Here is a 57,671-nt window from a genome sequence, read left to right as displayed (position 1 = left end):
GCCGACCAGCGGCACCAGATTGGCCGAGATCGACGAGCCCGAGACCATGAGGTCGATGACGCCGAGCTTCACCTAATTGATGACGTCGATTTCCTGGCCGAGCTGGTTATCCGGAAAGAAGGCGACCTCGACCTGCTCACCGAGTCCGTTGCCCTTCAAATTCTTGACGAGGTTGTCGTAATAAACGCGGCCGTTGGCGAATTTGGGATCGTTCGGCAGCGAGGAGGAGCATTTCAGCTTCAGTGTTGCGGCTTCGGCACGGCCGATGATGGCGGGCGAGAGGACGAGACCGGCGGTCACTGCGGTCGACGACTTCAGGAACGTGCGACGGCTGACGGGCACGAGGGTCATGGTTCTCTCCCAATATTCTTGTTTGCAGCCGCAGTCGTCGCCACGGCCTGTTGCGCGAACTGTATGGCCAAAGCGACGGGGCAGGCAAGGCTTGCAGCCGGAGCCATGCGAGCGCAGGAGCGGCAGGCGCGCCGGCAGAGATTGCAACGCAACGCCTGTGTTTGCCGGTGTTTTCGACCATGCCGCGCGGCAACGACAAAGCCGGCCATGCGAGATCGGTGCAGATCGATCCAATTCAGGTATGGATCAATGCCGAACGCATATTGATGGATGCGCAGCAAAAAGCTGCGGGACCGGAATCCCGCAGCTCTCTCATTTCAAACGATTGATGCAATCAGCGCGACGGCGCGACGCTCAGCTGTCCGCTCGCTGCCTCGACGTCGCGCGAGGGCCGGAGTGCAAAGGCGCCATCGCCAAGCAGCGCCTGCGCGACCAGCGCGATGGCCCAGAACGCGGGAAATTCCCAGCCGCCCTTCGGGTTGGTGAAGAAGAAGCCCGCCGCGCCATGCACCGTGAAGATCGCGCCGAGCAGGACCGGAATGCCGGCCAGTGCCGCATAGCGGGTCCAGATGCCAAGGATCAGGGCGATGCCGCTGAGAACTTCCACTGTCATGACGAGATAGGCGAGCTCCGGCGGGAAGCCGAGGCTGCCGAAGAACTTTGCAGTGCCGGCGGGGGTGAAAACGAACAGTTTCAGGCTCGCATGGGCCAGGAACAGCACGCCCAAGGTCACACGCAGCACCAATGCGGCGTATGGGGCGGTACGGGAATCGATCATCGGTGTCTCCGTTGTTGGCGACATCCATGATCTATTCTCATTAGAATGATAATAAGCTATTTTGGAAATATACCTCACACCATTGGAGTGAAATAAATGCTCGACCGGCTGACCAGCCTGGAAGTCTTTGCCAAGGTGGCAGCGAATGGCAGCCTCTCCGGCGCAGCACGGGCGATGGGGCTGTCGCAGACCATGGTCACCAAGCATGTGGCGTCGCTAGAGGCACGGCTCGGCGTCAAGCTGTTCCACCGCACCACGCGGCGGCTGTCGATCACCGAGGCCGGCCGCCTCTATCTGGAATCCTCCGAGCGGATCCTTGCCGACATGGAGACGGCGGATGCCGCGGTCGCGCGCGAGCGCGTCGAACCGCGCGGATTGTTGCGGGTCAACGTGCCCGTGGTGTTCGGCACGCGGCAGATCGCTCCACTGATTGCCGAATTCTCGGAGCACCACCCTGAAGTCACGCTCGAGCTCGGCCTCAATGACCGCCTCGTCGATCTCGCCGAGGAAGGCTGGGACCTCGCGATCCGCATCGGCAAGCTGCGCGACTCCAGCATGGTGGCGCGCAAGCTCGCGCCGAACCGCCTGGTCGTCTGCGCCGCGCCGTCATATCTGGCGAAGCACGGCACGCCGCGCAGCGTGGCCGACCTCGCCGCGCATAATTGTCTGGGCTACACGCTTTCGCAGCAGGCGAGCGCGGCGGAATGGCTGTTCGGCGCGGATGGAGAAATTCGCGTCCAGGTGTCGGGAAACCTGCGCGCCAACAATGGCGACGCGCTGCGCGCGGCGACGCTGGCCGGCCTTGGCCTCGCCCGGCAGCCGACCTTCATCATCGCCGACGATCTGCGTGCCGGCACCCTGGTCGCGCTGCCGCTCGACCAGCCGGAGATGCAGTCCTCCGCCGTGCACGCGGTCTACCTGCCCGATCGTCGTCCGCCGGCCAAGGTGCGCGCCTTCATCGATTTCCTTGCCGCGCGTTTCGCGCCAGATCCTCCATGGGATCGCGGACTATGATGCGCTGGCCCCGGCAGAGGCTCTGCCCCATTTTGCCGCACGCGCGTCCGTGAGCTAGCGCACAGACGGAGCCGTGGCGGACCACTAGAAAACGTGACATCCTCGCGCCATTGCCGATGGAGGTGACACCATGCGCCGTCCACCCCTTTGCAATTTAATTCTTGCCTCCGGCCTCTTTGCCCTCACCCAGTTGATGACGCCGACGGAGGCTGCGGCCGAAGCGCGGCTTGCGCTGGTGATCGGCCAGTCCGCCTATCGCACGGTGCCGGAGCTGCCCAACGCCGCCAATGACGCCAAAGGCATGGCCGAGCTGCTCGGCAATGCCGGCTTCACCGTCACGGCGGCGCCGAACCTCGCGCAGATCGAGATGCGCCAGGCGATCTCGGATTTCGCCGACAAGGTCAGCGCCAGCGGCGCCGACACCGTCGCGCTGGTGTTCTATGCCGGCCACGGCCTGCAAATCGACGGCGAGAACTATCTGGTGCCTGTCGATCTCGATCCCAAGCGCGAGGCCGACATTCCGCTTCAGGGTGTGCGGCTGAACGATCTGCTCAACACGCTCGGCGCATTGCCGACGCGCGCGCGCATCTTCATGCTCGATGCCTGCCGCAACAATCCTTTCCCGGCGCTGTCAGGCGCCGGCCATGGGCTTGCCATTGTCGACACCAAGGCTGGCGCGCCCGGGTCCTTCATTTCGTATTCGACCTCACCCGGTGCCGAGGCCGAGGACGGCTCCGGCGCCGACAGTCCCTACACGACGGCGGCACTGACCGTCGCCAAGCAACCGAACATCCCGATCGAAGAGGTCTTCAAACGCATCCGCATCGCGGTGGCGCAATCGACCGACGGACGGCAGATTCCGTGGGAAAGCTCGTCGCTGACGACCGACTTCAAGTTCTTCGGCGACGGCGGCCGCCAGCCGCCTGCGCCGACCGCAAATGCGATGGCGCTCGCCAGCGCGACGCGCAGCGTCGCGGACTGGCGCAAGGATTTGCAGGGCAAGGACGCCAGGGCGGCCTATGATCTCGTGATCGCCGACGACACCGTGGAAGCCTATCAGGCCTATATCGAGCTCTACGGACAGGCCTCATACACGCCGCGCCTGCGCACCGTGCTGGAGCGGCGTCGCCAGATGCTGGCGTGGGACCGGGCGGTGGCGATCAACACCCGCGCCTCCTTCGAGACCTATCTCGCGAACTGGGGCAACAGCGATCTCGCCGCAACCGCGCGGCGACTGCTGCTTCGGGTGCAGAACCGCAATTACGCCCTGCCGGTTGCCGCCGCCGCGGTCCCGGTCGCCGTCGCCATGGCGCCGACCTGTCCCTGCTCGACACCGACGCCGCCGGCGACGCCGATCAATCCAACGGTTGCGCCTGTGATCAAGAAGCGCGTCGACGACACGACGCCAAAGCGCTAGGTGGCCGACACGCCGCCGAGGCGCCGGCCGCCGCCGCCTGACGAAATCGTCGTCGAGCACGCGCCGCCACCAGGGCCGCCGCCCGGTGCCGTCATGCAAGGCATCGGCATCGGGATTGGAATTGGCATGGGAATGGGCAGCGGAGGTCGCGGCGGCGATTATCGCAATGAGCGCGGCCGGTACTGAGGCGCCTAACAGGAGCACGCATTTTTGGTCCGTCATTGCGAGCGAAGCGAAGCGTTCCAGAGTCTTGCCTCGGAGGTATCCTGGATTGCTTCGCTCCGCTCGCAATGACGGAGGATGTGGAGAAATCGCGTCTGCCGTCTTCTAGTCCGGAAATGCTGTAGTGTCGTCGTTTGACGCACCTGTCCGAGGACCTCGATGCCGCACGACGCCGACGCCAAGCCTGCATGGCCGCTGTTCCAATCGCTTGCGTCCTTTTCCCTGGCCGGCGATCTGATGGCGGGGCTGACGCTGGCAGCGATCGCGATCCCCGAGCAGATGGCGACGGCGCGGCTCGGCGGCTTTCCGCCGCAGATCGGATTCTTCGCCTTCATGGCGGGCTCGCTCGGCTTTGCGCTGCTCGGCGGCAACCGCTTCCTGTCCTGCGGCGCCGATTCCACCATCACACCGATCTTTGCCGGCGGCCTAGCGGCGCTCGCCGCCACGGGCTCACCTGAATATCAGGGACTCGCGATCGCGCTGGCCTTGATGGTCGGCGCCATGATGCTGGCGGGCGGCGCGTTTCGGCTCGGCGGCATCGCGAACCTCTTGTCGATGCCAGTGATGGTCGGCTTCCTCGCCGGCATCTCCGTCCACATCATCGTGTCGCAATTACCAGGTGTGCTGGGGTTGGACTCGCCTGACGGCCCGACACTCGATCGCATCGGCGTGCTTGCAACCGAGATCGGCCGCACCAATCCCGTCACGTTCTGCATCGGCTTCGGCGTGCTCGCGGTGGTCTTCATCTCCGAGAAGGTCAGCGCCAAGATTCCCGGCGCGCTGATCGGGCTTGTTGCCGCAACGCTGGCAACGATCGCACTTGGCCTCGAGAGCAAGGGCGTCAACGTCGTCGGCAGCGTACCAGGCACGCTGCCGCGGCCGACGTTGCCTGCGCTTGCGCCGGAGTTCTGGGTGCGGCTGGTGCCGCTCGCCTTCGTGGTCACCGTGGTCGTGATGGTGCAAACCGCGGCCACCACGCGGTCGTTTCCGACCGATCCCGACAAGCCCGCCGATGTCGACCGCGACTTCCTCGGCGCCGGCGCCGGCAGTGTTCTATCAGGCCTGTTTGGCGCATTTCCGGTCAACGCCAGCCCACCGCGCACGGGCATCGTCGCCGAGACCGGCGGGCAATCGCAGCTCGCAGGCCTAGCGGCGGCGGTGATCGTGCTGGCGCTGCTCGCCTTCGGAACGGGATTGTTGCGCCATGTGCCGGACGCGGCACTCGGCGGCATTCTGCTGTTCGTGGCGCTCCGGATCATCCGCACCAGGCAGATCGTCACGATCTATCGCCAGTCGTTCAGCGAGTTTCTTCTGATCCTGGCCACCGCCGCGCTGATCATCGTGCTGCCAATCCAGCAGGGTGCGTTCCTCGGTATCGTGCTTTCGCTGCTGCACGGCATCTGGAGCACGACGCGCGCACGACTGGTCGAATTCGAGCGCGTGCCGGGCACCACGATCTGGTGGCCGGCGCATCCGCATATGACCGGAGAGCGCATCAAGGGCGTTGCCGTGATCGGGCTTCAGGCGCCGCTGTCCTTTCTCAATGCGCCGAGCTTCCGGAGCGACGTGGCGAAAGTGCTCGGCACGACAGCGCCGCAACTGTTGGTGCTGGAAGCGAGCGGCATGGTCGAGATCGACTTCACCGCCGCGCAGATCCTGCTCGACATCTTCAAGGTATGCAACGCCCAGGGCGTCACGATCGCGCTGGCGCGGCTGGAATCGGTGCGCGCGCAGGACGCGTTCGAGCGTTTCCGCCTGTTCGATGCCCTGCCGAGGGAGCACGTCTTTCACAGCGTCGATGAGGCCGTGCACAGACTGGCGAAGTAGAGAAGGCGCGGGTGAGGGCTTCCTCCTCTTGGAGATTGTCCCTGAACCCTCTGCCCAGCCCTCTCCCCCAAGCGGGAGAGGGAGCCCACCTTCGATGCGGCGATAGCAGCGCTACTGCGCCAGCGTCGGATAATCCCGCTGCACCGTCTCGCGGATCCAGCCGGCGTGGATCGCGCGGAACAGGATCTGCGCCGTCTTGATGTCGTTTGCGCTCATGCAGAGGTCGACGATGCGATGCACGGCGTCGTCGCGCATCAGACCGTCGGAGATCTTCATCGCGATCTCCATCGCGACCTTTGCCGCGCGCTCATAGCGAGCACTCTCGCCCTTGTCGTTTCGCGCAGCGGCGATGGCGTTCTGGCCCGCAGCGTCACAGATGGCGCGGATACGCGCGGCAGCCTCGATGTCGCCGAGCGGCCATTCGACCGCCTCGTCCCAGATGTCTGCCCGCCTCTGCTTCGCGAACCACTTCATCGCCCCACCGCCGATTGACCACGCTTCAGGCTCACCCAGTGTAGAGAGCCCAAACGAGATCGGCGAGACGATTTTTATGTCACAGTTTTTCGCAAGACGCGTTCAGGACGTTCGACGCGGTCCGATGGCCTCGAATTGCGCCTTCTGCTCGTCACTGAGCGTGCCGTAGAAATCCTCCAGCGCCGCGCGAACCGACTTGACGCCGTCGAGCATGACATCAAGCCGCTTGCGGACCGCGGCCATGCGCGCCGGCGGTGTCATCACGTCAGCTGGCTGACACGCCGCCTTCAAAGATGCGCTGACCTTGGCGCTGGTATCCTGGAGTACCTGGAGCGCCGCGCGCTGGGTGTCGCTCGGATGAAGCCTCGCCTCGATGTCGGTGCCAGGCCAATCGAGCGCAGCGGACGCGCCGCAATTCTGCACCAGCGATCCCCCGGAGGAGTTGGAAGCCGTTGCACGACGCTGATCCTCGGCCAGCGCATTGAAGCGCGCCTTCTGCTCGTCCGTGAGCGAGCCATAGAATTTGTCCAGGGCGGGCTGAACGAGGTCGACGGCTTTCACCATCGCCTCGATACGTTGCTGCATCGCCATCAGCCGGCCGGGCGCGGTCGCCGCGACTTGCGTCGGGCAGGAGGCGCGGATCATCCCGGCCGCATCGACCGAGGCATTGCCGAGTTCGTCGAGGCTAGCGCTTTGCGCTTCGGTCGGCTGCACCGCTTCTGCGATCTGATCGATCGGCAGACCGACGATTTCACGTCGGTCGCTGCCGCAAAGCTGATCGAGCGCAACGCCTCGCGCTTGCCGCCGTTCGTGTCCACGCTGCGGCAGATAGGTTGCGAGGCCGTCATAGCCATAGGGCCCGAAGATGCCGGCGTAGATGTCCGGATAGCCGTAGCCCCAGAAGCCGAGGCCGTCGCCCCAGATCGTGTAGTCGTAGAGATCGTTGTATGCGAACGGCCAGAACAGTGGTCCGACCCAGCCGTAACCGCCTCCCGCATGTTGCCACCATCCGCTGCTCGCACCATGCCAGCCGGCGAGGGCCGCCGCCGCTGCGATCTGGGCGCGCGCCGCGGGATTGCTGATCAGACGGCCGTTGCGGAAGGCGCTGGAATGCAAATTGAGGGCGTTGTGGAAATTCGCCGGGCGAACGGCCGCATTGCGAATCTGACCGAAGTTCGGGCCGCCATGCCGGGCGCCTGCGGCAAAGCGAGGCCCGCCATGGTGGCCGCCACCATGCGCGTGGCCGCCACCATGGCCGCCGCCATGATGGCCACCGCCATGCCCGCCACCGTGACCGCCGCCATGGCCGCCACCGCCCTTGCCCAGAGCCGTCCCCGCCAGCAGGCAGGCAAGCACCATCACGGCGATTCCAATGACCGGTCGCAACATCGCATCCTCCCGCAAAGCCGCGCCATTAAGGCATCGGAAATTGTCGGGAATTGGAACCGGCCTGGCTGCCGAAAGTTCCCGCGACCGCGACGCGGCAGACCGCGCTACACCTCCGGCACGATTTTGCCGGGGTTGAAGATGTTCTGCGGATCGAGTGCTTTTTTCAGCGCACGCATCGCATCGAGCGCCTCTGGCCCGAGCTCGGCCTTGAGGTATTTCTGCTTGCCCTGGCCGATGCCGTGCTCGCCGGTGCAGGTTCCGTCCATCGCCTGGGCGCGTTCGACCAGGCGATGCATGAACTCCTCGCCGCGCGCCATCTCGGCGGCATCGTTGGTGTCACACACCAGCGAGCAGTGGAAATTGCCGTCGCCGACATGGCCGACGATCGGCGACAAAAGATTGAGCCGCTTGAGATCTTCCTCGGTTTCGCTAACGCAATCGGCAAGCCGCGAGATCGGTACGCAGACGTCGGTCGCGACCACGCCGATGCTGTCGCCGGGGCGCAGCGCCTTGACGGACCAATAGGCGTCGTGCCGCGCCTGCCACAGCTTTGTGCGATCCTCCGGCTTGGTGGTCCAGGAGAAATCGCCGCCGCCGCACTCTCTTGCGATCTCGCCGAACGCCTTGGATTGCTCGGCAACCTCGATCTCGCTGCCGTGGAATTCCATCAGCAGCAGCGGCGTCTCCGGCAAGGTCAGCTTCGAATAGGAGTTGCAGGCCTTCACCTGCGCGGCGTTGAGCAGCTCGATGCGTGCCACGGGAATGCCGGTCTGGATCGCCAGGATCACGGCCTGACAGGCCCCGTGCACGGTCTCGAACGACACCGCGCCGGCCGCGATCGTCTCCGGGATGCCGCGCAGGCGGATGGTCAGCTCCGAGATGATGCCGAGCGTGCCTTCGGCGCCAACGAACAGATGGGTCAAATCGTAGCCGGCCGACGACTTCTTGGCGCGCGTGCCCGTGGTGATGATCTCGCCATCGCCGCGCACCACCTTCAGCGCCAGCACGCTCTCGCGCATGGTGCCGTAGCGCACCGCATTGGTGCCGGAGGCGCGGGTCGAGGCCATGCCGCCGAGGGAGGCGTCCGCGCCGGGATCGATCGGGAAGAACAGGCCCTGGTCGCGCAGATGCTCGTTGAGCGCCTTGCGCGTGACGCCGGGCTGGATCACGCAGTCGAGATCCTCGGCATGCACCGCAAGCACCTTGTTCATGTCGCGCAAATCGATCGAGATGCCGCCGGCGGGCGCATTGACCTGGCCCTCGAGCGAGGTGCCGGTGCCGAAGGGAATGACGGGCACGCCGTGTTTGGCGCAGATCCGCACCACGTCCTGGATGTCGGCCGTCTCCTGTGCCATCACCACGCCGTCCGGCGGCTGGTTGACGATCCATGTCGTGGTATGGCCGTGCTGCTCGCGAACGGCCTGCGAGGTGATCAGACGGTTGCCGAACCGTGCGGCAAGCTGCTCCAGCGTGCTTGCGAGGGCTTCCGGCGCCGGCCGCGGCGGATTATTGGTGATGATCGTACCCACGGACATTCCTCCCGACAGAAGAAACCGTGGCAAAGGACATAAAGCCGGTCAAGTCAAGCGACCGGACGCATAGCTTGGGAAGGACACATGCCGGAGAGTGCCGTCGCAGCCCCTACGTCTGAGCCGTTCCGCTCCTCGATCATGCAGATCGAGCCGCAATGGATCGACTACAACGGCCATCTCAACATGGCCTATTACAACGTGATGTTCGACCGCGCGATCGACCAGATGTGGCTGCAGCTCGGGATCGGGCCCACCTACATGAAGGAGCGCAACGGCTCGACCTTCACGGCCGAATGCCACGTCCGGTACTTGCGCGAGATCCATCTCGGCGATCCCGTGCAGGTCTCGGTCTTTCTGCTGGAAGCCGACGACAAGCGGCTTCACACCTTCGAGGAGCTGCGGCACGCCACCGAAGGATGGCTGTCTGCCACCTCCGAGAACATGTCGCTGCACGTCGACATGGGCTCGCGCAAGGTGGCGGCGTTTCCGCCCGACATTCGCGAGCGCATTGCGGCCGTCGTCAGGGCTCACGGCGCCGTGCCGCGGCCCGAGGGCATCGGCCGGAACGTGGCGATGCCCTCGAGCCGCTAGCTATATCCTGCGCCCGCGCGACAGGCCGACCACGGCCGAAACCAGGAACAGGATGACAGCGATGAAGAAGATGATCTTGGCGATCTCGACGGAAGCGCCGGCGATGCCGCCAAAGCCCAGGATGCCGGCGATCAGTGCGATGACCAGAAACGTTACAACCCAGCCTAGCATTGGTGAAACCTCTGTCTTGATGTCTGTCTGCGCTCGACGCGGCTGGCCGCGCCTCATGCCTTGACAATCTCGACCCGGGAACGATGGTTCCGGTGCAGGCTGGCTGGAATTTAATGCCGTTCTGAGGAACAAATCGGCCCGCCGCGTACGTGGAAAACCTCTTCGGGGCGCCCCATATAGGCTCCAATCCCTGTTAAGAAGGCTCCCTTCCGCTACCCCGCGGTGCCATCGTGGGGCCAATGATTCGTATGACCGAGCCCAGCAAGATCACAGGCGTCCCCGACCACCAACCCGCAGCCGGCGGCATTGCCGCGCGTGCGCGCGCCTCGGTGGGGCCGAAATACCTCTCAGGGCTCAATCCGGAGCAGCGCGAGGCCGTGGAGACGCTGGACGGCCCGGTCCTGGTGCTGGCCGGCGCCGGCACCGGCAAGACGCGCGTGCTGACCACGCGCATCGCCCACATCCTGAGCCAGGGCCGCGCCCGGCCGGCCGAGATCCTGTCGGTGACCTTCACCAACAAGGCCGCGCGCGAGATGAAGCACCGGCTCGGCCAGATGCTCGGCCACGCCGTGGAAGGCATGCCGTGGCTCGGCACCTTCCACTCGATCGGCGGCCGTATCCTGCGCTTTCACGCCGAGCTGGCGCAGCTCAAGTCGAACTTCACCGTGCTCGACGTCGACGACCAGGTGCGCCTGCTCAAGCAACTGCTGCAGGCCGAGAACATCGACGACAAGCGCTGGCCGGCGCGCATGCTGGCGGGCCTGATCGACGGCTGGAAGAACCGCGGCTTGATGCCATCGCAGGTGCCCTCCGGCGAAGCGGCGATGTTCGCCAATGGCAAGGGCGGCAAGCTGTATGCGAGCTACCAGGAACGGCTGAAGATCCTCAACGCCGCCGATTTCGGCGATCTCTTGCTGGAGAACATCCGGATTTTCCGCGAGCACCCTGACATCCTCAGGCAGTACCAGCAGCGCTTCAAGTTCATCCTGGTCGACGAATATCAGGACACCAACGTCGCGCAATATCTGTGGCTGCGCCTGCTGTCGCAGGCGCCGTCTAAGCCGACCACACCCACTGTCATTCCGGGGCGCGTCGAAGGCGCGAACCCGGAATCCAGCAGTGGGTCCATCGATCGAGATTCCGGGTTCGATGCTGCGCATCGCCCCGGAATGATGGAGAGCGCGGCGATCGTAGCTGCTCCAGCCGGCCCCACCAAGAACATCTGCTGCGTCGGCGACGACGACCAGTCGATCTATGGCTGGCGCGGCGCCGAGGTCGACAACATCCTGCGCTTCGAGCACGATTTTCCCGGCGCCAAGGTGATCCGCCTCGAGCGCAACTACCGCTCGACCGGCCACATCCTCGCCGCCGCTTCGCACCTGATCGCGCACAATGAAGGCCGGCTCGGCAAGACGCTGCGCACCGAGGACGTCGAGGGCGAGAAGGTCACGGTGACCGGCTCCTGGGATTCGGAAGAGGAAGCCCGCGGCATCGGCGAGGAGATCGAGCAGCTGCAGCGCCAGGGCGAGAAGCTCAACGAGATCGCCATTCTCGTGCGCGCGTCCTACCAGATGCGCGAGTTCGAAGACCGTTTCGTCACGCTCGGCCTGCCCTATCGCGTCATCGGCGGTCCGCGCTTCTACGAGCGCGCCGAAATCCGCGATGCGCTGGCGTATTTGCGCGTCATCAATTCGCCGGCGGACGATCTCGCCTTCGAGCGCATCGTCAATGTGCCCAAACGCGGCCTTGGCGACGCCACCGTGCAGATGCTGCACGACCATGCCCGCAAGCGCCGCATCCCGCTGTTCGAGGCCGCGCGCGCGGTGGTCGAGACCGACGAGCTGAAGCCGAAGGCCCGCGGGTCGCTTCGCGATCTGGTCACCCAGTTCGACCGCTGGCGCGCCCAGCGCGAGGTCACCGCGCATACAGACCTCGCCCAGATCGTGCTCGACGAGAGCGGCTACACCGAGATGTGGCAGAAGGACCGCTCGGCGGATGCCGCGGGCCGGCTGGAGAACCTGAAAGAGCTGGTGCGCTCGATGGAGGAGTTCGAGAACCTGCAAGGCTTCCTCGAGCATATCTCGCTGGTGATGGACCGCGAGGGCGGCGCCGAGGACGATGCGGTGTCGCTGATGACGCTGCACTCGGCCAAGGGGCTCGAATTCGACAACGTGTTCCTGCCCGGCTGGGAGGAAGGCCTGTTCCCGAGCCAGCGCACGCTCGACGAACAAGGTCGCGCCGGCCTCGAGGAGGAGCGCCGGCTCGGCCATGTCGGCCTGACCCGCGCCCGCCGCCGCGCCATGATTTATTTCGCCACCAACCGCCGGATCCATGGCACCTGGTCCACCACGATCCCCTCGCGCTTCCTCGACGAGCTGCCCGCGGCCAATGTCGAGATCACCGAATCCAAGGGCGGCTCGGCCTGGGGCGGCACCGGCGGCTACGGCGCATCGCGCTTCGACGACATGGAGGCGTTCGGCTCCAGCTACACGACGCCGGGCTGGCAGCGCGCCCAGGCGAACCGCAACCGCGGCGGCGGCCGCAATGGCGGTGGTGGTCGCGGCGGCTTCGAGGAAGAAGCCGCCGCGTTCTCGTCCTCATCGTCATCCGGCCCCGATTTCGGCGGCTTCTCCTCGCGCCGGCGCGGACCGCTGACGATCGAGGGCGAGCTGGTCGCCAAATCGACCGGCACGACCTCGGAATTTTCGCTCGAAGACCGCGTCTTCCACCAGAAATTCGGCTACGGCCGCGTCACGAAGATCGACGGCAACAAGCTCACCATCGCCTTCGACAAGGCCGGTGAGAAGAAGGTCGTGGACAGTTTTGTGCAGCGGGCGTGAGGCATGCCCCACTACGTCGCCATCATCGAGGACGCTGGCCCCGATGACGTCAGCCTGTGGTTTCCGGACCTGCCCGGCTGCATCTCCGGCGGCGACGATGTGGACGAAGCCCTGGAGAATGCGCCTGAGGCGATCGCGTTCTACGCGGAGGAGCTGACTGCGGAAGGCCGCCAGCTTCCGCCGCCGCGCACGCTGGACGAACTCAAAGCCGACCCGGAGTTTGCCGACGCGATCCGGAACCACACGGCCGTCCTGATCGAATTTCCGCCGGGCGACGACGCCGCGGAGTGAGGACTGTTCGCCGCACTGGCCGAACTCTCGACAGTTCTCCCCTGATCAGGCCTTGACCATCGCGAACTTCCCCGTATCAGATGCAGCCATGGTCCGGGGCTCCATCACACTGATCTTGCTGGCATTGGGGATGCCGTCGCTTGCGGCGGCGGAGACCATGAGCTTTGGCGATTCGATCGGAAAGCTCGCGGCGAGCTGCGGGGCGGACATCGTCGCCAATTGCCGCGGCGTCAATCCGGATTCGACCCGCCTGAAGGAGTGTCTCTCCCGCAACCGGGACGTGCTCTCCCAGCAGTGCCTGAGCGACTACCTTGCGACGTTCGACGCCATCCAGAAGCGCATCGCCGCCCGTGTCACGGTCGCGAACGCGTGCCAGCGTGAAATCGTCAAGGTCTGCGGCGGCTCGACCAAGGAGACCAGCAAGTCGATTCCCTGCCTGATCTCGACGCCGAAGGGCATCAGCAACAACTGCCTGAAGGCCGTCGACGACGCGGGGTACCGCTGATGCGCGCAACCGGCCACGTCACCACTGCAATCGGTTTTGCATTGGGTCTCGCTCTGCTCGCAGGCGGAGCCGGCGCGCAGACCGCGCCGACCCGCGACGACATCATCGGCAAGCTGAACCATTTCGAGGAAGCCGCCGAGGTCGACATTCCCGCACTGAAGCAGCAGGTGATGGAACGGGCCCGGGCGCGCATCAAGAACGATCCCGGCCCGGTGAACCGGCCCCTGATTGCGCCTGACCTCGCCAAGCTGCCGGCCTTCAACGCCCAGATCCAGTTCGACGCCGACACGCCGATCATCCAGCCGGAGTCCTACCAGACCGTCGGCCGGATCGCCGATGCGCTGGTTCACGCCTCGCTGCTGCCCTACACGTTCCTGATCGTCGGCCATGTCGAGTCCAATTCAAAGACGCGGGAGGCCAATGCGATCCTGAGCCAGCGCCGGGCCGACGCGATCCGCGACGTGCTGGTGAACACGTTCAAGATTTCGACCAAGCGGCTTCAGCCGATCGGCCTCGGCGAAGAGCAATTCCTCGATCGCGCGAAACCGACCGCGGCCGTCAACGGGCAGTTGCAGATTATGACCTTTGCCCGGGTGCCCGAAGACGCGCCGGCGCATCCTGCGGCCGCCCCTGCGCCTGCGGCGAAAAAGCCCGCCAAGAGGCACTGAGCGCGAACAACCCCACCACTACGGGAACCCTTTGGAGTCCCGATTGTTTTGTGAGCAGTCCCAAGACGCGACGGCGTGGCCCTGCGCGACAAAAGCGCCGGTTTGTGCACTGCTCCATCCGGTGCTATAGGCTCTTTTCGTCCTTCCCCGACCCTGTGCTGCATGAGACCGAGATGGGTGGCTTTTTTCAACGCCAACTTGCCGTTTATGTCGAGTACCATCGCGATCCCCGGAACACGGCGATGCACGTCGTCGGCATCCTCCTGCTGTTCACCGGCGCCGTGATGCCGCTGACGCTGGTGAAGCTGCCGCTGTTCGGTATGGAGATCAGCCTGGCGGTGATCCTGGCCTTGCCGGTTCTGATCTATTGGCTGCTGCTCGACGCGGCGCTCGGGCTCGGGATTCTGGCCGTTTCCATCATGTTGTTTTCCATCGCGTCGACCATTGCCGCGCAAGTCAGCCTCGCGACAATGTGGGCGATTTTCACCGCCCTGATCGTGCTCGGCCTCGCAGCGCAGACCATCGGCCACAAGGTATTTGAGGGGCGCGAGGCCTCGTTGTTCACGTTTCCGTCGCACCTTTTGCTCGGACCCATGTTCGTCATGGCAAAATTATTCATTGCACTGGGTTTTCGTCGTGACCTTGCCGCGATTCTCGCGCCTCTTCCGACCAACTCCCTTTCGACCCGATAGGCTTCACGAAGCGGAATAGTAGCAACCTTTTTCATGGCTCTCGTACTGGTTACCGGTGGCAGCGGCTTCATCGGACATCATCTCGTCGAAGCGCTCCGCAGCAGGGAGCAACGGGTGCGCGTGCTCGACGTGCGACCGCCGGCCGCCCCCCATGCCGACGTCGACTACGTGACAGGCTCGGTCCTCGACGGCGCCGCGGTCGATGCTGCGCTCGCCGGCGTCGATCAGGTCTATCATCTCGCCGGCCTGCCCGGGATGTGGGTCGCCAACAAGCAGGACTTTCACGACGTCAATTGTCGCGGCACCGAGATCGTGCTGGCGGCGGCGATGAAGCGCGGCGTGTCGCGCTTCCTGCACTGCTCGACGGAATCGATCCTGTTCCCCTACTCCAACCTCAATGGCGTTGCCGCCGAAGAAGCTCTGCAGCCGGCCGATGCGATGCCCGGCGCCTATACGCGATCGAAGTCGCTCGCCGAGCATCAGGTCGCGAAAGCGGCCGCGGCCGGTTTCCCGCTCGTGATCGGCACGCCCACCATGCCGATCGGCGCCGCCGACCACAATCTGACGCCGCCGACCGCGATGCTCTGGTACTTCCTCCAGAAGAAGGTACAGCCGCATCTCGACTTCCTGGTCAACCTCGTCGACGTGCGTGACGTCGCGACGGGCCTCGTGCTGACCATGGAACGCGGCCGCATCGGCCAACGCTATATTCTTGGCGGCGACTGTGTTCCGCTCGGGCGCATCCTGCGGATGATGTCAGCGATGAGCGGTCGCCGGCAGTTTCCGATCGTCGTGCCCGGCCGACTCGCCGAGCTCTCCGCAATCATGCTCGAGTTCGTTGCCGACCATTTCACGCGCCGGCCGCCCAACGGCACCGCCGAAGGCGTGCGCATCGCGCTTGCCGCCAGTGACCTGTCGATCAACAAGGCGCGGACCGAACTCGGCTATGCTCCGCGACCGATCGAACCGGTCCTGCGGGAAACCATCACCCATCTACTCGCCCGGAACGGCCAGGCTGCGTCGAATGCCATCAAGCATCACGCGCTCTCCTCGCGCGCGAGCTGATCTGCCGCCCAAAGCAAAGAACCTTTCCGCATGTCCTTCGATTTCAGCAAGCTTCTCTCCGTGGCCTGGGGTGGCTGGACCACAACCTGGCCGACCGAACTCCTGGCCCTGATATGGCTTGCCTTTCTCGCCAGCTGGGTGGGCGCCTCGTTCTGGCAGGGGCAGACCAAGAAGCAGGTCATGACGCTGGAGTCGCAGCGTTACCGGCTGCCGATCCTGGTCGGCGGCATCCTGTACACGCCGTGGATTGCGGAGATCCTGGGTTGGAAGCCGCTCTGGGTGCTCGGCAACACCGGCATCTCCATTGCCGCGGTCCTCTCGGTCGCCGGCATCGCCTTCGCCTGGTGGGGCCGGCTGCATCTCGGGAAATTCTGGTCCAACACCATCACCCACAAGGAAGACCACCGCGTCATCGACACCGGCCCCTACGGCCTCGTGCGCCACCCGATCTACACGGGCCTGATCTTCGGCATGCTGGTCACCGGCATCGCGATCGGCCTGGTGACGACGATCCTGGGTGCCATCCTGATCTCGCTCGGCATGTGGCAGAAGGGCCGGATGGAAGAGGTGTTCCTGTCGAAAGAGCTCGGCGAAGACGCCTACGGCGCCTATTGCCGCCGCGTGCCGATGATCATCCCGTTCCTCTCGCCGCGGTGATGGCGGGTCAGGAACCGCTTCGCGCTTCTCCATGCAAATTCGGCCACCTGCCATCCCCAGGGAATAGGCCGCATCGGCGCGCCGCACAGGTTGACGTCTGCCCCGACAGCCAGTTGGATGCGCGCGCAAACAGGGGCTACGCATGACCTTTTCCAGCATCTTCGCGCAATTCGTCGCAGTCCTCGGCGGCATCGCGCTGCAATGGCGGAAGCTGACCGGCATCGAGCCTGCGCCGGCCTGGGGCCAGACACCCGCCATTCCCCAAGCCAAGCCACAGGGCGCGATCCCGACCCTGAAGATGCCGACCGCGCGCGGCTGGAGCGCCGGCCAGAAGCCGACGGCCGCGCCGGGGCTCAAGGTCAACGCGTTCGCCACCGACCTCGACCACCCGCGCTGGATCGAGGTGCTGCCCAATGGCGACGTGCTGATCGCGGAAGCGACGCAGATCGCGGGTCCCCCGCGCAGCGTGTTTCACTACGCGATGCAGGCGACGATGCGGCGCGCCGCGGCACTCGGCGTCTCCGCCAACCGCATCACCCTGCTCCGCGACAAGGACGGCGATGGCGTTGCGGACGTCCGCGGCGCGTTCATGGAGAACCTGAACCAGCCGTTCGGCATGGCGCTGGTCGGCGACACGTTCTATGTCGGCAATACCGATGGCGTGATGGCTTTCCCCTATGTCGCCGATGCCGACCGCATCACTGCACCGGGCAAGCGGCTCACCACGTTCAAACCCAGCGGCCACTGGACGCGCAGCCTGCTCGCCAGCCCCGACGGCAAGAAGCTCTATGCCGGCGTCGGCTCGCTCAGCAACATCGCCGAGATGGGCATGGAGGTCGAGGAAGGCCGCGCCGCGATCTACGAGCTCGACCTCGTTGCCGGCACGGATCGCATCTTCGGCGCCGGCCTGCGCAATCCCGTAGGACTTGCGTGGGAGCCGACGGCGGGCGTGCTCTGGACCGTCGTCAACGAACGCGACGGGCTCGGCGACGAGACGCCGCCGGATTATCTCACCTCGGTGCGCGACGGCGGCTTCTACGGCTGGCCCTATTGCTATTGGGGCAAGACGGTCGACGACCGCGTGCCGCAGGATCCGGCGATGGTCGCGAAAGCATTGCAGCCGGACTACGCGCTCGGCGGCCACACCGCTTCGCTCGGCCTGTGCTGGATGCCTGCAGGGACCCTGCCCGGCTTCGGAGACGGCATGGTGATCGGCCAGCACGGCTCGTGGAATCGCAGCAAGCTGTCCGGCTACAGGCAGGTGTTCGTCCCATTCGAGAACGGCAAGCCGTCCGGCCCCTCGCGCGACATCCTGTCGGGCTTCCTGTCCCCGGACGAGAAGGAATCCTACGGCCGTCCGGTCGGCGTCGTGATCGGCCCCGACAAGAAGTCGCTGCTGATGGCCGACGACGTCGGCAACGTGATCTGGCGCGTCACGGGGGCGTGAGGGTTACGTCCCCACACAAAGCGTGGCGCGCTGCTTGCGGAGCAGCGCGATCACGGACAGTGAGGTGATCAGCCCGGTCTTTGGATTCTCGGACGGGATGTTCTCGATCGCCATCGAGAACCGCGCCGAATCCGCTTCGACCTCGATGCGATGAACATTGCGCGTCACGGTGGGGTCGGCCCAAACCTGGATCTGGGTACGATCGGGTCCGATCCCCGCCAGCGACAGCGCAACGGCGACATTGACATTGGCCGGAAAACCCTTCGCCGCATCGCGCGCGCTGCCCTCGAACAGCTTGAGCGGCTCGCGCAGATTGTCGATGTCGATGTTGTTCTGAACGATGAACGGCGCGCCCTTCAGCCCGTCGATCGGCTTGCGCGTGACCATCTTCACCGAATGGATGGTTCCGATCGCGGCGGCGTTGACGGCATCCAACCCGATCAGCGCGCCTGTGGGCACGAGGATGCGACCGCCATTGGCGCGGGCGAGATCGAACAGATCATCATTGTCGAGCAGCCCGCCGACGCTGACCACGACCGCGGACCTGCCGCGCTTCACCGCGGGCTCGACGATCGCGCGCAACTGGCTGCTCGGAGCGCATTCCACCACGATGTCGGCGGCGTCCCCGAGCCGATCGATCGGCAGGATTTGCGGCTGATGGCGCAGGGCACCGAGGAAAGCTTGATGTTTGGCAGGGTCACGCACGGCCACGGCCGACAGCGCCAGGCCCTCGATGCCCTCATCGAGCGCGGTTGCTATCTTTGTGCCGATCGAACCGAGGCCTGCAATCGCCACCCGCAATTCGCTCGAAGCATTCTGATCCGTCATCATATCCCACCACTTGCCCAGGCCAGTGTCATAGCCGCTCACGCCTCCCGCGCATAGCTGCGCAGACGCGCCTCCAGCACTGCGAGCATGGCATCGCGGGACGGATCGCGCGAGCCGCGCAGCCAGGCCGCCGCCAGCGGCAGCCGTCCGACGGGGCCGCTCTGCCGGGGACGGAGCGGCACGAAGCGCACGCCCGAGACCGCCATCCGTGTGGTCCAGCGCGGCACGATCGCGACGCCGAGCTTCGTGGCGACCAGGTTGATGATGGTCTGCTTCTCATCGGCCACCTGAACGATGCGCGGCGTCAGCCCGGCCTGCTCGAACAGCTTGACCGTAAGGTCGTGGCTGTGCGGCCGCGAGCGCCGGTCCGGCACCAGCATGGGCTCATCAGCGATGTCAGCCAGCGCGATAGACTTGCGCGCGGCGAGCGCGTGACGCCGTGGAAAAGCCACGATCGCGGTCTCCTGGAGCAAAGGGCGAAACTCCAGCCGCTTGTCCGGCCGGTCGGGCGGACGGACGAAGGCAAGATCGAGCGCACCGGTCAGGATCTTCGGCAACAGCCGGACGGTCTTGTCCTCCAGGAGCTGGACCGAAACTTCGGGATGCGCAGCGCGGAAGTCACGCAGCAGCGGCGGCAGCAATCCTGCTGCGGCGCTGTCGATGGCGCCGATCCGCAGCCGCCGCGCCGCGCCCGCGCGCGAGCGGTTGCGCAAGTTGCTCTCGACCGCCTCGACCTTGGCAAGGATGGCGCGGGCATCGCGCAGCAGCGTCGCGCCGTTCTCGGTGAGCGAGACCGCCCGCGTCGTGCGCGCGAACAGCCGCGTACCCAGATCTTCTTCCAGCAGCCTGATCTGACGCCCGAGCGCGGACGGCAGCATCTGGAGATGCTGCGCGGCGCGGCCGAAATGCAGCTGCTCGGCCGCCGCCACGAAGCATCGGAGCTGATGCAATTCCATTCGCCGATCCTCTCGTCTACACGCGATCGTCATGCCCGGGCTTGTCACGGGCATCCACGTTCTTGCGGCGCGGGAAAGGAGTGGATGGCCGGGTCAAGCCCCGCCATGACGTCGGGGCGACCTAAGAAGGATTATATCATTTTTTTGTATAAACCAGCGCCGATTGAGTCCCCCTGCTGCTCCCGTCTAGGCTTGCCGCCTCACAACGAGAAGCCGGAATTGGAGGAAGCCAGGGGTGACGAGCGAGATTCAGACGCGCGTGCTGCGCAAAATCACCTGGCGCATCGTCCCCTTCATCATGCTGCTCTACTTCGTGGCCTTCATCGACCGCGTCAACATCGGCTTCGCCTCGCTGACGATGAACAAGGACATCGGCCTGTCGCCGACCGTCTACGGCTTTGGCGCCGGCATCTTCTTCTGGGGCTATTTCCTGTTCGAGGTACCGTCCAACATCATCCTGCACAAGGTCGGTGCGCGGATCTGGATCGCGCGGGTGATGATCACCTGGGGTCTGATCTCGGCAGCGATGGCCTTCGTGCAAGGGCCGACCAGCTTCCACATCCTGCGTTTTCTGCTCGGCGTCGCCGAGGCCGGCTTCTTTCCCGGCATCATCCTCTATCTCTCCTACTGGTTCCCGGCGCGCCAGCGCGCCGCCGTGACGGCGCTGTTCATGGCCGCCGCACCGCTTTCGACCGTGCTGGGTTCGCCGGTCTCCGGGGCGTTCTTGGAAATGAACGGAATGCTCGGCTTAAGGGGCTGGCAGTGGTTGTTCTTGCTGGAGGCGCTGCCGGCCGTGCTTCTCGGCTTCGTCGTGCTGGCCTTTCTCACTGATCGCCCCGAGAAGGCGAAATGGCTCCGCGAAGACGAGCGCCGCTGGCTGGTCGAGACCATGAACGAAGAGACCACCCGCAAAGCCGCGACTGCGAGCCACAGTATCTGGCGCGGGCTTGCCGATCCGCGCGTGCTGGCGCTGTCGCTGATTTATTTCGGTACTTCGGCTGGCCTCTACACGCTTGGCGTCTGGGCGCCGCAGATCATCAAGCAATTCGGATTGTCCTCGCTCCAGGTGGGCTTCCTCAACGCGCTACCGGCCACCGCCGCCGTCGTCGCCATGGTGCTGTGGGCGCGGCACTCGGACCGCACCGGCGAGCGCACCTGGCATGTCGTGCTTGCCTGCCTGCTCTCGGCCGCGGGCCTTGCCTATGCGGGCCTTGCGGCCGGAGTGGTCGCGGTCCTCGCTGCGCTGACGCTCGTGAACATCGGCATCTCCTCGGCAAAACCGCCACTGTGGAGCATGCCGACGCTGTTCCTGTCCGGCCCAGCTGCCGCGGCAGGCATCGCCACCATCAATTCGATCGGCAATCTCGGCGGATTCGTCGGTCCCGCCATGATCGGCTGGATCAAGGATCGGACCGGCAGCTTTGTCGGCGGGCTTTATTTCGTCAGCGGCCTGCTTGTTCTCTCCGCGGTCCTGACCCTGCTATTGTCGCGCGCGAAAACCGCGCCCGTCGCACCCGTCCCGCAATCCCACTGATCTGTCAAACGGAGCATTCTGATGCGCACTCATTCGATCGCAGCCATTCCCGCCGATGGCATCGGCCCCGAGGTCATCTCGGCCGGCGTGCGCGTGCTGGAGGCGCTGGCCAAGCGCAGCGGCGACCTCGCCTTCAACGTCAAAATGTTCGACTGGGGCTCGGATTATTACAAGAAGCACGGCGTGATGATGCCGGCCGACGGCCTCGCCGAGCTCAAGAAGTTCGACGCGATCTATTTCGGCGCGGTCGGTGCTCCCGACGTGCCCGATCACATCACGCTGTGGGGCCTGCGGCTGCCGATCTGCCAGGGTTTTGACCAATACGCCAACGTGCGGCCGACCAAGATCCTGCCGGGCGTGGCCTCGCCGCTGCGCAATGTGGGGGTCGGCGACCTCGACTGGGTGATCGTGCGCGAGAATTCGGAAGGCGAATATGCCGGCATGGGCGGTCGCGCGCACAAGGGCTTGCCGGAAGAGGTCGGCACGGAAGTCGCGGTGTTCACCCGCGTCGGCGTCAGCAGGATCATGCGCTATGCCTTCCAACTCGCGCAGTCGCGCCCGCGCAAATTCCTGACCGTCGTGACCAAGTCGAACGCGCAACGCCACGGCATGGTGATGTGGGACGAGATCGCCGCCGAGGTCGCGGCCGAATTTCCCGATGTGACCTGGGACAAGATGCTGGTCGACGCCATGACGGTGCGCATGACGCTGCACCCGAAGAGCCTCGACACCATCGTCGCGACCAATTTGCACGCCGACATCCTCTCCGACCTCGCCGGCGCGCTGGCCGGTAGCCTCGGCGTGGCGCCGACCGGCAACATCGATCCACAGCGCCGCTTCCCCTCGATGTTCGAGCCGATCCACGGCTCGGCCTTCGACATCACCGGCAAGGGCATCGCCAACCCGGTCGCGACGTTCTGGACCGGCGCGCAGATGCTCGAGCATCTCGGCGAAAAGGATGCAGCCGCGCGGCTGATGAAGGCGGTCGAGCAGGTCTGCGCGGCCGGCGTGCTGACGCCTGACGTCGGCGGCAAGGCGACAACGAAGGACGTCACCGACGCCGTGATCGACGCGATCCACGGTTCGAACGTGTGAGTAAAAACCTACTTCTTCCGCCCTGAAGGTGCCGCCGGCGGCGGCACCGCCATCGCAGCCGCGGCATCCGGCGGCGTCAAGTGCCGCGGCACGATGATCGACTGCCCCGGGGTGAGCGTTGCGTTCTCGGGCAGCGAGTTGCTTTGCGCGATCGCCCAGACCGGCACGCGATTGGCTGCGGCGATGCTTTCCATCGTGTCTCCCGCGCGTACCGGCAAACGCACGCCGCTGTCCCACAATTCGACCAGAGTATCGGCGGGCACGAGATAGCGCAGCGGCACCGCATCCTCCTGCGTCTGCGGCGGTATGCGTGGCAGCTGTGTCACCATCTCGACGATCTGACGATGGATATCGTCCGACTTCTCGATGTTGATGTGAGAGACGCGGCTGTTCTCTTTCAGGTCGTAGCTCGCATAGTGGCCGCGGAAGCCGGGCACCGCCACCACGTCGCCGCCGCCGAGCACGCTGTCGGAGAGGAAGATGTTGATGAAGCGCTCGACATTGAGCGGCACGTCATCGGTCGCATGCGCGGGGTCGATGGTGATGACGAGGCTGATCGGAATGTTCTCCTTGGCGGCCATCTCCGAGATGATCACCGAGCACAGCCCGCCCATGGAGTGGCCGATCAGCACGATCGGCGCCGGGCTTTCCTTGTAGCTGGCGATGGCGCGGTTGCCGATCAGCCGGCACAGGGTGAATTCGTAGACGTCGGCCGAAAGGCCGGCCTTTGTCAGCTTCTCGCCGAGCCGATCCATGCCGGTCGAGAAGATCGGCCCCATCGCGCCGCGGAACAGGTAGATCTTCGGTGGCGGCAGCGGCTCGAATAGCGGAGCGGGAGGCGGCGACGCGACGGTGGTCAGGGCCGCGCGCTTCGACTTGGCAGGCGAGGCCGCGGCCAATCCGGGGGGCAAGGCGAGCAGTGCGACCGCCGCCAACACCACAAGTCGCCTTGGATCAATCATCAAGTCCGCAGTCCCACCACAGCAGGGCAAACGCCCTCCACCGCGGCGCTTAGTGACCCTCGATTGGGTGGAATTTGGGGCACGGAACCTGATCCGGCGCCGCGCGCCGCCGTCAGTTCCTCGTCGGGGCCACAGCCGCCGCGGAGCGCGCGGTCCGCGGGGCGGCAACGGGTGCGGCGATTGGGGCCGCCGGGCCGCGCGAACGTGTGATCGCAGCGTCAATCTCGGCGATCACGCGGCGCTGGATCGCCTCGTTCTTGTCAATGGTGATGTGGCCGACGCCGCTTCCGCGCACGTCGACATTGTCGAGCTTGCCGCGGAAACCGGCAGCGGCCCGCACCGGCTCGCCGGGACCGTCGCCAATATAGATGTTGATGTAGCGCTCGGCGCCGGTCGACAGCTTGGTCTTGAACACGGAGTCGAGCCCGATCGCGAGCTTCACGGGAACGCCGAGGTGGTTGAGCTTGGCGATCATGTCGGGCAGGGCTGTCGCGCCCGAGGAGTGTCCGACCAGCACGATGGTCTTGATGCGGCCGGCCTTGTAATTCGCTGCGGCCTCATCGGCGAGCGAGGACCAGGACACGAAATTCGCAACCGTCACCGGGATGCCCTGGGCCTCGAGCCGGGCGCCGATCGTATCGAGCCCGAGCGAGAAGATGTTGAGCACGCCGCGCAGCAGATAGACGTGGGTGGTCGCAGCCGCCTGGCTCGGCGCGGCCTTGGCGGTGGTCGGGTTCATGGCAACAGCTGACAGCAGGAGCAGGCAGATCGCCCACAGGCCGAAGGTGGACAACTGGCTGGCGCCGGCGGTGTGACGGCCGTTCGGTCTCATCGATTGTTTTCCCTGGGGACATACGTTCGCGACTGGCCGGAATCGTAGCCACGGCCTGCTCGCAGACGCAACAAAGAGCCGCGTGAACGGCGATCTTCGCCGCAATCCGTGACCATCGCGCAACACTTGTCCGAAGCTTGCCACCGAATGGCCTGTTTTGAGACCATTTTTCTCCGGGCAATTGCGGGCGGGCAACGCCATTCCTATTTCAGGGCTCCGCTGTCTCCGCCCGCCAGAGGGCGGTTTCCGGCGTCCCCCTTCCCCACCTCACCGGCCACCATGTCCTCCATCATTTCCGTCGCCAATCTGTCGAAGACCTATGGGTCCGGCTTCAAGGCGCTCAAGAACGTCAATCTCGACATCAAGCGCGGCGAGATTTTTGCGCTGCTCGGGCCGAACGGCGCGGGCAAGACCACGCTAATCTCGATCATCTGCGGCATCGCCAATCCCAGCGAGGGCCGCGTCCTGGTCGGCGGCGAGGACATCCAGACCTCCTACCGCAAGGCGCGCTCGCTGATCGGCCTCGTACCGCAGGAATTGCACACCGACGCCTTCGAGAGCGTGTGGGCGACCGTGAGCTTCTCCCGCGGCCTGTTCGGCAAGCCGAAGAACCCCGCCCATATCGAGAAGATCCTGAAGGACCTCTCGCTCTGGGACAAGAAGGACAACAAGATCATCACGCTGTCCGGCGGCATGAAGCGCCGCGTGATGATCGCCAAGGCGCTGTCGCACGAGCCGCAGATCCTGTTCCTGGACGAGCCCACCGCCGGTGTCGACGTCGAGCTGCGCAAGGGCATGTGGGAGGTGGTGCGCACCCTTCAGCAGTCCGGCGTCACCATCATCCTGACTACGCATTACATCGAGGAAGCCGAGGAGATGGCCGACCGTATCGGCGTCATCAACAAGGGCGAGATCGTGCTTGTCGAGGACAAGACGACCTTGATGCAGAAGCTCGGCAAGAAGCGGCTGACACTGCATTTGCAGGGTAAGCTCGGCGCGCTGCCCGACGGTCTCGCCCAGTACGAGCTCGACCTCTGCGACGGCGGCGCAACGCTGGTCTACGACTACGACACCAAGGGCGAGCGCACCGGCATCACCAGCCTGCTCAGCGATCTCCGCGCCGCCGGCATCCGCTTCAACGATCTCGACACGACCCAATCGTCGCTCGAGGACATCTTCGTCGACCTCGTGAGGACGTCATGAATCACCGCGCCATCCGCGCCATCTATCTGTTCGAAATGGCGCGCACCTGGCGCACGCTGCTGCAAAGCATCGTCTCGCCCGTCGTCTCGACCTCGCTCTATTTCGTGGTGTTCGGCGCTGCGATCGGCTCGCGCATCAGCCAGGTCGAGGGCGTCAGCTACGGTACCTTCATCGTGCCGGGCCTGATCATGCTCTCGGTGCTGACGCAGAGCATCGCGAACGCCTCGTTCGGCATCTACTTCCCGAAATTCACCGGCACGATCTACGAGATCCTGTCCGCGCCGATTTCTTACTTCGAGATCGTGCTCGGCTATGTCGGCGCCGCCGCGACCAAGTCGATCATCCTCGGCCTGATCATCCTGGCGACAGCCGGCCTGTTCGTGCCGCTGCACATCCATCATCCGGTCTGGATGCTGGCCTTCCTGGTGTTGACGGCGGTGACGTTCAGCCTGTTCGGCTTCATCATCGGCATCTGGGCCGACGGCTTCGAAAAGCTACAGATGATCCCGATGCTGGTCGTGACACCGCTGACCTTCCTCGGCGGCAGCTTCTATTCCATCGACATGCTGCCGCCGACCTGGCGCACGGTCGCGCTGCTCAACCCGGTCGTCTACCTGATCTCCGGCTTCCGCTGGAGCTTCTACGAGATCGCCGATGTCAGCGTGTCCGTCAGCATCGGCATGACGGCGGCGTTCCTTGTGGTGTGCCTGGCCATCATCTGGTGGATCTTCCGAACCGGATACCGGCTGAAGAACTGAGCCCGATTGTCCTTCCGGGGCGCGCGTAGCGCGGGCCCGGAATGACGATCACCGATAGCAGTGGAAGTGACGATAACCATCGTAGTACCCACGGCAGTGGTGATAGCGATGGTGGGGAATGCCGAAAACGCCCTCGACCGCGCCAACGGCGCCACCGACACCGGCACCGACGACGCCTCCGACTGCGCCGCCCACGGGACCGGCTATCCGGTTGCCTTCATAGGAGCCTTCCTGGGCGCCGCGCACGATGCCCTGGGCGTGACTGGCGTGCGGCAGAGATAGCAGCGCGAGAAGGACGGCAGCGGCTGCAAACAGCAGGCCGACGGGCAAGCTGGCCGGCAAGGCTGCGGCGGCGGTACGGGCTCTGTTCATTTTCAATCCCAAGGGAATAACGGCGGGAATAACGGCGGCGAAAGCCACCTGTCGGGCAGGCATGGTCAACGTTCGAAGCGGCGAAATGGTTGCGCCTTTGTGACGAATTGTCGGCGTCGTGAACACACCTCCCGCTCGCGAAAATGTCAGCGTCGCCGAGACATGCACGGCACGAAGCGGCCTTGCTTACGCCCGGCATCACGTTAACGATGGGCAGGCAGGCCGCTGGAACGAAAGCCGGATTGCAGGCATAGTGCGTGCCGGGGACGGAGAGCCGCGGTGTTATGATTTGAGCATGGTCCTTTCGGAAAACCGCTACGCACTTTTCCGGATCATGGTCTAGCGTGAACAGGCCGGAGGCCAGACGTCAGATGCGTACATTTTTTATCGCTTTCACTTCGCTGATGCTTTTGGGCGCGGGCGCCGCGCAGGCCAAAGTCGACATTACCATCGACAAGAACAATCAGCAGATGACCGTCGCGGTCGACGGCGTCACGCGCTACCACTGGCCGGTGTCGACCGGCATCCCCTCGCGTGAGACGCCGAATGGAACGTTCCGCGCCTTCCGCATGGAGGAGGATCACTACTCCAAGGAATTCGACGACGCGCCGATGCCGCATTCGATCTTCTTCACCAAGATCGGGCACGCCATCCACGGCACCGACTCGGTCGGACGATTGGGCACGCCCGCCTCGCATGGCTGCGTGCGGCTGTCGCGCCAGAACGCCTCGACGCTCTATGCGCTGGTGCAGGAGCAGGGCGTGCTCAACACCACGGTGACGCTGACCGGCTCGTCACAGGTGGCGCTGGCCCGCAACCCACGCGGCCGCGCCAACACTGCGGTCGCGCGCGCTCAGCAGCCCGCCGACGAGCAGCAATACGCAACGTCAGGCGATCCCGTGAACCTGACGCCGCCGATGCAGCCCGCACGGCGCTACATGCCGCAGGATGACAACTACATCTATCCCGCGGACGGCAGCGACACCGGCGCGCGCTACCCGGCGCCGCGCCCGATCACCCGCCCCTATGGCGCGCAGGTCTACCAGCAACTGCCGCAGCCGCAGCAAACTTACGACCAGGGCTATGGCCAGCAGGGCTATTACTATCAGCCGCAGCCGCGCCAGTACTATCAACCGCGCGACTACTTCTACCAGAACTGACGCTATCTGAACGCGGCGTCGCCGCGTTCGACGATTTTCCGCACGGCATCGACGAAGGCGCGGGCAACCGGTTCGAGAATCTCGGGGCCGGTCGTGCCGAGATCGTCAGCGGGCGTGTGGAAGGTTTGATGGTGGCCGGCCATGCCGAGGAAATTGGCGTAACCCGCCGCATGCACGTCGCGCAGCTCGCCGACCGCCTGCTTCTCTGTCACCAGACGTTTCGCAGCGACCGCGACGAAGGCCTCGTCGATCAGTGCAACCGCGGATTTGCTCAGGACCAGATAGCGCGCTTCCTCGGGCCTGGTGGTGCGCGCGCCGTCCGCAAACGCATAACACGCGTTCGACGATCCGAAGTGGATCCAGGCCAAGGTGTCCTTCGGCGCAGGCGCCCCGTGTTTCAAGAACAACTCCATTCCGCCATGGCCGATCTCGTGACCGGCTGTCGCGACGAAGACGAAATGCGCCGGCCATTTTTCCGCCGCCGCCGTGCGCGCCAGCGCGAGGAAATTGGCGATGCCGGGGCCGCGCTCGCAAACGCAGGAGTACCAGCCGGTCATCGGCGTGGAGACGACGATGGTCGGTCCGCGGCCGATGCCGGTTTCGGCGACGACATTGCGGCCCGAGACGTTGCGGTCGTAATGCCCTTTAGCATCGAACGTCACCGGCAGGCCTGAGGCGAGCGCACGCTCAAACGTAGCACGCGCCCTGGCGCCGACCACCATCACCGGCACCGGCCAGGGCGCATCCTCCTGCGTGACATTGTAGGCAAAGCGATCGTCGGCGGGATTGCCGATCATCAGCAGGATGGCGGCGGGTTTCCTGGCTGCGGCGTCCGAGATCGCCGCGCGATGGGCCGGCCCAAGATAGGCGCCGCGATCAAACGGCAGATCGACCCAGAGGATTTTCCCGGCCGCATCGCCCTCCCGCACAAGCGGCGCAGAGAGATGGAAGCTGGCCTTGTCCTCCGGCGGCCACCAGAACGGCGTCGCCTCGACCACCGTGCCGGCCGCCTCGGCGGTGGCGCGCTCCACGACATATTGCCGACCGAGCACGACGGGTTGAAACTTGATGGCGAAGCCGGCCTCGGACAGTTCGCCCGCGATCCAGTCGGCCGTCGCGCGATCGCCCGATGAGCCGAAGCGGTGCAGGCCGAAGGCGGCGTAGCGCGCCACGTCGGCATAGAGGCTCGCGCCCGACAACAGATCCTTGGCCGCCGCCTGTCCAACCATCAGAGCCACCATCGTTGCGAGGACAATGAGCCGCATGTGAATCGCTCCCGATCTTTTTTGCCGATGAGTTTCGGCTTTCCTCAGCCGCCGTCAACCGCGGGACTGGACGAAACGAGCGAAGATTTCATATGGTTTTCCTTTCATTTGGGCCGCGAACCGAGATGCCGTCACGCATTGCGACAATTCTGGCCGTGCTCTCGGTTCTCACGACAGGGCAAGCCATGACCGGAACAGCGATGGCTTTCGATCTCGAGGCGCATCGCGGCGGGCGGGCGCTGATGCCGGAAAACACCCTGCCGGCCTTTGCCCATGCGCTCACGATGGGGGTGGACACGCTGGAGCTCGACGTCGGCGTGACCGCCGACGGCGAAGTCGTCGTGTCGCATGAGCGCGGACTCAATCCCGATCTCGCGCGGGCTGCGAACGGCGCCTATGTCGCGGCCCCCGGCACACCTTTCGTCAAGCTGCGGTTCGCCGAGGTCAGGACTTACGATGTCGGCCGGATCCGGCCCGACAGCGCCTACGCCAGGCAATTTCCCGACCAGCACCCAGTGCCGGGCACCCGCATTCCCACGTTGAAGGAGCTGTTCGCGCTGGTGCGCAAATCCGGCAACGAGCGCGTGCGTTTCAATATCGAGACCAAGATCGATCCGGATCATCCCGATGAATCGCTTGAGCCGCAGGCTTTCGTCACCAAGCTGCTCGGAGTGATCGCAGACGAAAGGTTTTCCGACCGGGTCATGATCCAGTCGTTCGACTGGCGGACCTTGCTTCTCGTCCAGCAGCAAGCCCCGACCATTCCGACCGTGTACCTGACGGTCCAGCGCGGCTCGGCACCAACGATCGCCCTCGACAAGGCCACCAGCTGGACGGCGGGCTTCAGCCCCGCCGATCACGGCGGCTCGCTGCCGCGGACGATCAAGGCCGCGGGTGGCGCGGTGTGGTCGCCCTATTTCGGCGACGTGACCGCATTGCTTGTCACGGAGGCCCATGCGCAGGGGTTGCGCGTCGTGGTCTGGACGGTCAACAAGCCCGACGACATGGCGCGGATGATCGAGATCGGCGTCGACGGCATCATCTCCGATCGGCCGGACCTGTTGCGGCAGGTCGCCGGCCAAAAGGGTCTTGCGTTGCCGGCAGGGACGCCGGTCGAACCGTAGAAAGCGTTACTGCTCGCCGTACCGCAAGCGCCGATACAGCGCGCCGAGGATGTTGGAATAGTCGTCGGTCCAGACCCGCACCTTCTCGTCCGCGTCGGTCTCCTCCCACTGCTTGGAGGACGCCAGCTTGCCGACATCTTCGGCCTCGCGTGCGGAGATGACGACGTCGGTTGCGAAGATGTAATCGGCATCGCGGCCGGAATCCTCATCGAAGACCCAGCTTTTGAGATCGTTGGCATCGGCGATGCCGACCACGACGGGCTCGAGATCGAGATGCCGGTTGGAGACGTGCATCACCACGGCGCCGTGCGGGGCGAGCTTGTCCTTGTAGATCTTCATCGCCTCTTCGGTCGCCAGGTGAATCGGGATCGCATCCGACGAATAGGCGTCGACAATGATGAGGTCGTAGATGCCGTCTGGCTCCTTGGCGAAGGTGAGACGTGCATCCCCGATCACCGGCTTCAGGTCCGGCAGGCAGCTCGAGATGTAGCGGAAGTTCTTCGGATCGCGCGCGGCATCGACCATGGACTGGTCGATCTCGAAGAACTTCCAGCTCTCCCCTCGCTCGGCGGCGCAGGCAAGCGTACCCGATCCGACGCCGATTGCCGCGACGTTCAATGGCGCTCCCTTGCGCTCGCGGATCGCAGTGATGGCCTGACCGATGCCGCCGTCCTTGTGGTAATAAGTGATAGGCTCGGGCCGGCCGGTAACGGGCGTGCCGTCATTGTTGCGGAAGCGCTCGGCGCCGTGAATTGTGGTGCCGTGCATCAGCACATGGAAATATCCGCCCGGCGTCACCACGATCTTGTGTACGCCGAAGAAGCTGCGCACGGTGGTGACGCGGCCTTCGTCAGCCGGATAGATCCGGGTCAAGACCAGCGCCAGCGCGACGGTGGCAAATATCTTCCAGCGATCGGCATTGAGCGCCAGCGCCAGAAGCGCCGCCAGCACGCCGACGGCGCCGGCAACCCAGACGCGGTGATCCTCGAACCAGGTGAAGAGATCGCCTGTCATGTAGGTCGGCGCAACGAGCGCCGCTGCCAGCACGGCGAGCGCCAGCCAGTACCATCCCACGATGCGAGCGAGTCGCTCGTTCGCCGGGGGCCGGCACAGTGCGGCGAGCGCGACCAGAATTGGATATTCGGCGATCCAGGAGAACGTGAACGGCGCCACGAGGCCGGCAAAGAGGCCGCCGACCATGCCGCCAAACGACAGCGCGACATAGAACCCGGTCAGATATCTGGCTGCGGGGCGGGTCCGCGCCAGTTCGCCATGGCAGGCCATGGCAATGATGAAGAAGCAGAGTTGATGGCCGCCGAGCGTGAGCAGCAGATTCTGCTCGCCGCCGAAGGCGAGCAGGATGACGACGCCCGCGATCGCGACCGGCTGCAGCATCAGCATCCATTTGTGCGGCAAGAGCGGCCGCGACTGGAACACCACCACCCAGGTGAGCAGATACAGCGACAGCGGCAGCACCCACAGCAGCGGCGCCGCGGCAACGTCGGTGGAGATATGGGCCGTGACTGCGATCAGCAGCCCGGACGGCACGGCGGCGAGGAAGATCCAGCGCAGCCGCGTCAGCACGCTTGGAGCCGCAGTATTTGCGTCATCGGTCCGTGTATCGGCCACCGCAACCTTCGGCGACCGCAGCAGAAGCACGCCGCAGCCCGCGATCAGCACGATCAAAAGACCGTAGCCGCCGGTCCAGAGCCGGTTCTGCGCATGCAGCGTGAACATCGGCTCCAGCAGGAACGGATAGGACAGCAGCGCCAGGAAGCTGCCGATGTTGGAGGAGGCGTAGAGAAAGTACGGGTCGTGACCATCGGGATGACCGGTCCGGACGAACCATGCCTGCAACAGCGGATTGTTGGCAGCGAGCGCGAAGAACGGCAGGCCGATCGAGGTCACGAACAGGCCGAGCAGCCAGAACGCGTAACCGGACGCCGGCGGCTCACCATAGGCACTGGCGATGCCGAGCGGCAGCGTGACGAAGGCCGCGATCAGCAGCACCAGATGGACCACAACCGGGACCACACGGTTCTTGATTTGCATGAGCAGGTGCGCGTAGGCATAGCCCGCCAGCAGCAGCGATTGGAAGAACACCATCGCCACTGACCACACTGCGGGCGAGCCGCCGAGCCGCGGCAGCACCATTTTCGTGAACAGCGGCTGCACCGAGAACAGCAGGAGTGCGCTGACGAAGATCGCGGCCGTGTAGATTGTCAGCAGCAGCCGGTTGCGCGAGGCGAACGGCTGCTCCGCGGCGGCGGGTTGCGCGATCGAATCCATGGGAGCTCCGGCTTGCTTCCGGCGGGCGCCGGCCGCGCGCAATGGAGCACACCGCGCCTGAACGGGCAATAAATGGTCTCGTGATGTTGCGTCGAGAAATGCCTGATATACAGCTGTCATTCCGGGGCGCCTCGAAGAGGCGAATCCGGAACCTCGAGATTCTCCGGTGCGGAGCCCGCACCATAGTTCGATGCTGCGCATCGCCCCGGAATGACGCCAGGGACATCATGATCGATACCGACGTCGTCGTCATCGGCGCTGGCCATAACGGCCTCACTTGCGCGGCTTATCTCGCGGGTGCGGGCTTGCGCGTGCGTGTTGTCGAGCGCCGCAAGGTGGTCGGCGGCGCCGCGGTCACGGAGGAGTTTCATCCAGGCTTCCGCAACTCGGTCGCGGCGTACACCGTGAGCCTGCTCAATCCGCAGGTCATCCGCGACCTCGGGCTTGCAGAGCAGGGCCTCAATGTGGTCGAGCGGCGCGCGCAGAATTTCCTGCCCGCGCCCGACGGCAACTATCTCCTCACCGGCGAAGGCCGGACCAAAGCCTCCGTCGCACGGCTCAGTGCGCGCGATGCCGACGCGCTCGACGGCTTTTCGCGCGAGCTCGAGGACATCGCCGACGTGCTCAGGCAGTTCGTGCTGCGCGCGCCGCCGAATCTGCTCGCCGGTTTTGGCCTTCGCGCGATCCGAGAGGCCGCGAACGCGCTGACCACGGCCAATATCCTGCGCGGCCTGACGCTTGAGCAAAGCCGCAGCCTCCTCGATCTCTTCACCCGCTCGGCAGGCGAGATGCTGGACGAGCGGTTCGAGCACGATCTGGTCAAGGCACTGTTCGGCTTCGATGCCATTGTCGGCAATTATGCGAGCCCCTACGCCGCCGGCTCCGCCTATGTGATGCTGCATCACGCCTTCGGCGAGGTGAACGGCAAGAAGGGCGTCTGGGGTCACGCCGTCGGCGGCATGGGCGCGATCACGCAGGCAATGGCGCGGGCCGCGCGTGCCAAGGGCGTCACGATCGACCTTGATGCCGGCGTGCGCGAGGTGATCGTCGAGCGCGACCGTGCCGTCGGCGTGGTGCTGGAGAACGGCACAGTCATTCGCGCAAGGTATGTGGCGGCCAACGTCAATCCAAAACTGCTCTACACGCGACTGATCGCGGCGGACGCCTTGCCCCAGGACTTCCTCGCTCGCATCCGCCACTGGAAGAACGGCTCCGGTACCTTCCGCATGAACGTTGCGCTCGACCGCCTGCCCTCCTTCACCGCGCTTCCGGGCGACGGCGATCACCTCACCTCCGGCATCATCCTGGCGCCGAGCCTGGGCTATATGGACCGCGCCTATCTCGATGCGCGGGCGCAGGGCTGGAGCCGTCAGCCGATCGTCGAGATGCTGATTCCCTCGACGCTCGACGACACGCTCGCTCCCGCCGGACAACATGTCGCGAGCCTGTTCTGCCAGCATGTCGCGCCCGTACTGCCTGATGGATGGTCCTGGGATGACCATCGCGACGAGGTCGCCGATCTCATGATCGCGACGGTGGACAGCTACGCTCCCGGATTTGCCGCAAGCGTCCTCGGCCGCCAGATCCTCTCGCCGCTCGATCTCGAGCGAGAATTCGGCCTGCTCGGCGGCGATATCTTTCACGGCGCGTTGACGCTGAACCAGCTGTTCTCGGCGCGGCCAATGCTGGGCCATGCCGATTATCGCGGGCCACTGAAGGGCCTCTATCATTGTGGCTCCGGTGCCCATCCCGGCGGCGGCGTCACCGGCGCCCCCGGTCACAACGCGGCGCAGGCAATTCTGAGAGATCACCGCAGCCTGTTCGCAACCCGTGGATAGGGCTGTGGATGGGCTGTGGACAGGCCTGTTTGCGAGGTTGTGATGAAGCGGTGGAAGCCTGTTGCGCTCCCGTGGCTACGAGCGCGAACAAGGGCTGTGTGGGCAGGGCTTGAATAAGTCGGGTGTAAGGCAGTGGACGGGCCCCGGATCACGAGAGGACAACCTGTGAACCGGCAGAGATCACTGCCTCGCTTACCTACAAAACGATTTCGCCCGCCAAGGGTCAATTCCCCCAGCGGGCTGATCGTCGAAATGCCGTCTCTGAAGAAAGCGCCCCCGGTAGAAAATGGAGGCAGAAATTACTTCAAGGAGCTGCTAATCGAAGTGAACTTGTCGTTCAGCGTGGTGCCCAGGCTGTTCACCACGGTGATGATCGCCAGCGCGATACCGGCCGCAATCAGACCGTATTCAATCGCAGTCGCGCCAGACTCATCGAACCAGAATTTCGCAACTATGCGCTTCAAGACTCGCCTCCATTTCCACTCAAGGATGTGCCGAATGGCTCCAACATCCGAAAATGTACGGACGACGGCCTACAATCGAGTTAAGGCGGGAACCGCAACTTATCTGGAAAATCGGGAGCAAAAGTTCCCAAAATTGAACCCAACGGAAATCTATAATGCAGCCTTCCCCCACCCATCGCGCCAGCTTTTCGATCGGCACTGAAGCCGCGGCCAAGCGCGTGGTCGATGTGTTGACCGAGGTCTTTTTCGAGGGCGATGCCGCGGTCGCCGCCTTCGAGCGGCCGGACGGGCGATGGGACGTCACGTTGCATTTTGCCGATGCGCCGGATCAGGCGCTACTGCGCGAACTCGTTGCAAATTCAGCAGGAAATGACGTCGCTGCCAAGCTTGCCTTCGACACGGTCGAGGCCAAGGACTGGGTCAAGGCGAGTCTGGAGGATCTCGTCCCGGTCCCGGCCGGACGCTTCGTCGTTCACGGCAGCCACGACCGCGACCGCGTTGCGCCCAACAAGCTCGCCATCGAGATCGAAGCGGCACTTGCCTTCGGTACCGGACACCATGGCACCACGCGTGGCTGTTTACTCCTGCTTGACCATATCCTGAAACATATGCGGCCGAAGCGTGTGCTCGATCTCGGCACCGGAACCGGCGTGCTGGGGATCGCCGCCGCCAAGGCGCTGCATCGCGCGGTCCTGGCCTCCGACATCGATCCGCCTTCGGTGCGGGTCGCCGCAGAAAACGCGGCCCTGAACGAAACGGGCCAATATGTGCGAGTGATCCGCGCGACCGGCTTTGCTGCGCCAGATTTTGCCAAGCGCGGCCCATTCGACCTGGTGCTTGCCAATATCCTTGCCAATCCGCTGCGGCAACTGGCGGGGCCGATGGTCCGGCATCTCGCGCCCGGCGCCCGCGTCATCCTCTCCGGCCTGTTGACCCACCAGGCTCCCGCCGTGATCGCCGCCTATCGCGCGCGCGGTCTTGTGCCGCTTCGGCATCTGCGGATCGAGGGCTGGAGCAGCCTGTTGTTGCGGAAGCTCTCGTAGAGTGGGCAAAGCGCAAGCGCGCACCATTTCGTCGGCGAATCCGGGAGAGATGTGGGCACGGCACGTTGCGCCTTTGCCCATGCGACGAGACCATCACTCCGCCGGCTTGTCGTCCCGGCGCATCGCGCGCTTGCCCTGCAGGGCGCGCCTGGCACCACGACGCTCGGCGACGCGGTCGATCATCTGGCTGATGAGGCCGCGCGGCTTCTTCGGTGTCGTTGCGGCCGGAGCGCGGCGCACCGGCGGCGAAATCTTCTCAAAGGTGAACGCTGGCATCGTGTGTCCCCTCGCCGTTGAGATGAACCACTTGCTCGAATTTCCCTGTTATCCGGACGGAGCGCAACTGCCGCATCCATTACTCCACTCAAATTCGAATGGAACATTTTCAAGCACAGTCCATGCCAGATGAGACGGCAATTGCGTCTACATTGCGGACTGATCCCCATACTCCTAAACTGAGGCATGTTCGAAGCACACTTCCAGACATTCGAGGAGCCCGAGGCCGGCGTCGCATTGACGGCGCGCCTGGCTGCGCTCCGTGAAGAACTCACACGCCGCAAATTGACCGGCTTCGTCATTCCACGTGCCGATCAGCAACAGAACGAATATGTCGCGCCCTCCGAAGAGCGGCTCGCCTGGCTGACCGGCTTCACCGGCTCGGCGGGCCTCGCCGTGGTGTTGGCCCAGGAAGCCGCATTGTTCGTCGACGGCCGCTACACGATTCAGGCGGCCAAGCAGGTCGATGCCAAGGCGTGGGCGGTGGAATCGCTGATTGATCCGCCACCGGAGAGCTGGGTCTCGGCGCATTTGAAATCCGGCGATCGCCTAGGATTTGATCCGTGGCTGCACACTTTTGCGGCAGCCGAGCGGCTCTCCGCCGCCTGCGCCAAGGCTGATGCCGAACTGGTGGCGGTCGACAGCAATCCGGTCGATGCGGTCTGGCACGACCGGCCGCAGCCGCCGGTCGCCCCCGTCACGATCCACGCCCTGCAATATGCCGGGGTCGCGGAGGCCGAGAAGGTGGCGCAGATCAAGGCGGAGATCGAGAAGTTGGGCGCCGATGCACTGGTGCTGTCCGACAGCCATGCGGTCGCCTGGACCTTCAACATCCGCGGCGCCGACGTCGCCCATACGCCGCTGCCGCTGTCCTACGCGCTGGTGCCGAAGGTTGGCCGGCCCACTGTTTTCATCGACCACCGCAAGCTCTCGAACCTGACGCGCGATCATCTCGAGCAGTCGGCCGACGTGCGCGAGCCGGATGCGCTGACGCCGACGCTGATGGCGCTCGCTAGAAGCGGCGCCGCGATTGCGCTCGACAGCGCCACAGCAGCCGACGCCCTGAGCCGTCTGATCGCCGGCGGCGGCGGCAAGCCCGTGCGCGGCAGCGATCCGATCGCGCTGCTGAAGGCCGTCAAGAACGCGACCGAGATCAAGGGCACACAGACGGCACACCGCCGCGACGCAATCGCGCTGGCCCGCTTCCTCGCCTACATCGATCGCGAGGCGGCAAGCGGCAAGCTGACCGAGATCGACGCCGTGGAAGCGCTGGAAACGTTCCGCCGCGACACCGGCGCGCTGAAGGACGTGTCGTTCCCGACCATATCAGGCACCGGCCCGAACGGCGCCATCGTGCATTACCGCGTCACCCGCAAGAGCAACCGGCGGATCGTGCCCGGCGATCTCCTGTTGATCGATTCCGGCGCACAATATGAAGACGGCACCACCGATGTCACCCGCACCATGGCGGTCGGCGAACCGACGGCGGAGATGCGCGACCGCTTCACCCGCGTGCTGCGCGGCCATATCGCGATCGCGCGCGCCGTCTTCCCCGACGGCACCACCGGCGCGCAGCTCGACACACTGGCGCGGCAATATCTCTGGGCCGTCGGCGTCGATTTCGAGCATGGCACCGGCCATGGTGTCGGCAGCTATTTGTCGGTGCACGAAGGGCCGGCGCGGATCTCGAAGCTCGGCACTACGCCGCTGAAGCGCGGCATGATCCTCTCCAACGAGCCCGGCTATTACAAGTCTGACGGTTTCGGCATCCGCATCGAGAATCTCGAGCTTGTGGTCGAAGCCAGTATCAAGGACGCCGAGAAGCCGATGAATGCCTTCGAGACGCTGACGCTCGCGCCGATCGACCACCGACTCATCGACACCGCGATGCTGAGCAAAGGGGAACTGGCTTGGCTCAACGCCTACCACGCGCGTGTCCGCGCTGAAGTGGGGCCGGCGCTGGATGAGGCGACGAAGGCCTGGCTCGATCAGGCAACTGCGGAACTGAGTTAGCGCATAGCACCAGGCGATTTGCGCAACGCTGCCTCTCCAACGTGACTGTCATGCTCCGCGGAAGCGGAGCATCCGGTATTCCAGAGACAGCAAACGCATGCGGAGAAGCCGCGGTGTACTGGATCCCTCGCTTTCGCGGGGAATGACACCTTTGATGTGGCACAATCCACGCGCCCAATCGGGTGCCGTCGAGTCCTCATCACAACCTTCCCGGAACCCGTATAGCCGCATTCCGAAACGCCGATATCCGTCTTGTGCGGGCACGCTACAGTCCGATTCGAATTTGAAAGACGGACACGCATGCACGGCATGATCAGCAGGCCGCCCGAGGCGGCGACGAAGAGCATCGCGACCGCGCGCGTGGTGCTGCTGTTGCTGGTCGTCATGACCGGGATCGCGCCGATCTCGCTCTACATCCTGGTTCCGGCGCTGCCCGTGCTGGCAACGACGTTCGGCCGCGACATCTCAATCGCGCAGATGACCGTGTCGTTGTACATGGTCGGCATCGCCCTGTCGCAGCTCATCATGGGGCCGCTGTCGGACAAATTCGGCCGGCGCCCGGTGCTGCTTGGCGGCCTCGCGTTAATGGTCGCGGCGAGCGTCGCCTGCATGTTCGCCGAGACCCTGCCGCAGTTGATCGCCGCACGCTTCTTCCAGGCGCTCGGCGGCGCCTCCGGCATGGTGATCAGCCGCGCCATCATCCGCGACATCTATGAGCGCGACCGCGTCGCCTCCATGATCAGCCTCGTGGTCGCCGCCCTGATGATCGGCCAGATGGTCTCGCCGCTCACCGGCGGCCTGATCGAGACCGCGTTCGGCTGGCGCGCGATCTTCTACGCTGTGACGGCCGGCGCGCTCGCGGTCGCCGTCGGCATTGCCATCGCATTGCCGGAGACGCGCCGCGACCGTGCCGTCGGCAGCGGCGGCTTTCGCAGCGACGTCGGCACCCTGATCAAGAGCCGCGCCTTCATCGGCTATGTGATGTGCCAGGTGCTGGCCTCCCAGATCATCTTCACCTTCGCCGGCGGCGGCCCCTATATCGTCGTGACCCAGATGGGCCGCACCAGCGCCGAATACGGCGCGTGGTTCGCCACGACGGGCTTTGCGTATCTGGTCGGCAATCTCCTCTGCGTGCGCTTTGCGCCGCGGCACTCGCTGCAGAAGCTGATCTGGTTCGGGCTCTGCCTGCAGCTCTGCGGCAGTCTGTTGAACCTGATGTGGAGTCTGACCGGCTGGAATGAAGCTCCTGGCTGGCTGTTCGGCACCCAGATGATCGTGATGGTCGGCAATGCCTTCGTGATGGCGAATTCCGCGGCCGGCGCCATCAGCATCCGCCCCGAAGCCGCCGGCACTGCCTCGGGCGCGATGGGCTTTCTCCAACAGGGCATCGGCGCGCTGATGTCGCAATTCGGCGCCTATCTCGGCGGCCACTCGGCCACGACGCTGCCTCTGACTTCTGCGGTGCTTGCGATCTCGCTGCTCTGCGCCTGCATGATGATCTTCGTCGTCCCTCGCCGCGAGACGGCGGTGAGCGAAGCGCTGATCGAGCAGGCGGAAGAGGAAGAGACGGGGATGATATGAGGGGCGCCCCTTCCCCTTTCCCCTTGTGAGGGGAGAAGGGAAAGGATCCTCACTCACTCCCCGATCAGCTTCAGCCACTCGTCCTCGGTCAGCACCTTGACGCCGTGCTTGTTGGCGTCCGCAAGCTTCGAGCCAGCGCCGGGGCCGGCGACGACGAGATCGGTCTTCTTCGATACCGACCCGGAGACCTTGGCGCCCAGCCGCTCCGCGGTCGCTTTGGCCTCGTCGCGCGTCATCTTCTCCAGCGAGCCCGTGAACACGACCGTCTTGCCGGCGACCGCCGAGTTGCTCTTCGGCTTCTCGGCGTCGACGATCTCGACCTCCTTGGTCAGCCGCTCGACGATGCCGCGGTTGTGGCTCTCGCCGAAATAGTCGGCGATGCTCTTGATCACGGTGTCGCCGATCTGATCGAGCGCGTCCATCTCCGCCATCGCCTCCTCGTCGCCCTTGGCGACCTTGAGGCAGGCGTCGTGGAAGGCGTCCCAGGAGCCGTAGCCGCGCGCCAGCGCCAGCGCGGTGGTTTCGCCGACATGGCGCATGCCGAGCGCATAGACGAAGCGCTCCAGCGCGATTCTGCGCCGGCTCTCGATGGCGCCGAACAGATTGCGCACCGAGGTCGCGCCATAGCCCTCGATCTCCTCCAGCTTGAGCTTCGCATTGCGCTTCTCCAGCGTGAAGATATCGGCGGGCTCCCTGACCCATCCTTCGTCGAAGAAATACTGGAGCTGCTTCTCGCCGAGACCGTCGATGTCGAAGGCGCGGCGCGACACGAACAGCTTGAGGTGTTCGATCTTCTGATAGGGGCAGGCGAACTCGCCGGTGCAGCGGGCACGCGAGCCCTCCTCGCCCGTCGCCGTCTCCTCGCGCACGACGTCGGTGTGCAGCGGGCACGGGCACTTCTTCGGGAAGTGGAATTCCCCGGCCGTCTTCGGCCGCTTGTCGATGACGACGTCGACCACCTGCGGAATGACGTCGCCGGCGCGCTGGATCACGACCGTGTCGCCGATCCTGATATCGCGGCCATCGCGCAAGCTCTCGCCCTTGTTGCCGATGCCCTTGATGTAGTCCTCGTTGTGCAGCGTGACGTTCTGCACGATCACGCCGCCGACGCCGACCGGCTCGAGCTTGCCGACCGGCGTGAACGAGCCGGTACGACCGACCTGGATCTCAATGTCGCGGAGCACCGTCATGGCCCGCTCGGCCGGGAATTTGTGTGCGATGCCCCAGCGCGGCGTGCGCGAGATGAAGCCAAGCCGCTCCTGCCAGTCGATGCGGTCGACCTTGTAGACGACGCCGTCGATGTCGTAATCGAGCTTTGCGCGCTGCTCCTCGATGGAATGATGGAAGGCGAGCAGCTCCTCGACGGAGTGACAGAGTTTGGTCAGGGGATTGGTCTTGAAGCCGCAGCGTTCGAACCAGTGGATCATGCTGCTCTGCGTATCCTCCGGCATCGCGCTCATCTCGCCCCAGGCATAGGCAAAGAAGCCGAGCGGACGCGAGGCGGTGATGGTCGGATCTTTCTGCCGCAACGAGCCCGCGGCCGAGTTGCGCGGGTTGGCGAAGATGGTGGCGCCTTCCGCCTTCTGCCGCTCATTGAGCGCGAGGAAGGCTTTCTTGGTCATGTAGACCTCGCCGCGCACCTCGCAGATATCGGGGATGTTGCGCCCCTTCAGCTTCTGCGGCACGTCTTCGAGCGTACGGATATTGGCGGTGACGTCCTCGCCTTCCGTGCCGTCGCCACGCGTCGCCGCGGTGACGAGCTCGCCGCCCTCATACCGCAGCGACATCGACAGGCCGTCGATCTTCGGTTCGGCGGAGAAATTGACCTTGTCGTCGTCGAGCTTCAGGAAACGAACGATGCGGCCGACGAAGTCGCGCACATCCTCCTCGGCAAAAGCGTTGTCGAGCGACAGCATCGGCACGGCGTGCCGCACCTTTCTGAACCGTCCGGATGGCGCCGCACCGACCTTCTGCGACGGCGAATCCCCGCTGACGAATTCAGGAAAGCGTTTTTCGATCGCGTTGAAGCGCTGACGCAGCGCGTCGTACTCGGCGTCGGTGACGGTCGGTGCATCTTCCTGATAGTAGCGCCGGTCGTGCTCTTCGAGCTCGAGCGCGAGCCGCATGTGCTCGACCTTGGCCTGTGCCTTGGTAAGATCGGCGACGTCACGAAGCGTCTTGGATTTTGTTGCTCTGGCCATGGTGCTTGGATACGACGGTGCGGGCGGGACGGTAAAGGCACGTTGGAGCTTGTTCCCCGGATGCAGGGCAGCGCGCTGCGTTCGGGACACACAACTAAGCCGTGGCCGCCTTGAGCAGGCGGTCCGCGGCCGCCCTCGCCTCGGCGGTGATCTCGGCGCCGGCGAGCATGCGGGCGATCTCCTCGCGGCGGTGGTCGTCGGCGAGTGCGTTGACACGGGTGGCCACGCGCTTGCCCTTGTCCAGCGCATCCTTGGAGATCAACAGATGCTGGTCGGCGCGGGCGGCCACCTGCGGGGCATGGGTCACGGCCATCACCTGGACCTTGCCCGCAAGGCGCGCCAGCCGGGCTCCGATGGCGTCCGCGACCGCGCCGCCGACGCCGGTGTCGATTTCGTCGAACACGAGCGTGGGTGCGGAGCCGCGGTCGGACAGCACCACCTTGAGCGCCAAAAGGAAGCGCGAGAGCTCACCGCCGGAGGCGACCTTCATCATCGGACCCGGCTTGGTGCCCGGATTGGTCTGCACCCAGAACTCGACGCGATCGAAGCCCTGCGGACCCGGAGCTGCCTCATCGGTCGCAACCTGGCCGATGAATTTGGCGCGTTCGAGCTTGAGCGGGGCAAGCTCGGCGTTGACCGCCTTGTTGAGCTTCTCGGCGGATGTCTGCCGCGCCGCGGAGAGCTTTTTCGCGGCAGTCGCGTAGCGCCCATTGGCCTCGATCGCAGCCTGCTCCAGCTTCTTCAAGCGCGAGGCACCAGCATCGATCAGCACGACGTCGGCGGCGTATTTGGCGGCCAATGCCGCAAGGCCGTCGACCGGCGTCGAATATTTGCGCGAGGCGGCGCGCAGGGCGAACAGCCGCTCCTCGATGCGCTCGAGCTCGGCGGGATCGAAATCGATCGCGGCAAGCGCGGCCTGGAGATGCTGGTCGGCCTCCTCCAGCGCGTTGATGGCGACGTCGATCGCCTTCACCGCGGGCTCGACCAGCGCCGGCGAATTGACGCCGCGGCGCTCCAGCCGGCGCACCGCAACCGACAGCGCCGCAACCGGCGAATTATGGCCGCCGACGACCTCCTGTGCCTCGCGTAGATCGGAGGCGATCTTCTCGCCCTGCATCATGGTGGTGCGGCGATGCGCCAGTGAAGTCTCCTCGCCGTCCTTGGGCGCGAGCTGTTTCAGCTCGGCCGAGGCGTGGCGCAGATAATCGGCCTCACGCGCGGCGCGCTCCATGCCGGCGCGATGCTCTTCCAGTTCGGTGTTGGCGGAGCGGCGCGCGTCCCAGAGCGCTTCGACGGCCGCGACATCCCTTTCGAGGCCGGCAAAGGCATCGAGCAGGCGGCGATGCGTCGCGGCATCGACCAGCGCGCGCTCGTCATGCTGGCCGTGGATCTCGACCAGCGCGGTGCCGACCGCCTTCAGCGTCTGCACGCTGATCGACTGGTCGTTGATGAAGGCGCGGGTACGACCGTCGGCAAGCTGGACCCGGCGCAGGATCATCTCGCAAGATTCTGCAAAACTCGCATCGTCGAGTCCGTTTTCGGCGAGGATCTTCGTCGCGGGGTGATTCTTCGGGATATCGAAGACGGCGGTGACCTGACCCTGCTCCGCGCCATGGCGCACGAGGCCGGCGTCGCCGCGGCCGCCGAGCGCCAACGCAAAGGCATCGAGCAGGATGGATTTGCCCGCACCGGTCTCGCCGGTCAAAACCGCAAGTCCGGTGGCGAATTCGATATCGAGCCGTTCGATCAGGACGATGTCACGGATCGACAGACGCGCCAGCATGGAACCAAATTTCCTAGCCGAGACCTAGAGGCCTATCTTCTTGAAGGTCCGGCTGATCCAGGACCCCTGATTCTCGCTCGGCTCGAGACCGCCGGATTTTACAAGATTATAGGCGTCCTTGTACCAGCGGCTGTCAGGAAAATTGTGGCCGAGCACGGCGGCGGCGGTCTGGGCCTCGCCGACGATGCCGATCGACATATAGGCCTCGGTGAGGCGATAGAGCGCCTCCTCGACGTGGCGCGTGGTCTGATATTGCGTCACCACGGTCTTGTAGCGGTTGATCGCGGCCGTGTAGTCGCGCTTCTGCATGTAGTAGCGGCCGACCGCCATTTCCTTGCCGGCGAGTTGGTCGCGTGCGCCCTCGATCTTGGCCTTGGCGGAAGTCGCATATTCGGAATTCGGATATTTGCGCACCACCTCTTCCAGAGAGGCGATCGCCTTCTCGGTGCGGCCCTGGTCGCGGCTGATATCCGGGATCTGGTCGTAATGCGACGCGGCGATGAGGTACTGCGCGTAGGCGGCGTCCGGGCTGCCGGGATGCAGAGTGACGTAGCGGGTCGCAGCGCCGATGCAGCCGTCATAGTCGCCGCTCTGGTAGGACGCGTAAGCCGACATCAGCAGCGATTTGCGCGCCCAGTCGGAATAAGGATGCTGGCGATCGACCTCCTCGAACTTCTTGGTCGCCGCCTTCATGTCCTTCTTTTCGTTCATGAGGTACAAGCCCTCATTGTAGATCTTGTCCGCAGGCTCCTCGACGAAGGTGTCGTCCTTCTGGGTGAACTTGTCCCAGAGCGCACCTGTACCGCAGCCGGCGAGCGGTACCGCGAGCAGCAAGAGAGTTGCCGCCTGAAGCAGCCGACGAGTTCCGAACGGAGAAACCAAGAGATATCCGCGCGTCATACGCTGTGCCGACATGAATTTTAGACCTGACGCCCTGTGATGCGGTGCCCGCCAGCCCATGATCCCCATCATGGGTGCGAAATGTATCGTGGTGCCTGCCACGCGACCACGTCGGTGTAACCGAAAATCGATTGTTAACCCATCGGATAGGCAGGCATTCCGCCCGGATTAAGGCGAAAACGCCGCAATCCTAGTCGATCCTGGTTACCAGGAGTTTCCCGGAGAAAGCGCCGCTTTGGCCGCCTGCGGCAGCAGAGCGTCAGGACACGTCCGGGCCGTAGGCCGCGGCGATCCTCCCGCCGACGATCCCGCTGCCAACCTCGACCACGGGACGCGTGGTGCGGCGAGCCGCCTCACCCTCGACCACCCGCCAAGCGGTACGGTCGGCAAGCAGTGTGGTCAGGACGGCGTGGTTGAGCTTGTGGCCGCCGCGCATCGAGCGATAGGCGGCGAGCAACGGCAGGCCGGCCAGCGCGAGATCGCCAACCGCGTCCAGCACCTTGTGGCGGACGCATTCGTCGGCGTAGCGCAGGCCCTCGGCATTGAGCAGTCGCTCGTCGTCGAACACGACGGTGTTTTCGAAGGAAGCGCCGCGGGCATAGCCCGCGCCCCACAGCCGCGCCTGATCGCACATCTGGCCGAAGGTGCGGGCGCGTGCGATTTCTCGGCGGAAGCGCTCGGGCGACAGATCGAGCGCGTAGCTCTGCCGGCCGATCACGGGATTAGCGAAATTGATCTCGATCTCGGCGCGGAAGCCGTTGGCGTAGGGGCGCAATTCGCCAAACGAATCGCCCATTGCCGCCGAGACCGGCTTGAGGACTTGGATGAAGCGGCGCGGCGCCGATTGGGTTACGATGCCGGCCTGGTCGATGGCCGCGACGAAGGGCGCCGCGCTGCCGTCCATGATCGGCACTTCCGGACCGTCGATTTCGATGGTGGCGTTGTCCACGCCCATACCGCGCAAGGCGGCCAGCACGTGCTCGGCGGTTGAAACGAGCGGACCCTCGCTGTCCCCCAGGACGGTCTGGAAGTCGGTCGCGACCACCTGCGCGGCCCTGGCCTGCACTTCGCGGTCGCAGCCATCGAGGCCGGTCCGGACAAAAACAAAACCTGCGTCGATCGGCGCAGGCCCAAGGGTTACGCTAACGGGAAGACCGGAATGAACGCCGACGCCGGCCACGGTGGCTTGCGCACGAAGCGTTGTTTGCCGGCTAAATTTCATCAGGAACCCGCCCCACTACGACCCATTGCGACTTATACTGAACCCGACTAATCGATCGAGATCGACCGTCCGAATCTCCGTATCCCCAAGTCACGCCCGAACCATAGTCACTGCCCCAAACAGCGCCAACTCACGCTTTTTTACCGATTGTTACCCCAAACCCGCCGTATTCGCGCCAAGGCTTAACCAAATTGCGCCGGGGTTTTGGACCGATGACGGCAGCTTTAGTGAAGCACCCAACAGGTAATTAATGATTTAAAATCAGTTGCTTGAATACGCAATCCGGACATGCAGGGGACAAAAGGAAAGGTCCCGGCGAGCGTCTCGCCGGGACCTTTTTGCGTCTGCCTTATTGTAACAATCCTCAGGTCGCCTGCCGCCGTAGGAAGGCTGGGATATCAAGATGGTCGTCTCCCTGTGGCGCCGGCGCAACAGGTGCGGGACGGCCATGGGCATCGAGACCCTGCGGCGCTGGCCGGCGGGCATATTCCGATACCGGCTCGCTGGCGGCAATCTGTTGCTGCACAGTACGCTGCGCCTTGCGCTCGGGCAGCGCCGGCATGGCGGGACCGGCGGTGCGGGCGGCGATCGGGGCTTCCGTTTCCTCATCACGACGACCGAGGCCGACATTGGCGAGGCGCTGGAGCAGCGACAGGCGGGTCTTTTGCGGGGTCTCCTCTTCAGCCTCGCCGCGGGCCTGACGAAGCTCGGCCTGGGCCGGCATCGGCAGTTCGTCGAGGCGCGGCATGCGCGGCGCGCGGGGCGGGGCACGCTCGGCCTGCGGCGGGATGAAGGTTTCCGGCGTCATCGGCTCATGCATGGCGAGCGGTGCCTGCTCGGGCTCCGGAAACAGCGTGGGCTTCTGTGCGATCGGGCGCACGGTGACGTCGCCATAGGTCTGCGGCGCGGGGGTCGACGGGACTTCTGAAACGGCAGCGGCGATGGCGGCAAGCGCCGCGCGCTCGACATTTGGACGCGGCGCGACCGGCGCGGCGGCGGGTGCGGCAGCCGGGATCTGCGCTTCAAGCTTCTGGGCGCGCTCGGCCAGGCGTTGGTTGTCGGCGCGGAGGCGCGCGGTCAGGTCGGCGAGACGGCTCTCGGCAGCGGCGGCCGGAGCCGCAGGAGCCTGCTGGAGCTGCTGCGGCGCGGCGTTCGCGACCGGAGCGGAGGTCGCCTGGCTGTTGCGGGCGATTGCAGCCTGCTCGATGCCGGTGGCGACGACCGAAACGCGGATCAGTCCGTCGAGAGCTTCGTCGAAGGTGGCGCCGACGATGATGTTGGCGTCCTGGTCGACTTCCTCACGGATGCGGGTCGCGGCTTCGTCGACCTCGAACAGGGTCAGGTCCTTGCCGCCGGTGATAGAGATCAAGAGGCCCTTGGCACCCTTCATCGAGGAATCGTCGATCAGCGGGTTGGCAATGGCGGCTTCCGCGGCGGTCAGCGCGCGCTTGTCGCCGGAGGCTTCGCCCGTCCCCATCATCGCCTTGCCCATCTCGCGCATGACGGCGCGGACGTCGGCGAAGTCGAGGTTGATCAGGCCCTCCTTGACCATCAGGTCGGTGATGCAGGCGACGCCCGAGTAGAGCACCTGGTCGGCCATCGCGAATGCGTCGGCGAAGGTGGTTTTCTCGTTGGCGACCCGGAACAGGTTCTGGTTCGGGATGATCAGCAGCGTGTCGACCACCTTGTGCAGCTCGGCGATGCCGGCCTCGGCGGTGCGCATGCGGCGGCCGCCCTCGAAGTGGAACGGCTTGGTGACGACGCCGACGGTGAGGATGCCCATGTCGCGCGCGGTCTTGGCGATCACGGGAGCTGCACCGGTACCGGTGCCGCCGCCCATGCCGGCGGTCACGAACACCATGTTGGCGCCCGAGAGATGGTCGCGCAGTTCGTCGATCACCTCTTCGGCGGCGGCGGCGCCGACGTTCGGCTGCGAACCTGCGCCGAGGCCTTGCGTCACGGCGGTGCCCATCTGCACGATGCGCTGGGCCTTCGACATCGTCAGCGCCTGCGCGTCGGTGTTGGCGACCACGAAGTCGACGCCCTGCAGGCCGGCCGTGATCATGTTGTTGACGGCATTGCCACCGGCGCCGCCGACGCCGAACACGGTGATGCGGGGCTTCAACTCGTGAATATCAGGAACGTTGATGCTGATGGTCATGTTTGCCTCTCGATCACGCGCGCGTGGGTTCGCCCCGGCCTGCGGCCGCGGGAGTTGGTGAAATCAGACATGTGCGGAAAGCGGTCATCAAAAGCCCTCGCGTAGCCATCGTCCGACCCTTCCGAAATAACCGCCGGTCCCTGTCCTGACCTGCTGCCGCGTATGCCGCGGTTCGACATGTTCGTGGTGAACATATTGCGGGTAGACGAGAAGTCCGGCCGGCACCGCGAACGCGGCGTTCTTCGCCTCGTTGGGCAGCCGGCCAAAACCGAGCGGACGTCCGCCCCGAACGGGCCGGCCGAGAATCTGCGTTCCAAGCTCGACGAGACCGGTGAGCTGCGAGGCGCCGCCCGAGAGCACGACGCGGCCCTTGGGCTCTGCCGCGAAGGGCGAATCCTTCAGCTTGTCCCGAACCATTTCGAAGACTTCCTCGGCACGATGCTTGACGATATTGGCGATGGTGGCGCGCGAAACGATCTGCGGCAGGTCCTGGTCGTCACCGGCTGTCGGCACAGACATCAGCTCACGCGAGTCCGATCCGCCGGTGATGACGGTGCCATATAACGTCTTGATTCGCTCGGCGTCGGCAATGGTCGCCGAGAGTCCGCGCGCGAGATCCATCGTGATATGTTGCCCGCCGACCGCAAATCCGGCCGCGTGCACGAAGCGACCGCCGGAATAGACCGCGATCGTGGTGGTGCCCGCGCCCATCTCGACCACGGCAGCGCCGAGATCGGCCTCGTCATCGGTCAGCACCGACAGCCCGGCCACATAGGGGCTCGCCGCCATGGCTTCGACGTTGAGATGGCAGCGCTCTACCGCCAGCATCAGATTCCGCGCCACGGTGGCGTCGCAGGTGACGACGTTCATGTCGACACCGAATTGATGCGCGACCATGCCGCGCGGATCGCGAATGCCCTTGACGCCGTCGAGCGTGTAGCCGACCGGCAGCGCATGCAGCACGGTGCGGCCCTCGCCGGTGGCGTGGCGCATGCCCGTGGAGGTGACGCGGCTGACATCGGCCGGCGTGACAGCGCCGCCGCGAATGTCGGCCGCGGCTTCGACCAAGTGGCCCGCGAGCCGGCCGCCGGAGACCGACAGCAAGACGGATTCGACCCGCACCTTGGCCATTTTCTCGGCAATTCCGACGGCCTGGCGCACTGCCTGCTCGCATTCGCCGAGATCGACCACCGCGCCGGCCTTCATGCCGCGCGACTGGATCTGGCTGTAGCCGATCAGCTCCACTGCATGGGTGCGGCCACGCAGCGCCTCGCTGGGCGCCGACGGCTTCAGCCGCGCGATCATGCAGGCGATCTTGCTGGTGCCGATGTCGAGGCAGGCGACGAGGCCGCCACGCTTGTGCGGCATCGGGCGCGTCTTCGGCGTCTGGGTGCGATCTAGACCGGTCATACGGGATCGGCCTTCTTTTTCTTCTTGTCCTTGAACAGGTCTTCGCGCGCCTTCGCGGCGTCATCGGACAGCTGCACAACCAGACGGTCGGGCAGACGCATGTCGACCGCGACGATGTCCTTCGAGAACAGCCTGTCGTCCTTGTCGAGCTTGGAGAGCGCCGCGAGCGCGTTGCCGACATCCTGCTCGGGCAGGCGGACATCGAGACCGTCCTTCAGCCTCAGGTTCCAGCGCCGCTCGCCGACATAGATCGCGGCTTTCGTCACCGAATTCACCTGCGGATAGCGAGCAAGCAGTGCCAGGAAGTCGCGGGCCTGGGTCTCGGCGCCCTTGCCGACCACGAGCGGCAGCGTGAGAAACCGGCGCGAGACATAGGGTTCGAGCACGGCGCCGTCGTCGGCGATGACCGAGAGCCGGCCGGCCTCCTGCCACAACGCGAACGCCTTGCGCTCGGTAATCTCGATCATCAGTTGGCCTGGATAGAGCTTCAGCACGGTCGCGTCCGCGATCCAGGGATTGGCCTTGAGCTTGTCGCGGACGTCGTCGGCATCGAGGAACAGCAGCGAGGAGCGGCCGCTGACGCCGCCGATCGCGAGGATCTCGTCCTGGCTGAGCTGCTTGCGGCCGTTGATCACGACGGAAGTGATGCGGAAGCCGGCCGAATTGGCCATAGCGTTGCGCGCATCGCTGACGGCGGTGATGAAATCCTGCAGATGGCCGCCCTTGACGATGCCGAGCCCGCAGCTGCCGATCAGCAGCAGCACGGTCAAGCTGATTCCGACCCGGCGCGGCAGATAGCGCTCGACCAGCGCGACGATGCGCGGCGGCGGCTCGCGCTCGACGACGGCCTTGGCCTTGAGCTTCTGCCTGATCGTGGCGGCGGCACGCGTCTCCGCGCGCTTGTCCTGCACCCACTCGCGCAGAAGCACGACCGCTCCGATAGCGGCCGCCTTCAGATCAGCTTGGGGCCTCAGCGATCTCACAAACGACCGGGTGAGGCTTCCTGCACCATCCATTGCACGAGCTCGTCAACAGTTTGCCCACGACACCGCGCGGGTCCTGGCGAACATGACGTCTCGGTCGTGCCGGGCCGGGTGATGGTCTTCGGTGGAAGAAACCGCTCCCCTTCAAAGCGTTCGCCGGCCGGATACATCCGAACGGCTCACGCGCCGGCAGCCAAAACGCCATATGCGCCGCCAGCGTTAACCTTCGGACGTCCTGGTAAACAAAAGGTAAAATTCGTTAACGCGGGATGCTTTTTGCCGAGGCAAGTGAGGCAGTTGCGCCACGATGTCCGGTATTTTACCGGTTTTAGCCGCCAAATCGGCCAATTTGGCCGGCCCGCCCGTTAACCAATCCTAATTATTTCCGCACCCGCCGCACGGCCAGCTCGATCAGATCGCGGAGGAAGTCGACAAAGGCGATGCCCTCGGCTTTCAGCGCCTTGGGGTAGAGTGAGGACCTGGTCAACCCGGGCAGCGTGTTGGTTTCGAGGTAGACCAGCCCCTTCTCCGAGACGATGAAGTCGGAGCGGGAATAGCCGGAGCAGGACATCGCCCGATGGGCCAGCATGGCCTGCGTCTTGAGCGCGGCGGTGACCTCGGGGGTGAAGCGGCCCGGGCAGATCTCCTGGGTCGATTTCAAAAGATATTTTGCGGCGTAGTCGAAATTGCCCTCACCCGGAATGATCTCGATCGGCGGCAGCGCAATGATCGAGCCATCGGTGCGTTCCAGAACGCCGCAGGTCGCCTCGACGCCGGCGATGTAGGGCTCGATCACATACTCTTCGTGCTTGGCCGCATTGCGGACGGCGACGAGATCCTGCTTGGCGTTGACGAAGATGAGCCCATAGCTCGATCCGTCGCGCGCAGGCTTTGCGATCAGCCTGCCATATTCGGCGAACGCGTCATCGACATTATCGAGCGCGATGCCCACAGGCGGCGTCACGCCACCGAGCGCGGCAAAGCGCTTGGCCGCGATCTTGTCGAAGGCGAGATGCGAGGAAGCCGAGCCGGAGCCGGTGAACGGCACGCCGCGCGCTTCGCACATCACCTGCAATTCGCCGTTCTCGGCGCACCCGCCATGCAGGCTCAGCACCAGCACGCGGTCTTCCGTCCTGGCCTGGTCCAGCGCCTGCGCGAGCGGAATGCCTGATGTGCCCGGCTTGAACTCGTCCTCGAAAGGACGGGCATGTTCGAGCAGTTGCCTGGACTGCACCACATGCACCTTATCCTCGATATCCCAGAACCAGAGATCGGCCTCGGGCAGCGCCTGATGCAGCGCCTGGGCGGATGCCACGGAAACCAGACGCTCGCGGTTGGAGCCGCCGAAGAGGATGGTGGTGCGCATGTTCTCTCGTCGCCTGTCCTGGTTAACCGGGAATTCCGATCCGCTTGATTTCCCAATGTAGCTCAATTCCGGAATTCGCCTTCACGCGTTCGCGCACAGTCTCGCCCAGCGTCTCAATGTCGTGCGCGGTGGCATCGCCCGTGTTGATCAGGAAATTGCAATGCATCTCGGAGACCTGCGCGCCGCCGACGCGCAAGCCGCGGCAGCCGGCAGCGTCGACCAGCTTCCAAGCGGAATGACCGGGCGGATTCTTGAAGGTCGAGCCGCCGGTCTTTTCGCGGATCGGCTGCGCCGTCTCGCGATGAGTTTGCACTTCGGCCATCCGCGCGCGGACCGCCTCGGCATCCCTGACCTCGCCGCGAAAACGCGCGGAAGTGAAGATGATGGACGGATCGAGGCCGCTGTTGCGGTAGACGAATCTCATATCGGCGTTGGAGAAGACATGCTTGGTGCCATCGCGCCCGACGCCGCGAGCCTCGATCAGCACGTCCTTGGTCTCGCCGCCATTGGCGCCCGCGTTCATACGCAGTGCGCCGCCGATCGTGCCGGGAATGCCGGAATAGAACTCAAGCCCGCCGATATTGGCCGAAGCCGCCACTTCGGCGACGCGCTTGTCGAGCGCTGCCGCGCCCGCCGTGACGGTATCGCCACTCGCAAGCGTCTCACCAAAAGCGCGCGGTGCCAGCCGGATCACGACGCCGGCGATGCCGCCATCGCGCACGATCAGATTGGAGCCGACGCCGACGACGTAGACCGGGATGTCCGGTGCAAGATGGGCGAGGAAGTAAGCGAGGTCGTCCTCATCGGCCGGCGTGAACAACACCTGCGCCGGGCCGCCGACGCGAAACCAGGTGAGCTCCGCCAGCGACTGGTTGGCAAGCAACCGTCCGCGCAGCTCCGACATTGCGGCTTTGAGTGAGGGCGTGATGTCGGGGAAGCTCACCGCCCTACCCCAGCGCCTTCAACTGATCGGGCAGCGCATAGGCCCATTGCGTGACGTTGCCGGCGCCCAGGCACACGACGAGATCGCCTGACTTGGCCAATCCCTTGACGATGCCCGCAAGCTCGGAAGCTGCCAGCAGCGGTATCACCTCCCGATGGCCGTGCGCGCGCAGGCCTGCAACGAAATGATCGCGGTCGATGCCGTCGATCGGCGTCTCGCCGGCGGCATAAACATCGGCGACGACCACGGTATCGGCGTCGTTGAAGCAGGTGCAGAATTCCTCGAACAACGATTGCAGGCGGGTGAAGCGATGCGGCTGCACCACCGCGACGATCTTGCCGTTGGTGGATTCCCGCGCCGCCTTCAGCACCGCCGCGATCTCCACGGGGTGATGGCCGTAATCGTCGATGACGGTGACGCCGTTCCACTCGCCGGTCTTGGTGAAGCGGCGCTTGACGCCGCCGAAGCCGGCGATCGCCTTGCGGATCGCCTCGTCCGACACGCCGAGCTGGCGGGCGACCGCGATCGCGGCCGTCGCATTGGAGGCGTTGTGACGGCCCGGCATCGGCAGCATGAGATCGGCGATCTCGTGCACGGCGCCGGTCTTGCGATCGCGGAACGCGACCTTGAACTTCGAGCCACCGCCCATGGGGGTGAGATCGAGGAGACGCGCATCAGCCTGAGGATTTTCACCGTAGGTGATGATGCGGCGATCCTCGATCTTGCCGACGAGGCTCTGCACCACGGGATGATCGATGCACATCACGGCAAAGCCGTAGAACGGCAGGTTCTCGACGAAATGCCGGAACGCATCCTGCACGGCGTCAAATGTCTTGAAATGGTCGAGATGCTCGGGGTCGACATTGGTGACAACAGCCACGTCCGTCGGCAGCTTCAGGAACGTGCCGTCGCTCTCGTCGGCCTCCACCACCATCCAGTCGCCTGCGCCAAGGCGCGCGTTGGAGCCATAGGCGTTGATGATGCCGCCGTTGATCACGGTCGGATCGAGCCCCCCGGCATCGAGCAGGGTGGCGACCATCGTGGTCGTGGTCGTCTTGCCATGGGTGCCCGCAATCGCGACGCAGCTCTTCAGCCGCATCAATTCGGCCAGCATCTCGGCGCGGCGCACCACGGGAATGCGCCGCTCGCGCGCCGCCATCAGCTCCGGATTGTCGCGCTTGATCGCGGTCGACACGACCACGACCTCGGCGCCGCCGACATTCTCGGCCTTGTGGCCGACCGAGACCTTTGCGCCCTTCTTGCGCAGTCGATCGAGATTGTAATTGTCGGCGGCGTCCGAGCCCTGCACGGCATAGCCGAGATTGACCAGCACCTCGGCGATGCCGCTCATGCCGATCCCGCCGATCCCGACGAAGTGGATGGGTCCGATCTCGCGCGGCAGTCTCATGCTTTGTTCCCTCGCCGCCTGACACGGCGGCACCTGGCCGACATCACGGCCAAATCAGCCGCGCCGTTCCTACTGGATGCCCCGCTTTGGAAGACGAAGACAAGGGCTTTTTCGCGTCAGATTCCCGCAACTTTGACCACCAGATCGGCGAGCCGCTCGGCGGCGTCGAGCCGCCCTGCCCGTTTTGCCGCAGCCGCCATTGCAGCAAGCCGCGCCGGTTCGGCCGCAAAGGCGGAAATCTCGGATGCCAACCGGTCGGAAGTGAAGTCGGTCTGCGGGATGCGGATGGCGCCGTCGACCTTGGCCAGCACGCCCGCATTGGCGAATTGGTCCTGATCGATCGAGCCGGGCAGCGGCACCAGGATCGAGGGCCGGCCGATCGCGGCGAGCTCGGCCACCGTGCCGGCGCCGGAGCGCGATACCACGAGATGATTGGACGCAAGCCGCGCCGGCAGATCCGTGAAGAATGGCGCCAGCTCAGCCTTGATCTTGAGCTTGTCGTAGATCGCGCGCACGCGGGTCATGTCCTCGTCACGGACCTGCTGGGTGAGGATGAGCCGTCCCCACAGCGCGGGCTCGAGCCGCTCGATCGCGCCGGGCACGATGTCGGCCATGATGCGCGCGCCCTGGCTGCCGCCGACGACCAGCAGGCGGAGCGGGCCATTCGCTTCGGGTGCGGCATAGGGCACGGCGGCCGCGGCGAGGACCGCGGGACGCATCGGCGTGCCGACCGTCGTGGTCTTGCCTGCCAGCGCGGGATCGCGGTCGAGCACACCCGGGAGCGACGTTGCGATGGCCTGGACGCGGCTCGACAGGAAACGGTTGGCGCGACCGAGCACGGCATTAGCATCGTGGATGATGCCAGGCACGCCTGCGAATTTTGCCGCAACCAGCGGCGGCAATGTCGGATAGCCGCCGAATCCGACGACGGCCACGGGCTTCAATCGCTTGATCAGCCGGTAAGCGGACAGCGTGCCGGTGGCGAGCGTCAGGCCGGCATAGGCGAGCTGGAGCGGATTGCGCCCGCGCGCGGTCTCACTGGCGACGACGTCGATCATGTCCTTGCTGAACAGCCCGCTGTAGCGCAACGCGCGGTCATCGGTGACAAGGCGCACGCGAATGCCGCGCCGGATCAGCTCGACACCGAGCGCCTCCGCCGGAAACAGATGGCCGCCAGTGCCGCCCGCGGCGAGAAGAATCAAGGGGGACGTGTCCATGGAGAGGCCTTTTACAAGGTCTTTCCCGTCATTGCGAGCTTACGCGTAGCTCCGCATCGCCTCGGCGTGGCCGCTGGCCTCAACCTCGGTGCGCGGGCGCAGGCGCGTCAGGGCCAGCATCATGCCGACGCCGTAAGCCAGCGACACGATCGAGGAACCGCCGTAGGAGATGAACGGCAGCGTCATGCCCTTGGCGGGGATGAGCTGGAGGTTGACCGACATGTTGATCGCCGCCTGCACGCCAAACAGGATTGCAAGGCCCGAGGCCGCAAACCGCGAGAACATGTCCTCATTGGCATAGGCGCGCGACAGCGTGCGGATGACGACGAAGGCGAACAGCGCCAGCATGGCAAGGCACAGGATGATGCCGAACTCTTCGGCGGCAACCGCGAACACGAAGTCAGTATGGCTGTCCGGCAGGCTGCGCTTGGCGATGCCCTCGCCCGGCCCGAGCCCGAACCAGCCGCCATTGTAGAAGGCCTCCATCGCGGTATCGACCTGGAACGTGTCGCCGGAGGCCGGATTCATGAAGCGCTTGATGCGCCCTGCGACGTGCGGAACGAACAGATAGGCGCTGAACAGGCCGGCCGCGCCGAGGCCCGCGAGGCCGAACACCCAGATCATGCGCATGCCCGCGATGAAGAACAGCGAGCCCCACACCATCAGGATCAGCATGGTCTGGCCGAAGTCCGGCTCCATCACCAGCAGCGAAACCAGCATCAGGAGCAGCACCAGCGCCATCGAGGTCGCCGGCATCTCGGGCCGCTTGGTCGATTCCGCAAACAGCCAGGCTGCGATGACGACGAAGGACGGTTTTGCGATTTCGGAGGCCTGGATGTTGACGCCGATGAGGGTGATCCAGCGCCGCGAGCCCTTCACCTCTGGACCGACGGCGAGCGTCACCACGATGAGGATGATGCTGATCGTGAAGATGATCAGCGCACTTCGCCGGATCGAGCGCGGCGACAGGAAGGACACCCCGATCAGCACCAGAAACGACGGCACCAGAAACATCACGTGACGATTGAAGAAATGGAACGGATCGAGCCCGATGCGGGTCGCGACCGGCGGGCTCGCCGCCAGCGACAGGATGACGCCGGTCAGCATCAGCACCAGGATGGCGCCGAGCAGCGGCTTGTCGACGGTCCACCACCACTCGGTAAAGGGGGTGCGTTCTTCACGGGAGAGCATGTGCGGCCGCTTTCGGACAGAGGTCCGTCCATTGGTCGCCGAGGTTGGTTACCGGGGGGTTAATGGATCGTTCAAGTTTTGAAGAGTCTCGTGCCCCGGACGCAGCGCAGCGCGCCGCCTCTTCGCGGCGTGGTGCGCTGCAGAGCCGGGCCCATGACCGCTTCTGGGTTCCGGCTCGGCGGAGCAGCGCTACGCGCTGCAACGCGTCCGGGACACGAGAGCCCTATTCATAGTTGATCGCGACGTCCCCCGCGCGCTGATCGCGTTTGTCGATCTGGCCTGGCTCGGGAATGAAACCGATCCTCACCGCCCGATCGCTGCTCCAGGCGACGACGACCTCGAGATGCCCGCGAACGCTGACGAAGGTCGGCGTGCTCTCGGGCGAGAACGTCCGGCCGCGAGCGATGATGCTGGCTTGCGTGCTGTCGGGCACCGTCGCTCCGCACGTCTTCCAAACCACGACAACCAATTGATTGCCGCTCGGGGAGGCGAATGCCCGCTGACGAACGACGCGGCATGCGCCGAACCCGCTCATGACATTGTCAATCAGGACAACACAGAGGAAGCCGACCGGAACAGCAAGAGCGACGACGAGTCCGATCCAGCGTCGCCGCGACATCCTCACACTACCGGCTTCACACCCGGCAGCGCCTGCACCAGCTCGCGGAACCTGGTGCCGCGGATCTCAAAGTTGCGGTACTGGTCGAACGAGGCGCAGGCCGGCGACAGCAGCACGACCGCATCCGTGAGGCCGGACGCTTCCGCGTCGCGCGAGGCGTGCTCAACGGCGACATCCAGCGTCTGGCTGATCTCGTGCGCGACCTCGCTGCCGAGCGTTCCGGAAAATTCTTGCGCGGCCTCGCCGATCAGATAGGCCTTGCGGATGCGCGGGAAGAAGCCGGTCAGGCTGGTGATGCCGCCCGCCTTCGGCTTGCCGCCGGCGATCCAGAAGATGTCGGCGAAGGACGACAGCGCATGCGCGGTGGCGTCCGCGTTGGTACCCTTGGAGTCGTTGACGAACAGGACGTGGCCGCGGCGGCCGACCTGCTCCATGCGGTGCGCCAGCCCGGGAAAGCTGCGCAGGCCATTCTGCAACACGTCCTGGCTGATGCCCATCGCCAGCGCCGCTGCGGCTGCACACGCCGCGTTCTGCGCGTTGTGCAGGCCGCGCAGCGAACCGATGCCGCCGAGCGTGGCAATCTCACTGCGCGCGCCGCCCGACGTACGCACGATGGTGCCGTACTCGACATGCATGCCGCTCGCCAGTGGATTCTTCACGGAGATGCGCACCACATTCTTGCCGGCGCGATCGAGCCGATCGGCGATGTCGCGGCAATAGCCGTCATCGACGCCGACGATCGA

General features: G+C 65.1%; 50 protein-coding genes and 2 pseudogenes (2 of these 52 only partly in view). 23 read left to right on the top strand and 29 right to left on the bottom strand.

Annotation, left to right across the window (positions count from 1 at the left end; all coding sequences use genetic code 11):
- Positions 1-351, bottom strand: a pseudogene (gene dctP, locus XH88_RS39065) (TRAP transporter substrate-binding protein DctP); it reaches 673 nt to the left of the window's first position.
- Between the two features lie 50 nt (positions 352-401).
- On the opposite strand from dctP, the gene XH88_RS16550 reads away from it, so the two are divergent.
- Positions 402-680 (top strand): hypothetical protein, encoded by a 279-nt coding sequence (locus XH88_RS16550; protein ID WP_271669361.1) that lies wholly within the window; start codon positions 402-404, stop codon positions 678-680.
- A gap of 5 nt (positions 681-685) precedes the next feature.
- Here the strand turns inward: XH88_RS16550 and XH88_RS16545 are convergent, their stop codons facing one another.
- Entirely contained in the window at positions 686-1,129 is a 444-nt protein-coding gene (locus XH88_RS16545; protein ID WP_271669360.1) for a DoxX family protein, read from the bottom strand.
- A 96-nt stretch (positions 1,130-1,225) separates the two neighbouring features.
- Here XH88_RS16545 and XH88_RS16540 point away from each other — a divergent pair, with 96 nt between their 5' ends.
- The 3 genes and pseudogenes from XH88_RS16540 to XH88_RS16530 all read left to right on the top strand — a co-directional run bounded on the left by XH88_RS16540 (position 1,226) and on the right by XH88_RS16530 (position 5,609).
- Positions 1,226-2,143, top strand: a complete 918-nt coding sequence (locus tag XH88_RS16540; protein WP_271669359.1) for a LysR family transcriptional regulator — start codon at positions 1,226-1,228, stop codon at positions 2,141-2,143.
- 130 nt (positions 2,144-2,273) lie between these two features.
- Positions 2,274-3,746 (top strand): annotated as a pseudogene (locus XH88_RS16535) (caspase family protein).
- Positions 3,747-3,941: 195 nt separating this feature from the next.
- Complete coding sequence (locus tag XH88_RS16530) at positions 3,942-5,609, top strand: SulP family inorganic anion transporter (protein WP_271669358.1); 1,668 nt, start codon at positions 3,942-3,944, stop codon at positions 5,607-5,609.
- A 111-nt stretch (positions 5,610-5,720) separates the two neighbouring features.
- Here XH88_RS16530 and XH88_RS16525 read toward each other — a convergent pair whose 3' ends face one another.
- From XH88_RS16525 to XH88_RS16515, 3 genes are all read right to left on the bottom strand, one after another.
- Entirely contained in the window at positions 5,721-6,083 is a 363-nt protein-coding gene (locus XH88_RS16525) for a hypothetical protein (protein ID WP_271669357.1), read from the bottom strand.
- 102 nt (positions 6,084-6,185) lie between these two features.
- Positions 6,186-7,472, bottom strand: a complete 1,287-nt coding sequence (locus tag XH88_RS16520) for a Spy/CpxP family protein refolding chaperone (protein ID WP_271669356.1) — start codon at positions 7,470-7,472, stop codon at positions 6,186-6,188.
- Positions 7,473-7,576: 104 nt separating this feature from the next.
- Positions 7,577-9,001 (bottom strand): FAD-binding oxidoreductase, encoded by a 1,425-nt coding sequence (locus tag XH88_RS16515; protein WP_271669355.1) that lies wholly within the window; start codon positions 8,999-9,001, stop codon positions 7,577-7,579.
- Between the two features lie 87 nt (positions 9,002-9,088).
- On the opposite strand from XH88_RS16515, the gene XH88_RS16510 reads away from it, so the two are divergent.
- Entirely contained in the window at positions 9,089-9,595 is a 507-nt protein-coding gene (locus XH88_RS16510; protein WP_271669354.1) for a thioesterase family protein, read from the top strand.
- Here the strand turns inward: XH88_RS16510 and XH88_RS16505 are convergent, their stop codons facing one another.
- The gene (locus tag XH88_RS16505) at positions 9,596-9,766 is read right to left on the bottom strand and encodes a DUF1328 domain-containing protein (RefSeq protein WP_271669353.1); all 171 of its coding nucleotides are present in this window, start codon (positions 9,764-9,766) and stop codon (positions 9,596-9,598) included. It abuts the gene before it with no gap.
- Positions 9,767-10,005: 239 nt separating this feature from the next.
- Between XH88_RS16505 and XH88_RS16500 the strand changes: the two genes are divergently transcribed.
- From XH88_RS16500 to XH88_RS16465, 8 genes are all read left to right on the top strand, one after another.
- A complete protein-coding gene (locus XH88_RS16500; RefSeq protein WP_271669352.1) occupies positions 10,006-12,606 on the top strand; it encodes an ATP-dependent helicase in 2,601 nt (866 codons plus the stop codon).
- Between the two features lie 3 nt (positions 12,607-12,609).
- Positions 12,610-12,897: a type II toxin-antitoxin system HicB family antitoxin gene (locus tag XH88_RS16495; protein ID WP_271669351.1), complete on the top strand. Its 288-nt coding sequence runs from the start codon at positions 12,610-12,612 to the stop codon at positions 12,895-12,897.
- Between the two features lie 88 nt (positions 12,898-12,985).
- The gene (locus tag XH88_RS16490) at positions 12,986-13,402 is read left to right on the top strand and encodes a hypothetical protein (RefSeq protein ID WP_271669350.1); all 417 of its coding nucleotides are present in this window, start codon (positions 12,986-12,988) and stop codon (positions 13,400-13,402) included.
- On the top strand, positions 13,402-14,070 hold the full coding sequence (locus XH88_RS16485) for an OmpA family protein (RefSeq protein ID WP_271669349.1): 669 nt from the start codon (positions 13,402-13,404) through the stop codon (positions 14,068-14,070). Before XH88_RS16490 ends, XH88_RS16485 begins: the two co-directional genes overlap by 1 nt.
- Before the next feature lie 173 nt (positions 14,071-14,243).
- A complete protein-coding gene (locus XH88_RS16480; protein WP_271669348.1) occupies positions 14,244-14,762 on the top strand; it encodes an Mpo1 family 2-hydroxy fatty acid dioxygenase in 519 nt (172 codons plus the stop codon).
- 33 nt (positions 14,763-14,795) lie between these two features.
- A complete protein-coding gene (locus XH88_RS16475) occupies positions 14,796-15,827 on the top strand; it encodes an NAD-dependent epimerase/dehydratase family protein (RefSeq protein ID WP_271669347.1) in 1,032 nt (343 codons plus the stop codon).
- 30 nt (positions 15,828-15,857) lie between these two features.
- Positions 15,858-16,484 carry a methyltransferase family protein gene (locus tag XH88_RS16470; RefSeq protein ID WP_271669346.1) on the top strand — a complete coding sequence of 209 codons (627 nt, stop codon included), beginning with the start codon at positions 15,858-15,860 and terminating at the stop codon, positions 16,482-16,484.
- A gap of 142 nt (positions 16,485-16,626) precedes the next feature.
- Entirely contained in the window at positions 16,627-17,931 is a 1,305-nt protein-coding gene (locus tag XH88_RS16465) for a PQQ-dependent sugar dehydrogenase (RefSeq protein WP_271669345.1), read from the top strand.
- Positions 17,932-17,934: 3 nt separating this feature from the next.
- Here the strand turns inward: XH88_RS16465 and XH88_RS16460 are convergent, their stop codons facing one another.
- Entirely contained in the window at positions 17,935-18,759 is an 825-nt protein-coding gene (locus tag XH88_RS16460) for an aspartate dehydrogenase (protein WP_271669344.1), read from the bottom strand.
- Positions 18,760-18,797: 38 nt separating this feature from the next.
- A complete protein-coding gene (locus tag XH88_RS16455) occupies positions 18,798-19,715 on the bottom strand; it encodes a LysR family transcriptional regulator (protein ID WP_271669343.1) in 918 nt (305 codons plus the stop codon).
- A gap of 235 nt (positions 19,716-19,950) precedes the next feature.
- Here XH88_RS16455 and XH88_RS16450 point away from each other — a divergent pair, with 235 nt between their 5' ends.
- Both XH88_RS16450 and XH88_RS16445 read left to right on the top strand, forming a co-directional pair.
- Positions 19,951-21,249, top strand: coding sequence for an MFS transporter (locus XH88_RS16450; RefSeq protein ID WP_271669342.1), 1,299 nt, complete (start codon positions 19,951-19,953; stop codon positions 21,247-21,249).
- 21 nt (positions 21,250-21,270) lie between these two features.
- Complete coding sequence (locus tag XH88_RS16445) at positions 21,271-22,344, top strand: tartrate dehydrogenase (RefSeq protein WP_271669341.1); 1,074 nt, start codon at positions 21,271-21,273, stop codon at positions 22,342-22,344.
- An 8-nt stretch (positions 22,345-22,352) separates the two neighbouring features.
- Here XH88_RS16445 and XH88_RS16440 read toward each other — a convergent pair whose 3' ends face one another.
- Positions 22,353-23,306: a LysM peptidoglycan-binding domain-containing protein gene (locus tag XH88_RS16440; protein WP_271669340.1), complete on the bottom strand. Its 954-nt coding sequence runs from the start codon at positions 23,304-23,306 to the stop codon at positions 22,353-22,355.
- A 112-nt stretch (positions 23,307-23,418) separates the two neighbouring features.
- On the bottom strand, positions 23,419-24,138 hold the full coding sequence (locus tag XH88_RS16435; RefSeq protein WP_271669339.1) for a hypothetical protein: 720 nt from the start codon (positions 24,136-24,138) through the stop codon (positions 23,419-23,421).
- Positions 24,139-24,417: 279 nt separating this feature from the next.
- Here XH88_RS16435 and XH88_RS16430 point away from each other — a divergent pair, with 279 nt between their 5' ends.
- A complete protein-coding gene (locus tag XH88_RS16430) occupies positions 24,418-25,341 on the top strand; it encodes an ABC transporter ATP-binding protein (RefSeq protein WP_271669338.1) in 924 nt (307 codons plus the stop codon).
- On the top strand, positions 25,338-26,099 hold the full coding sequence (locus XH88_RS16425) for an ABC transporter permease (protein ID WP_271669337.1): 762 nt from the start codon (positions 25,338-25,340) through the stop codon (positions 26,097-26,099). The genes XH88_RS16430 and XH88_RS16425 overlap by 4 nt, the downstream gene beginning before the upstream one ends.
- Before the next feature lie 48 nt (positions 26,100-26,147).
- Here the strand turns inward: XH88_RS16425 and XH88_RS16420 are convergent, their stop codons facing one another.
- A complete protein-coding gene (locus XH88_RS16420; protein WP_271669336.1) occupies positions 26,148-26,471 on the bottom strand; it encodes a hypothetical protein in 324 nt (107 codons plus the stop codon).
- A gap of 371 nt (positions 26,472-26,842) precedes the next feature.
- Between XH88_RS16420 and XH88_RS16415 the strand changes: the two genes are divergently transcribed.
- A complete protein-coding gene (locus XH88_RS16415; protein WP_271669335.1) occupies positions 26,843-27,631 on the top strand; it encodes a L,D-transpeptidase in 789 nt (262 codons plus the stop codon).
- Between the two features lie 2 nt (positions 27,632-27,633).
- Here the strand turns inward: XH88_RS16415 and XH88_RS16410 are convergent, their stop codons facing one another.
- On the bottom strand, positions 27,634-28,896 hold the full coding sequence (locus XH88_RS16410; RefSeq protein WP_271669334.1) for a hypothetical protein: 1,263 nt from the start codon (positions 28,894-28,896) through the stop codon (positions 27,634-27,636).
- A 125-nt stretch (positions 28,897-29,021) separates the two neighbouring features.
- Between XH88_RS16410 and XH88_RS16405 the strand changes: the two genes are divergently transcribed.
- A complete protein-coding gene (locus XH88_RS16405; RefSeq protein WP_271669333.1) occupies positions 29,022-30,020 on the top strand; it encodes a glycerophosphodiester phosphodiesterase in 999 nt (332 codons plus the stop codon).
- A 6-nt stretch (positions 30,021-30,026) separates the two neighbouring features.
- On the opposite strand, the gene XH88_RS16400 is transcribed toward XH88_RS16405, so the two are convergent.
- Positions 30,027-32,309, bottom strand: coding sequence for a spermidine synthase (locus tag XH88_RS16400; RefSeq protein ID WP_271669332.1), 2,283 nt, complete (start codon positions 32,307-32,309; stop codon positions 30,027-30,029).
- Positions 32,310-32,536: 227 nt separating this feature from the next.
- Between XH88_RS16400 and XH88_RS16395 the strand changes: the two genes are divergently transcribed.
- The gene (locus XH88_RS16395; protein ID WP_271669331.1) at positions 32,537-34,147 is read left to right on the top strand and encodes a phytoene desaturase family protein; all 1,611 of its coding nucleotides are present in this window, start codon (positions 32,537-32,539) and stop codon (positions 34,145-34,147) included.
- Positions 34,148-34,446: 299 nt separating this feature from the next.
- On the opposite strand, the gene XH88_RS16390 is transcribed toward XH88_RS16395, so the two are convergent.
- Positions 34,447-34,611: a Flp family type IVb pilin gene (locus tag XH88_RS16390; RefSeq protein WP_271669330.1), complete on the bottom strand. Its 165-nt coding sequence runs from the start codon at positions 34,609-34,611 to the stop codon at positions 34,447-34,449.
- A gap of 155 nt (positions 34,612-34,766) precedes the next feature.
- Between XH88_RS16390 and XH88_RS16385 the strand changes: the two genes are divergently transcribed.
- Positions 34,767-35,654 (top strand): 50S ribosomal protein L11 methyltransferase, encoded by an 888-nt coding sequence (locus XH88_RS16385; RefSeq protein WP_271669329.1) that lies wholly within the window; start codon positions 34,767-34,769, stop codon positions 35,652-35,654.
- A gap of 93 nt (positions 35,655-35,747) precedes the next feature.
- Here XH88_RS16385 and XH88_RS16380 read toward each other — a convergent pair whose 3' ends face one another.
- Positions 35,748-35,930, bottom strand: coding sequence for a hypothetical protein (locus XH88_RS16380; RefSeq protein WP_271669328.1), 183 nt, complete (start codon positions 35,928-35,930; stop codon positions 35,748-35,750).
- A 186-nt stretch (positions 35,931-36,116) separates the two neighbouring features.
- Between XH88_RS16380 and XH88_RS16375 the strand changes: the two genes are divergently transcribed.
- Complete coding sequence (locus XH88_RS16375; RefSeq protein ID WP_271669327.1) at positions 36,117-37,943, top strand: aminopeptidase P family protein; 1,827 nt, start codon at positions 36,117-36,119, stop codon at positions 37,941-37,943.
- Between the two features lie 300 nt (positions 37,944-38,243).
- Positions 38,244-39,524, top strand: coding sequence for a multidrug effflux MFS transporter (locus XH88_RS16370; RefSeq protein ID WP_271669326.1), 1,281 nt, complete (start codon positions 38,244-38,246; stop codon positions 39,522-39,524).
- A gap of 53 nt (positions 39,525-39,577) precedes the next feature.
- Here the strand turns inward: XH88_RS16370 and ligA are convergent, their stop codons facing one another.
- From ligA to murD, 14 genes are all read right to left on the bottom strand, one after another.
- On the bottom strand, positions 39,578-41,725 hold the full coding sequence (gene ligA / locus XH88_RS16365) for an NAD-dependent DNA ligase LigA (protein WP_271669325.1): 2,148 nt from the start codon (positions 41,723-41,725) through the stop codon (positions 39,578-39,580).
- 94 nt (positions 41,726-41,819) lie between these two features.
- Positions 41,820-43,508, bottom strand: a complete 1,689-nt coding sequence (gene recN, locus XH88_RS16360; RefSeq protein WP_271669324.1) for a DNA repair protein RecN — start codon at positions 43,506-43,508, stop codon at positions 41,820-41,822.
- A gap of 24 nt (positions 43,509-43,532) precedes the next feature.
- A complete protein-coding gene (locus tag XH88_RS16355) occupies positions 43,533-44,423 on the bottom strand; it encodes an outer membrane protein assembly factor BamD (RefSeq protein ID WP_271669323.1) in 891 nt (296 codons plus the stop codon).
- A gap of 244 nt (positions 44,424-44,667) precedes the next feature.
- Complete coding sequence (lpxC, locus tag XH88_RS16350) at positions 44,668-45,630, bottom strand: UDP-3-O-acyl-N-acetylglucosamine deacetylase (RefSeq protein WP_271669322.1); 963 nt, start codon at positions 45,628-45,630, stop codon at positions 44,668-44,670.
- Positions 45,631-45,994: 364 nt separating this feature from the next.
- Entirely contained in the window at positions 45,995-47,791 is a 1,797-nt protein-coding gene (gene ftsZ / locus XH88_RS16345) for a cell division protein FtsZ (RefSeq protein ID WP_271669321.1), read from the bottom strand.
- Positions 47,792-47,878: 87 nt separating this feature from the next.
- A complete protein-coding gene (gene ftsA / locus XH88_RS16340) occupies positions 47,879-49,201 on the bottom strand; it encodes a cell division protein FtsA (RefSeq protein WP_271669320.1) in 1,323 nt (440 codons plus the stop codon).
- Entirely contained in the window at positions 49,198-50,217 is a 1,020-nt protein-coding gene (locus XH88_RS16335; protein ID WP_271669319.1) for a cell division protein FtsQ/DivIB, read from the bottom strand. The genes ftsA and XH88_RS16335 overlap by 4 nt, the downstream gene beginning before the upstream one ends.
- Before the next feature lie 346 nt (positions 50,218-50,563).
- Complete coding sequence (locus XH88_RS16330; protein ID WP_271669318.1) at positions 50,564-51,550, bottom strand: D-alanine--D-alanine ligase family protein; 987 nt, start codon at positions 51,548-51,550, stop codon at positions 50,564-50,566.
- A gap of 22 nt (positions 51,551-51,572) precedes the next feature.
- A complete protein-coding gene (gene murB, locus XH88_RS16325; protein ID WP_271669317.1) occupies positions 51,573-52,493 on the bottom strand; it encodes a UDP-N-acetylmuramate dehydrogenase in 921 nt (306 codons plus the stop codon).
- Positions 52,494-52,497: 4 nt separating this feature from the next.
- On the bottom strand, positions 52,498-53,901 hold the full coding sequence (gene murC / locus XH88_RS16320) for a UDP-N-acetylmuramate--L-alanine ligase (protein ID WP_271669316.1): 1,404 nt from the start codon (positions 53,899-53,901) through the stop codon (positions 52,498-52,500).
- 116 nt (positions 53,902-54,017) lie between these two features.
- Positions 54,018-55,118 (bottom strand): undecaprenyldiphospho-muramoylpentapeptide beta-N-acetylglucosaminyltransferase, encoded by a 1,101-nt coding sequence (gene murG, locus XH88_RS16315; RefSeq protein ID WP_271669315.1) that lies wholly within the window; start codon positions 55,116-55,118, stop codon positions 54,018-54,020.
- A gap of 39 nt (positions 55,119-55,157) precedes the next feature.
- Complete coding sequence (gene ftsW / locus XH88_RS16310) at positions 55,158-56,309, bottom strand: putative lipid II flippase FtsW (protein ID WP_271669314.1); 1,152 nt, start codon at positions 56,307-56,309, stop codon at positions 55,158-55,160.
- Positions 56,310-56,532: 223 nt separating this feature from the next.
- The gene (locus XH88_RS16305) at positions 56,533-56,742 is read right to left on the bottom strand and encodes a hypothetical protein (protein ID WP_271669313.1); all 210 of its coding nucleotides are present in this window, start codon (positions 56,740-56,742) and stop codon (positions 56,533-56,535) included.
- Positions 56,743-56,930: 188 nt separating this feature from the next.
- Positions 56,931-57,671 carry the 3' portion of a UDP-N-acetylmuramoyl-L-alanine--D-glutamate ligase gene (gene murD, locus XH88_RS16300; protein WP_271669312.1) on the bottom strand. Its footprint extends 660 nt past the window's final position, so only the last 741 of its 1,401 coding nucleotides appear in the window; its start codon lies off the right edge, out of view; it ends in the stop codon at positions 56,931-56,933.

The sequence above is a fragment of the Bradyrhizobium sp. CCBAU 51627 genome (assembly GCF_028128765.1).
Taxonomy (GTDB): Bacteria; Pseudomonadota; Alphaproteobacteria; order Rhizobiales; family Xanthobacteraceae; genus Bradyrhizobium.
This window is presented reverse-complemented; position numbering and strand designations above follow the sequence as displayed.

Excerpts from the sequence above, each read along its gene's own strand:
- XH88_RS16545 (WP_271669360.1), bottom strand. The coding sequence starts at position 1,129 with ATGATCGATTCCCGTACCGCCCCATACGCCGCATTGGTGCTGCGTGTG.
- XH88_RS16540 (WP_271669359.1), top strand. The coding sequence starts at position 1,226 with ATGCTCGACCGGCTGACCAGCCTGGAAGTCTTTGCCAAGGTGGCAGCG.
- XH88_RS16530 (WP_271669358.1), top strand. The coding sequence starts at position 3,942 with ATGCCGCACGACGCCGACGCCAAGCCTGCATGGCCGCTGTTCCAATCG.
- XH88_RS16525 (WP_271669357.1), bottom strand. The coding sequence starts at position 6,083 with ATGAAGTGGTTCGCGAAGCAGAGGCGGGCAGACATCTGGGACGAGGCG.
- XH88_RS16520 (WP_271669356.1), bottom strand. The coding sequence starts at position 7,472 with ATGTTGCGACCGGTCATTGGAATCGCCGTGATGGTGCTTGCCTGCCTG.
- XH88_RS16510 (WP_271669354.1), top strand. The coding sequence starts at position 9,089 with ATGCCGGAGAGTGCCGTCGCAGCCCCTACGTCTGAGCCGTTCCGCTCC.
- XH88_RS16505 (WP_271669353.1), bottom strand. The coding sequence starts at position 9,766 with ATGCTAGGCTGGGTTGTAACGTTTCTGGTCATCGCACTGATCGCCGGC.
- XH88_RS16500 (WP_271669352.1), top strand. The coding sequence starts at position 10,006 with ATGATTCGTATGACCGAGCCCAGCAAGATCACAGGCGTCCCCGACCAC.
- XH88_RS16495 (WP_271669351.1), top strand. The coding sequence starts at position 12,610 with ATGCCCCACTACGTCGCCATCATCGAGGACGCTGGCCCCGATGACGTC.
- XH88_RS16490 (WP_271669350.1), top strand. The coding sequence starts at position 12,986 with ATGGTCCGGGGCTCCATCACACTGATCTTGCTGGCATTGGGGATGCCG.
- XH88_RS16485 (WP_271669349.1), top strand. The coding sequence starts at position 13,402 with ATGCGCGCAACCGGCCACGTCACCACTGCAATCGGTTTTGCATTGGGT.
- XH88_RS16480 (WP_271669348.1), top strand. The coding sequence starts at position 14,244 with ATGGGTGGCTTTTTTCAACGCCAACTTGCCGTTTATGTCGAGTACCAT.
- XH88_RS16475 (WP_271669347.1), top strand. The coding sequence starts at position 14,796 with ATGGCTCTCGTACTGGTTACCGGTGGCAGCGGCTTCATCGGACATCAT.
- XH88_RS16470 (WP_271669346.1), top strand. The coding sequence starts at position 15,858 with ATGTCCTTCGATTTCAGCAAGCTTCTCTCCGTGGCCTGGGGTGGCTGG.
- XH88_RS16465 (WP_271669345.1), top strand. The coding sequence starts at position 16,627 with ATGACCTTTTCCAGCATCTTCGCGCAATTCGTCGCAGTCCTCGGCGGC.
- XH88_RS16460 (WP_271669344.1), bottom strand. The coding sequence starts at position 18,759 with ATGACGGATCAGAATGCTTCGAGCGAATTGCGGGTGGCGATTGCAGGC.
- XH88_RS16455 (WP_271669343.1), bottom strand. The coding sequence starts at position 19,715 with ATGGAATTGCATCAGCTCCGATGCTTCGTGGCGGCGGCCGAGCAGCTG.
- XH88_RS16445 (WP_271669341.1), top strand. The coding sequence starts at position 21,271 with ATGCGCACTCATTCGATCGCAGCCATTCCCGCCGATGGCATCGGCCCC.
- XH88_RS16440 (WP_271669340.1), bottom strand. The coding sequence starts at position 23,306 with ATGATTGATCCAAGGCGACTTGTGGTGTTGGCGGCGGTCGCACTGCTC.
- XH88_RS16435 (WP_271669339.1), bottom strand. The coding sequence starts at position 24,138 with ATGAGACCGAACGGCCGTCACACCGCCGGCGCCAGCCAGTTGTCCACC.
- XH88_RS16430 (WP_271669338.1), top strand. The coding sequence starts at position 24,418 with ATGTCCTCCATCATTTCCGTCGCCAATCTGTCGAAGACCTATGGGTCC.
- XH88_RS16425 (WP_271669337.1), top strand. The coding sequence starts at position 25,338 with ATGAATCACCGCGCCATCCGCGCCATCTATCTGTTCGAAATGGCGCGC.
- XH88_RS16420 (WP_271669336.1), bottom strand. The coding sequence starts at position 26,471 with ATGAACAGAGCCCGTACCGCCGCCGCAGCCTTGCCGGCCAGCTTGCCC.
- XH88_RS16415 (WP_271669335.1), top strand. The coding sequence starts at position 26,843 with ATGCGTACATTTTTTATCGCTTTCACTTCGCTGATGCTTTTGGGCGCG.
- XH88_RS16410 (WP_271669334.1), bottom strand. The coding sequence starts at position 28,896 with ATGCGGCTCATTGTCCTCGCAACGATGGTGGCTCTGATGGTTGGACAG.
- XH88_RS16405 (WP_271669333.1), top strand. The coding sequence starts at position 29,022 with ATGCCGTCACGCATTGCGACAATTCTGGCCGTGCTCTCGGTTCTCACG.
- XH88_RS16400 (WP_271669332.1), bottom strand. The coding sequence starts at position 32,309 with ATGGATTCGATCGCGCAACCCGCCGCCGCGGAGCAGCCGTTCGCCTCG.
- XH88_RS16395 (WP_271669331.1), top strand. The coding sequence starts at position 32,537 with ATGATCGATACCGACGTCGTCGTCATCGGCGCTGGCCATAACGGCCTC.
- XH88_RS16385 (WP_271669329.1), top strand. The coding sequence starts at position 34,767 with ATGCAGCCTTCCCCCACCCATCGCGCCAGCTTTTCGATCGGCACTGAA.
- XH88_RS16380 (WP_271669328.1), bottom strand. The coding sequence starts at position 35,930 with ATGCCAGCGTTCACCTTTGAGAAGATTTCGCCGCCGGTGCGCCGCGCT.
- XH88_RS16375 (WP_271669327.1), top strand. The coding sequence starts at position 36,117 with ATGTTCGAAGCACACTTCCAGACATTCGAGGAGCCCGAGGCCGGCGTC.
- XH88_RS16370 (WP_271669326.1), top strand. The coding sequence starts at position 38,244 with ATGCACGGCATGATCAGCAGGCCGCCCGAGGCGGCGACGAAGAGCATC.
- ligA (WP_271669325.1), bottom strand. The coding sequence starts at position 41,725 with ATGGCCAGAGCAACAAAATCCAAGACGCTTCGTGACGTCGCCGATCTT.
- recN (WP_271669324.1), bottom strand. The coding sequence starts at position 43,508 with ATGCTGGCGCGTCTGTCGATCCGTGACATCGTCCTGATCGAACGGCTC.
- XH88_RS16355 (WP_271669323.1), bottom strand. The coding sequence starts at position 44,423 with ATGTCGGCACAGCGTATGACGCGCGGATATCTCTTGGTTTCTCCGTTC.
- lpxC (WP_271669322.1), bottom strand. The coding sequence starts at position 45,630 with ATGAAATTTAGCCGGCAAACAACGCTTCGTGCGCAAGCCACCGTGGCC.
- ftsZ (WP_271669321.1), bottom strand. The coding sequence starts at position 47,791 with ATGACCATCAGCATCAACGTTCCTGATATTCACGAGTTGAAGCCCCGC.
- ftsA (WP_271669320.1), bottom strand. The coding sequence starts at position 49,201 with ATGACCGGTCTAGATCGCACCCAGACGCCGAAGACGCGCCCGATGCCG.
- XH88_RS16335 (WP_271669319.1), bottom strand. The coding sequence starts at position 50,217 with ATGGATGGTGCAGGAAGCCTCACCCGGTCGTTTGTGAGATCGCTGAGG.
- XH88_RS16330 (WP_271669318.1), bottom strand. The coding sequence starts at position 51,550 with ATGCGCACCACCATCCTCTTCGGCGGCTCCAACCGCGAGCGTCTGGTT.
- murC (WP_271669316.1), bottom strand. The coding sequence starts at position 53,901 with ATGAGACTGCCGCGCGAGATCGGACCCATCCACTTCGTCGGGATCGGC.
- murG (WP_271669315.1), bottom strand. The coding sequence starts at position 55,118 with ATGGACACGTCCCCCTTGATTCTTCTCGCCGCGGGCGGCACTGGCGGC.
- ftsW (WP_271669314.1), bottom strand. The coding sequence starts at position 56,309 with ATGCTCTCCCGTGAAGAACGCACCCCCTTTACCGAGTGGTGGTGGACC.